The sequence below is a fragment of the Salmonella sp. 5800 genome (genome assembly GCF_046558195.1).
GTDB classification, from domain to species: Bacteria; Pseudomonadota; Gammaproteobacteria; order Enterobacterales; family Enterobacteriaceae; genus Salmonella; species Salmonella enterica.
On record NZ_JBGDOX010000010.1, the window covers coordinates 115203 to 172873 of the forward strand.

Annotated in this window: 44 protein-coding genes and 8 pseudogenes (1 of these 52 only partly in view); 24 read left to right on the forward strand and 28 right to left on the reverse strand. The window is 50.7% G+C overall.

Translation table 11 applies throughout. From position 1 onward, the window contains the following. Nucleotides 1-189: 189 nt before the first annotated feature. Nucleotides 190-2148 (reverse strand): acetate--CoA ligase, encoded by a 1959-nt coding sequence (gene acs, locus ACLJZ5_RS17760; protein ID WP_021001033.1) that lies wholly within the window; start codon nucleotides 2146-2148, stop codon nucleotides 190-192. Between the two features lie 431 nt (nucleotides 2149-2579). Between acs and nrfA the strand changes: the two genes are divergently transcribed. From nrfA to gltP, 7 genes and pseudogenes are all read left to right on the forward strand, one after another. Continuing rightward, on the forward strand, nucleotides 2580-4016 hold the full coding sequence (nrfA, locus tag ACLJZ5_RS17765; protein WP_024797344.1) for an ammonia-forming nitrite reductase cytochrome c552 subunit: 1437 nt from the start codon (nucleotides 2580-2582) through the stop codon (nucleotides 4014-4016). 111 nt (nucleotides 4017-4127) lie between these two features. Continuing rightward, nucleotides 4128-4694, forward strand: a complete 567-nt coding sequence (gene nrfB / locus ACLJZ5_RS17770) for a cytochrome c nitrite reductase pentaheme subunit (protein WP_000115065.1) — start codon at nucleotides 4128-4130, stop codon at nucleotides 4692-4694. Further along, nucleotides 4691-5362 carry a cytochrome c nitrite reductase Fe-S protein gene (nrfC, locus tag ACLJZ5_RS17775; RefSeq protein ID WP_001278025.1) on the forward strand — a complete coding sequence of 224 codons (672 nt, stop codon included), beginning with the start codon at nucleotides 4691-4693 and terminating at the stop codon, nucleotides 5360-5362. The genes nrfB and nrfC overlap by 4 nt, the downstream gene beginning before the upstream one ends. Further along, the gene (gene nrfD, locus ACLJZ5_RS17780; RefSeq protein WP_023993539.1) at nucleotides 5359-6315 is read left to right on the forward strand and encodes a cytochrome c nitrite reductase subunit NrfD; all 957 of its coding nucleotides are present in this window, start codon (nucleotides 5359-5361) and stop codon (nucleotides 6313-6315) included. Before nrfC ends, nrfD begins: the two co-directional genes overlap by 4 nt. After that, nucleotides 6308-8546: pseudogene (nrfF, locus tag ACLJZ5_RS17785) on the forward strand (heme lyase NrfEFG subunit NrfF). Before nrfD ends, nrfF begins: the two are co-directional and overlap by 8 nt. Beyond that, entirely contained in the window at nucleotides 8543-9163 is a 621-nt protein-coding gene (gene nrfG, locus ACLJZ5_RS17790; protein ID WP_000083236.1) for a heme lyase NrfEFG subunit NrfG, read from the forward strand. The pseudogene nrfF and the gene nrfG overlap by 4 nt, the downstream one beginning before the upstream one ends. A gap of 344 nt (nucleotides 9164-9507) precedes the next feature. Further along, complete coding sequence (gene gltP / locus ACLJZ5_RS17795) at nucleotides 9508-10818, forward strand: glutamate/aspartate:proton symporter GltP (protein ID WP_000793278.1); 1311 nt, start codon at nucleotides 9508-9510, stop codon at nucleotides 10816-10818. A 157-nt stretch (nucleotides 10819-10975) separates the two neighbouring features. Here the strand turns inward: gltP and yjcO are convergent, their stop codons facing one another. The 6 genes from yjcO to ACLJZ5_RS17825 all read right to left on the reverse strand — a co-directional run bounded on the left by yjcO (nucleotide 10976) and on the right by ACLJZ5_RS17825 (nucleotide 16994). Beyond that, nucleotides 10976-11665 (reverse strand): Sel1 family TPR-like repeat protein YjcO, encoded by a 690-nt coding sequence (gene yjcO, locus ACLJZ5_RS17800; RefSeq protein ID WP_000771454.1) that lies wholly within the window; start codon nucleotides 11663-11665, stop codon nucleotides 10976-10978. A gap of 176 nt (nucleotides 11666-11841) precedes the next feature. Then, nucleotides 11842-13989, reverse strand: coding sequence for a formate dehydrogenase subunit alpha (gene fdhF, locus ACLJZ5_RS17805; RefSeq protein WP_077914032.1), 2148 nt, complete (start codon nucleotides 13987-13989; stop codon nucleotides 11842-11844). 354 nt (nucleotides 13990-14343) lie between these two features. Beyond that, complete coding sequence (gene lpxO, locus ACLJZ5_RS17810; RefSeq protein WP_000457033.1) at nucleotides 14344-15252, reverse strand: lipid A hydroxylase LpxO; 909 nt, start codon at nucleotides 15250-15252, stop codon at nucleotides 14344-14346. Nucleotides 15253-15509: 257 nt separating this feature from the next. Next, on the reverse strand, nucleotides 15510-15944 hold the full coding sequence (gene phnO / locus ACLJZ5_RS17815; RefSeq protein WP_024797347.1) for an aminoalkylphosphonate N-acetyltransferase: 435 nt from the start codon (nucleotides 15942-15944) through the stop codon (nucleotides 15510-15512). A gap of 151 nt (nucleotides 15945-16095) precedes the next feature. Then, nucleotides 16096-16539, reverse strand: coding sequence for a VOC family metalloprotein YjdN (gene yjdN, locus ACLJZ5_RS17820; RefSeq protein ID WP_024797348.1), 444 nt, complete (start codon nucleotides 16537-16539; stop codon nucleotides 16096-16098). A gap of 119 nt (nucleotides 16540-16658) precedes the next feature. Beyond that, nucleotides 16659-16994, reverse strand: coding sequence for a zinc ribbon domain-containing protein YjdM (locus ACLJZ5_RS17825; RefSeq protein WP_000056482.1), 336 nt, complete (start codon nucleotides 16992-16994; stop codon nucleotides 16659-16661). A gap of 467 nt (nucleotides 16995-17461) precedes the next feature. On the opposite strand from ACLJZ5_RS17825, the gene proP reads away from it, so the two are divergent. Both proP and pmrR read left to right on the forward strand, forming a co-directional pair. Next, entirely contained in the window at nucleotides 17462-18964 is a 1503-nt protein-coding gene (proP, locus tag ACLJZ5_RS17830; protein WP_000919710.1) for a glycine betaine/L-proline transporter ProP, read from the forward strand. 69 nt (nucleotides 18965-19033) lie between these two features. Next, a complete protein-coding gene (gene pmrR / locus ACLJZ5_RS17835) occupies nucleotides 19034-19123 on the forward strand; it encodes an LpxT activity modulator PmrR (RefSeq protein ID WP_000844399.1) in 90 nt (29 codons plus the stop codon). Nucleotides 19124-19130: 7 nt separating this feature from the next. Here the strand turns inward: pmrR and pmrB are convergent, their stop codons facing one another. The 7 genes from pmrB to melR all read right to left on the reverse strand — a co-directional run bounded on the left by pmrB (nucleotide 19131) and on the right by melR (nucleotide 28621). Then, nucleotides 19131-20201 (reverse strand): two-component system sensor histidine kinase PmrB, encoded by a 1071-nt coding sequence (pmrB, locus tag ACLJZ5_RS17840; protein ID WP_001212189.1) that lies wholly within the window; start codon nucleotides 20199-20201, stop codon nucleotides 19131-19133. Nucleotides 20202-20210: 9 nt separating this feature from the next. Then, nucleotides 20211-20879, reverse strand: a complete 669-nt coding sequence (gene pmrA / locus ACLJZ5_RS17845; protein ID WP_000697899.1) for a two-component system response regulator PmrA — start codon at nucleotides 20877-20879, stop codon at nucleotides 20211-20213. After that, on the reverse strand, nucleotides 20876-22519 hold the full coding sequence (gene eptA, locus ACLJZ5_RS17850) for a phosphoethanolamine transferase EptA (protein WP_000919294.1): 1644 nt from the start codon (nucleotides 22517-22519) through the stop codon (nucleotides 20876-20878). Before eptA ends, pmrA begins: the two co-directional genes overlap by 4 nt. 133 nt (nucleotides 22520-22652) lie before the next feature. Further along, a complete protein-coding gene (gene adiC / locus ACLJZ5_RS17855) occupies nucleotides 22653-23990 on the reverse strand; it encodes an arginine/agmatine antiporter (protein WP_000093130.1) in 1338 nt (445 codons plus the stop codon). 139 nt (nucleotides 23991-24129) lie between these two features. Continuing rightward, nucleotides 24130-24891 (reverse strand): AraC family transcriptional regulator, encoded by a 762-nt coding sequence (locus tag ACLJZ5_RS17860; protein WP_001217074.1) that lies wholly within the window; start codon nucleotides 24889-24891, stop codon nucleotides 24130-24132. Nucleotides 24892-25188: 297 nt separating this feature from the next. Then, on the reverse strand, nucleotides 25189-27456 hold the full coding sequence (adiA, locus tag ACLJZ5_RS17865) for an arginine decarboxylase (RefSeq protein WP_001538051.1): 2268 nt from the start codon (nucleotides 27454-27456) through the stop codon (nucleotides 25189-25191). A 232-nt stretch (nucleotides 27457-27688) separates the two neighbouring features. Then, nucleotides 27689-28621 (reverse strand): transcriptional regulator MelR, encoded by a 933-nt coding sequence (gene melR, locus ACLJZ5_RS17870; protein ID WP_000106992.1) that lies wholly within the window; start codon nucleotides 28619-28621, stop codon nucleotides 27689-27691. A gap of 268 nt (nucleotides 28622-28889) precedes the next feature. On the opposite strand from melR, the gene ACLJZ5_RS17875 reads away from it, so the two are divergent. Both ACLJZ5_RS17875 and melB read left to right on the forward strand, forming a co-directional pair. Next, nucleotides 28890-30245 carry an alpha-glucosidase/alpha-galactosidase gene (locus ACLJZ5_RS17875; RefSeq protein ID WP_024798109.1) on the forward strand — a complete coding sequence of 452 codons (1356 nt, stop codon included), beginning with the start codon at nucleotides 28890-28892 and terminating at the stop codon, nucleotides 30243-30245. Between the two features lie 83 nt (nucleotides 30246-30328). Continuing rightward, nucleotides 30329-31760: pseudogene (gene melB, locus ACLJZ5_RS17880) on the forward strand (melibiose:sodium transporter MelB). A gap of 97 nt (nucleotides 31761-31857) precedes the next feature. On the opposite strand, the gene fumA reads toward melB, so the two are convergent. The 5 genes from fumA to ACLJZ5_RS17905 all read right to left on the reverse strand — a co-directional run bounded on the left by fumA (nucleotide 31858) and on the right by ACLJZ5_RS17905 (nucleotide 38017). Further along, nucleotides 31858-33504: a class I fumarate hydratase FumA gene (gene fumA / locus ACLJZ5_RS17885; protein ID WP_024798108.1), complete on the reverse strand. Its 1647-nt coding sequence runs from the start codon at nucleotides 33502-33504 to the stop codon at nucleotides 31858-31860. A 95-nt stretch (nucleotides 33505-33599) separates the two neighbouring features. Further along, on the reverse strand, nucleotides 33600-34940 hold the full coding sequence (dcuB, locus tag ACLJZ5_RS17890) for an anaerobic C4-dicarboxylate transporter DcuB (RefSeq protein WP_000899149.1): 1341 nt from the start codon (nucleotides 34938-34940) through the stop codon (nucleotides 33600-33602). Between the two features lie 146 nt (nucleotides 34941-35086). Then, nucleotides 35087-35353, reverse strand: coding sequence for a hypothetical protein (locus ACLJZ5_RS17895; protein WP_001584204.1), 267 nt, complete (start codon nucleotides 35351-35353; stop codon nucleotides 35087-35089). A 316-nt stretch (nucleotides 35354-35669) separates the two neighbouring features. Then, the gene (gene dcuR, locus ACLJZ5_RS17900) at nucleotides 35670-36389 is read right to left on the reverse strand and encodes a two-component system response regulator DcuR (RefSeq protein ID WP_000611307.1); all 720 of its coding nucleotides are present in this window, start codon (nucleotides 36387-36389) and stop codon (nucleotides 35670-35672) included. Further along, nucleotides 36386-38017, reverse strand: coding sequence for a sensor histidine kinase (locus tag ACLJZ5_RS17905; protein ID WP_000682903.1), 1632 nt, complete (start codon nucleotides 38015-38017; stop codon nucleotides 36386-36388). Before ACLJZ5_RS17905 ends, dcuR begins: the two co-directional genes overlap by 4 nt. 355 nt (nucleotides 38018-38372) lie before the next feature. On the opposite strand from ACLJZ5_RS17905, the gene ACLJZ5_RS17910 reads away from it, so the two are divergent. The 4 genes from ACLJZ5_RS17910 (at nucleotide 38373) to ACLJZ5_RS17925 (ending at nucleotide 42877) form a co-directional block, all read left to right on the forward strand. Beyond that, nucleotides 38373-40802, forward strand: a complete 2430-nt coding sequence (locus tag ACLJZ5_RS17910; protein ID WP_024798546.1) for a DMSO/selenate family reductase complex A subunit — start codon at nucleotides 38373-38375, stop codon at nucleotides 40800-40802. 13 nt (nucleotides 40803-40815) lie between these two features. Then, on the forward strand, nucleotides 40816-41442 hold the full coding sequence (locus tag ACLJZ5_RS17915) for a DMSO/selenate family reductase complex B subunit (RefSeq protein WP_000816143.1): 627 nt from the start codon (nucleotides 40816-40818) through the stop codon (nucleotides 41440-41442). Then, nucleotides 41435-42208 carry a dimethyl sulfoxide reductase anchor subunit family protein gene (locus tag ACLJZ5_RS17920; RefSeq protein ID WP_000544921.1) on the forward strand — a complete coding sequence of 258 codons (774 nt, stop codon included), beginning with the start codon at nucleotides 41435-41437 and terminating at the stop codon, nucleotides 42206-42208. The genes ACLJZ5_RS17915 and ACLJZ5_RS17920 overlap by 8 nt, the downstream gene beginning before the upstream one ends. Nucleotides 42209-42283: 75 nt before the next feature. Then, nucleotides 42284-42877: a molecular chaperone gene (locus tag ACLJZ5_RS17925; RefSeq protein ID WP_001542855.1), complete on the forward strand. Its 594-nt coding sequence runs from the start codon at nucleotides 42284-42286 to the stop codon at nucleotides 42875-42877. Nucleotides 42878-42960: 83 nt separating this feature from the next. On the opposite strand, the gene ACLJZ5_RS17930 is transcribed toward ACLJZ5_RS17925, so the two are convergent. After that, nucleotides 42961-44361 carry a DUF1996 domain-containing protein gene (locus tag ACLJZ5_RS17930; protein WP_024798409.1) on the reverse strand — a complete coding sequence of 467 codons (1401 nt, stop codon included), beginning with the start codon at nucleotides 44359-44361 and terminating at the stop codon, nucleotides 42961-42963. A gap of 304 nt (nucleotides 44362-44665) precedes the next feature. Between ACLJZ5_RS17930 and ACLJZ5_RS17935 the strand changes: the two genes are divergently transcribed. After that, the gene (locus tag ACLJZ5_RS17935; RefSeq protein WP_001268200.1) at nucleotides 44666-45571 is read left to right on the forward strand and encodes an SdiA-regulated domain-containing protein; all 906 of its coding nucleotides are present in this window, start codon (nucleotides 44666-44668) and stop codon (nucleotides 45569-45571) included. Between the two features lie 294 nt (nucleotides 45572-45865). Here the strand turns inward: ACLJZ5_RS17935 and ACLJZ5_RS17940 are convergent. Together ACLJZ5_RS17940 and ACLJZ5_RS17945 are read right to left on the reverse strand one after the other, a co-directional pair. Next, nucleotides 45866-46117 (reverse strand): annotated as a pseudogene (locus ACLJZ5_RS17940) (hypothetical protein). After that, a pseudogene (locus ACLJZ5_RS17945) lies at nucleotides 46115-46214 on the reverse strand (hypothetical protein); the annotation flags it as partial. The pseudogenes ACLJZ5_RS17940 and ACLJZ5_RS17945, both read right to left, overlap by 3 nt. Before the next feature lie 19 nt (nucleotides 46215-46233). On the opposite strand from ACLJZ5_RS17945, the gene ACLJZ5_RS17950 reads away from it, so the two are divergent. After that, nucleotides 46234-46434 carry an ATP-binding cassette domain-containing protein gene (locus ACLJZ5_RS17950; protein ID WP_001534538.1) on the forward strand — a complete coding sequence of 67 codons (201 nt, stop codon included), beginning with the start codon at nucleotides 46234-46236 and terminating at the stop codon, nucleotides 46432-46434. Here ACLJZ5_RS17950 and rtsB read toward each other — a convergent pair. From rtsB to ACLJZ5_RS17965, 3 genes and pseudogenes are all read right to left on the reverse strand, one after another. Continuing rightward, entirely contained in the window at nucleotides 46410-46697 is a 288-nt protein-coding gene (gene rtsB, locus ACLJZ5_RS17955) for a transcriptional regulator RtsB (RefSeq protein WP_001269916.1), read from the reverse strand. The genes ACLJZ5_RS17950 and rtsB overlap by 25 nt on opposite strands. Beyond that, complete coding sequence (locus tag ACLJZ5_RS17960) at nucleotides 46694-47569, reverse strand: AraC family transcriptional regulator (protein ID WP_000921674.1); 876 nt, start codon at nucleotides 47567-47569, stop codon at nucleotides 46694-46696. Before ACLJZ5_RS17960 ends, rtsB begins: the two co-directional genes overlap by 4 nt. A 264-nt stretch (nucleotides 47570-47833) precedes the next feature. Further along, nucleotides 47834-48056: pseudogene (locus ACLJZ5_RS17965) on the reverse strand (hypothetical protein). Between the two features lie 116 nt (nucleotides 48057-48172). Between ACLJZ5_RS17965 and ACLJZ5_RS17970 the strand changes: the two are divergent. After that, nucleotides 48173-49057, forward strand: a pseudogene (locus ACLJZ5_RS17970) (IS3 family transposase). A 337-nt stretch (nucleotides 49058-49394) separates the two neighbouring features. After that, nucleotides 49395-50396: a DUF1202 family protein gene (locus ACLJZ5_RS17975; protein ID WP_031617839.1), complete on the forward strand. Its 1002-nt coding sequence runs from the start codon at nucleotides 49395-49397 to the stop codon at nucleotides 50394-50396. 88 nt (nucleotides 50397-50484) lie between these two features. On the opposite strand, the pseudogene ACLJZ5_RS17980 reads toward ACLJZ5_RS17975, so the two are convergent. The 3 genes and pseudogenes from ACLJZ5_RS17980 to ACLJZ5_RS17990 all read right to left on the reverse strand — a co-directional run. Continuing rightward, nucleotides 50485-51530: pseudogene (locus tag ACLJZ5_RS17980) on the reverse strand (IS256 family transposase). 142 nt (nucleotides 51531-51672) lie between these two features. After that, nucleotides 51673-52425 (reverse strand): non-specific acid phosphatase, encoded by a 753-nt coding sequence (locus tag ACLJZ5_RS17985; RefSeq protein ID WP_023181278.1) that lies wholly within the window; start codon nucleotides 52423-52425, stop codon nucleotides 51673-51675. A gap of 579 nt (nucleotides 52426-53004) precedes the next feature. Further along, a pseudogene (locus tag ACLJZ5_RS17990) lies at nucleotides 53005-53823 on the reverse strand (IS3 family transposase); the annotation flags it as partial. Between the two features lie 262 nt (nucleotides 53824-54085). Here ACLJZ5_RS17990 and ACLJZ5_RS17995 point away from each other — a divergent pair. The 5 genes in view from ACLJZ5_RS17995 to ACLJZ5_RS18015 are tightly spaced (at most 54 nt apart) and all read left to right on the forward strand, a layout consistent with a single transcriptional unit that may run on beyond the window. Continuing rightward, nucleotides 54086-54475 (forward strand): PTS sugar transporter subunit IIA, encoded by a 390-nt coding sequence (locus ACLJZ5_RS17995; RefSeq protein WP_001747727.1) that lies wholly within the window; start codon nucleotides 54086-54088, stop codon nucleotides 54473-54475. 17 nt (nucleotides 54476-54492) lie between these two features. After that, nucleotides 54493-54975, forward strand: a complete 483-nt coding sequence (locus ACLJZ5_RS18000) for a PTS system mannose/fructose/N-acetylgalactosamine-transporter subunit IIB (RefSeq protein WP_000108907.1) — start codon at nucleotides 54493-54495, stop codon at nucleotides 54973-54975. A gap of 52 nt (nucleotides 54976-55027) precedes the next feature. Continuing rightward, the gene (locus ACLJZ5_RS18005) at nucleotides 55028-55777 is read left to right on the forward strand and encodes a PTS mannose/fructose/sorbose/N-acetylgalactosamine transporter subunit IIC (RefSeq protein ID WP_001747728.1); all 750 of its coding nucleotides are present in this window, start codon (nucleotides 55028-55030) and stop codon (nucleotides 55775-55777) included. Nucleotides 55778-55790: 13 nt separating this feature from the next. Then, a complete protein-coding gene (locus ACLJZ5_RS18010) occupies nucleotides 55791-56663 on the forward strand; it encodes a PTS system mannose/fructose/sorbose family transporter subunit IID (protein ID WP_024798653.1) in 873 nt (290 codons plus the stop codon). A 54-nt stretch (nucleotides 56664-56717) separates the two neighbouring features. Further along, nucleotides 56718-57671 carry the 5' portion of a galactitol-1-phosphate 5-dehydrogenase gene (locus tag ACLJZ5_RS18015; RefSeq protein ID WP_024797365.1) on the forward strand. 87 nt of this gene lie beyond the right edge of the window, so 954 of the gene's 1041 nt are visible here — the first part of the coding sequence; its start codon is at nucleotides 56718-56720; the stop codon falls past the right edge of the window.

The window sequence follows — 57671 nt, forward strand, 5'->3', positions numbered from 1 at the left end:
ACTCGCGCGCCCCAGCCACATAGTGAACTTGAACTATGCTGCTGAGGGTGTGCTCGCTTGCCGCCTTCCTGTAACACGAAATCCTTTGGGGGAGGGTTTTTTATATTTCCCTCTCCCGGTTTGAGAGAGGGCAGGGGTAGGGTCGTAGGCCGGATAAAACGCGTTCGCGTTGCCATCCGGCATTTATGGTTATGACGGCATCGCGATGGCCTGCTTCTCTTCGAGCAGTTTCTCCACCACGCCAGGATCGGCGAGAGTCGAGGTATCGCCCAGATTGCTGGTATCGCCCGCCGCGATTTTGCGCAAAATGCGGCGCATAATTTTGCCGGAACGGGTTTTTGGCAGTGAGTCGGTCCAGTGCAGCACGTCCGGTGTCGCCAGTGGGCCAATCTCTTTACGTACCCAGTTGCGCACCTCCGCGTACAGTTCTGGCGACGGCTCCTCGCCGTGGTTGAGCGTCACATAAGCGTAAATCGCCTGGCCTTTGATAGCGTGTGGAATACCCACCACCGCCGCTTCGGCGATCTTCGGATGCGCCACCAGCGCCGATTCGATTTCCGCCGTACCCAGACGGTGGCCGGAGACGTTTAACACGTCATCCACGCGACCGGTGATCCAGTAATAGCCGTCTTCATCGCGACGCGCGCCGTCGCCGCTGAAATACATATTCTTAAAGGTAGAGAAATAGGTCTGCTCAAAACGTTCATGATCGCCGAACAGAGTGCGCGCCTGGCCCGGCCAGGAATCGGTGATGACCAGATTGCCTTCCGTCGCGCCTTCTTGCGGATGGCCTTCGTTATCCACCAGCGCAGGCTGTACGCCAAAGAAAGGACGGGTGGCGGAACCGGCTTTCAGTTCGATAGCGCCCGGTAGCGGAGTGATCATAAAACCGCCTGTTTCAGTCTGCCACCAGGTGTCGACGACCGGACATTTTTCCTTGCCGATCTTCTTCCAGTACCATTCCCACGCTTCGGGATTGATCGGCTCGCCGACGGAACCCAGAATGCGCAGTGAAGAACGGTCGGTGCCTTCAATGGCTTTATCGCCTTCCGCCATCAGCGCGCGGATGGCCGTCGGGGCGGTATAGAGAATGTTGACCTGGTGTTTGTCGACCACCTGGCACATGCGAGCGGGCGTTGGCCAATTCGGCACTCCTTCAAACATTAAGGTGGTCGCGCCGCAGGCCAGCGGGCCATACAACAGATAGCTGTGCCCCGTCACCCAACCCACATCGGCGGTACACCAGTAAATATCGCCAGGGTGATAATCAAAGACATACTTAAAGGTGGTCGCGGCGTAGACCAGATAGCCGCCGGTGGTGTGCAGCACGCCTTTCGGCTTGCCGGTGGAGCCGGAGGTATAAAGGATAAACAGCGGATCTTCGGCATTCATCGCTTCAGGCTGGTGCTCAGGGCTGGCTTTTTCAATCAAATCGCGCCACCACAGGTCGCGGCCTTCTTGCCAGTCAATGTCGTTGCCGGTGCGCTTCAGGACGATCACATGCTCAACGCTAGTGACATTCGGGTTTTTCAGCGCGTCATCGACATTCTTTTTCAGCGGGATACTGCGTCCGGCACGTACACCTTCGTCAGCGGTGATCACCAGCCGCGAGCTGGAGTCGATAATGCGTCCGGCGACGGCTTCCGGCGAGAAGCCCCCGAAGATCACCGAATGCACCGCGCCGATGCGGGCGCAGGCCAACATTGCCACCGCCGCTTCCGGCACCATCGGCATATAAATCGCTACCACATCGCCTTTTTTAATGCCCAGATCCAGCAGTGTATTCGCGAAACGGCAGACATCGCGATGCAGTTCGCGATAAGAGATATGTTTACTCTGCGACGCGTCATCGCCTTCCCAGATAATGGCGGTGCGATCGCCATTTTCCTGCAAATGGCGGTCAAGACAGTTCGCCGCCAGATTCAGCGTGCCGTCCTCGTACCATTTAATCGACACATTGCCTGGCGCAAAGGAGGTGTTTTTCACTTTTTGGTACGGCGTGATCCAATCGAGAATTTTTCCCTGTTCGCCCCAAAACGTATCGGGGTCGTTAATAGACTGTTTATATTTAGTCTCATACTGCTCTGGATTTATCAGGCAACGATCCGCAATGTTGGCGGGAATGGCGTGTTTATGTGTTTGGCTCATGCTGTTGTTCTCCTTGTAGGATGTTAATAATATGTCGCATAAACGTTAAATGTAGGGTCTTAATAAGTTTTGTTTAGTATTTGGGCGACAGATCACGCAAAAAGGGAACTGTGCAAATAAGCAGCAATCTATTTTTTGATTGTGTCCCGCAAAATTAGATAAATTTTCGGGATAACATGACGTTATATGAAATTTTTTAAAAAAGTGATCCGTGTCCGGAAATCAGAAAAGAGAGGGAGTTTTGTCCAGGTTACTAACTCTAAAGTGGTATTTTACATACACTTACAATTGATTAAAGACAACATTTTGAGTGTGGTTATTTGTTACACATAGAGGAGATCAATGTAATAACAGTATTTGTGCGGTTGCTGTTATGGAAAACGATAAAAAATCGCCATTAAAGATAATGGCGCAATCTGGATGAGACCTCTATGGCAAGGAAAACACTACGCGCACGCCGTTTCTTCAGCCTTATATTTCCTTTTTTCTTCATTACCTCTGTTTACGCTGAGCAAACGCCTGAATCCGCAAAAACCGTTACTGTTGAAGCGAAAAATGAAACGTTCGCGCCTCAACACCCCGACCAATATCAGTCATGGAAAGCGACGTCAGAACAGTCTGCCCGTGAAGATGCGCTGGTGGAAGACCCTCGTCTGGTGATCCTGTGGGCGGGCTATCCCTTCTCCCGTGATTACAACAAACCACGCGGCCACGCGTATGCGGTAACTGACGTGCGCGAAACACTGCGTACCGGCGCGCCAAAAACGGCGGAAGACGGCCCGCTGCCGATGGCCTGCTGGAGTTGTAAAAGCCCCGATGTCGCGCGCCTTATCCAACAAGAAGGCGAAGACGGCTACTTCCATGGCAAATGGGCGCGAGGCGGCCCGGAAATTGTCAACGATTTGGGCTGTGCCGACTGTCATAACACCGCGTCGGACGATTTCGCCCAGGGGAAGCCAGCGTTAACGTTGTCGCGCCCCTATGCCGAACGGGCGATGGAGGCTATCGGCAAACCGTTTGATAAAGCGGGACGATTTGATCAGCAATCGATGGTCTGCGGCCAGTGCCACGTGGAGTACTACTTTGACGGTAAAAACAAAGCCGTTAAGTTCCCGTGGGATGAGGGCATGAAAGTCGAGAACATGGAGCAATACTACGACGCCATCGCCTTCTCCGACTGGACTAACTCTCTGTCGAAAACCCCGATGCTGAAAGCGCAGCACCCGGAATATGAAACCTGGAGCGCGGGCATTCACGGTAAGAACAACGTGACCTGTATCGACTGTCACATGCCGAAAGTACAGAACGCCGAAGGCAAGCTCTACACCGACCATAAAATCGGCAACCCGTTCGACAATTTCGCGCAAACCTGCGCCAACTGCCACACCCAGGACAAAGCGTCCCTGCAAAAAGTGGTCGCCGAGCGTAAACAGGCGATTCATGACCTGAAAATCAAGGTTGAAGATCAGCTGGTACATGCGCACTTCGAAGCGAAAGCCGCATGGGATGCGGGGGCGACAGACGCGGAAATGAAACCGATTCTGAACGATATTCGCCACGCGCAGTGGCGTTGGGATCTGGCGATTGCGTCACACGGTATTCATATGCATGCCCCGGAAGAAGGTCTACGGATGTTAGGCAGTGCGATGGATAAAGCCGCGGATGCCCGCACTAAACTGGCGCGACTGCTGGCGACCAAAGGCATTACCCATGAAATTCCGCTGCCGGATATTTCGACGAAAGAGAAGGCGCAGAAAGCGATTGGTTTGAATATGCAACAAATCAACGCGGAGAAGCAGGACTTCCTGAAAACGGTCGTACCGCAGTGGGAAGATCAGGCGCGTAAAAACGGTCTGTTAAGCCAATAACCTCACATGTGACAAATTTGCCGGATGACAGCGCAAGCGCTTTATCCGGCCTACAGAAGTCTTGTAGGCCTTAAAGCTGCGCGCCATCAGGCATTATGTAATGGAGTGAATATGAGCGTATTACGTTCGTTATTAACTGCTGGGGTGCTGGCGTCAGGCCTGTTCTGGAGCCTGAGTGGAATTACTGCCACGCCAACGCCGCAGGAGTCGGATCAACGCTGGACGGTCACCCAGCAGCGTAATCCGGATGCTGCCTGTCTGGACTGTCACAAGCCGGACACCGAAGGTATGCACGGTAAACATACGGGCGCTATCAACCCGAACAATAAATTGCCGATAACCTGTACCAACTGCCACGGTCAACCGTCGCTTCACCACCGTGAAGGGGTGAAAGATGTGATGCGTTTTAACGACCCGATGTATACGGTAGAGCAGCAGAACAGCGTCTGTATGTCCTGCCACTTGCCTGAACAACTGCAAAAAGCGTTCTGGCCGCACGATGTTCATGTTACTAAAGTGACCTGCGCCAGTTGCCATTCCCTGCATCCGCAGCAAGACACGATGCAGACGCTAAGCGAGAAAGGGCGGATCAAAATATGCGTGGATTGCCACAGCGATCAGCGTACTAACCCGCACTTTAATCCGGCGTCCGTTCCGTTGCTTAAGGAGCAGCCATGAGTTGCACCCGACGTCAATTTATTACCCGCGTCGGCGCGCTGGCGGCGGTCAGTGGGATGGCAGGACGCGTTGTAGCGAACACGTTGAATATTAATGGCGTGCGTTATGGCATGGTACACGATGAGTCATTATGCATCGGCTGCACGGCCTGCATGGATGCCTGTCGGGAAGTCAACAACGTGCCGGAAGGCGTATCGCGCCTGACGATTATTCGCAGCGAGCCGCAGGGGACGTTTCCTGATGTGAAATATCGCTTCTTCCGCCACTCGTGCCAGCATTGCGACCATGCCCCCTGCGTTGACGTCTGCCCGACGGGGGCATCATTCCGCGATGCCGCCAGTGGTATTGTCGACGTGAACCCGGACCTTTGCGTCGGCTGTCAGTACTGCATTGCCGCGTGTCCCTACCGCGTGCGCTTTATCCATCCGGTCAGTAAGACGGCGGATAAGTGCGATTTCTGCCGGAAAACCAACCTGAAAGCGGGCAAACAGCCCGCCTGCGTTGAGTCATGTCCAACGAAGGCGCTGACGTTTGGTAATCTGGACGATCCCAACAGCGATATCTCCCGTTTGTTGCGGCAAAAAACCACCTATCGTTACAAGCTGGCGCTGGGCACAAAACCGAAGGTCTACCGCGTTCCCTTTAACTATGGGGAGGTGAGCCAATGACATCCGCTTCTGCATTTCATTTTGCATCACTGGTGTGGGACTGGCCCATCGCCATCTATCTGTTTCTGATTGGCATCTCCGCCGGACTGGTTACGTTGGCGATTCTGCTGCGCCGCTTCCATCCTGAGGCGGGCGGTTCGGACAGCACGCTGCTGCGCACCACGCTGGTGTTAGGGCCGGGGGCGATTATTCTTGGTCTGCTGATTCTGGTCTTCCACCTGACGCGCCCGTGGACCTTCTGGAAGCTGATGTTCCACTACAGCTTTACCTCGGTGATGTCGATGGGGGTGATGCTGTTCCAGCTGTACATGGTGGTGTTAGTGCTGTGGCTGGCGAAAATCTTTGAAAAAGAGGTGATTGCCCTGCAGCAGCGTTGGCTGCCGCGGTCAGGGATCGTGCAGAAAGTGCTGACGCTGATCGCGCCGTTTCATCGCGCGCTGGAGACGTTAATGCTGGTACTGGCGGTTCTGCTCGGGGCGTACACCGGCTTTCTGCTGTCGGCGCTGAAATCCTATCCGTTCCTGAATAACCCGATCCTGCCGGCGCTGTTTCTGTTCTCCGGGATTTCCTCCGGCGCGGCGGTGGCGCTGATCGCCATGGCGTTACGCCATCGTAGCAACCCGCACAGCACTGAAGCGCGCTTTGTGCATCGCATGGAGGTTCCGGTGGTATGGCTGGAAATTTTCCTGCTGGCGGCGTTCTTCGTCGGTCTGGCGCTGGGCGATGACGGCAAAATGCGCGCGCTGGCGGCGGCGCTGGGCGGCGGATTCTGGAGCTGGTGGTTCTGGCTTGGCGTCGTAGGGCTGGGATTGATTATCCCGATGCTGCTGAAACCCTGGGCAAATCGTAGCGTCACGTTTCACGGCGTGCTGGCCGTTTGCGGCGCCAGTTTGACCGGCGTGCTGCTGCTGCGCTTTTTCATTCTTTATGCGGGACAGCTAACGGTTGCATAATCTGGACATCTTCCTTCCTGAAGCCGGATTTCTGGCGCTGTTGTTGAGTCTCGGGGTCAACGTGTTGACCCCGCTGGCGACGTGGTGCGGGATGGCGCAGCATTGGCGCGGCGTCATGCGCCTGACGACCTGCGGCGCGTGGACGGCGTTCACGCTGCTGCTACTGGCGTTTGCGATTCTGGTTAGCTGTTTTCTGACCAGCGATTTTTCGGTCGTTTATGTTGCGCAGCATAGCCATAGCCAGTTGTCATGGGGACTGAAACTGGCGGCGGTATGGGGCGGTCATGAAGGCTCGCTCCTGCTGTGGGCGCTGCTTCTTTCGGGGTGGACGGCGCTATTCGCCTGGCGCTCCCGGCATGAATCTGACGCGCTTGTTCCGCTGACCCTGAGCATCTTGTCCCTCATTATGGCCTCGCTGCTGCTATTTATTGTGCTGTGGTCCGATCCGTTCCTGCGTATTTTCCCTCCCGCCATGGAAGGGCGCGACCTTAATCCCATGCTGCAACATCTGGGGCTGATCTTACATCCGCCGCTGCTCTATCTGGGTTATGGCGGCCTGATGACCGCGGCGAGCGTAGCGCTGGCTTCGCTACTGTGCGGCGGCTTTAACGCCGCAACCGCCTGGGTGTGCTGGCGCTGGGCGTTACCCGGCTGGTGCGCTCTGACGCTGGGGATCATTCTCGGATCGTGGTGGGCGTATTGCGAACTGGGCTGGGGCGGCTGGTGGTTCTGGGACCCGGTGGAAAATGCCTCATTGTTGCCGTGGCTTGCCGCCAGCGCGTTGCTGCACAGTCTGTATGTCAGCCGCCAGCGCGGGAGCTTCCGTCACTGGTCGTTGCTGCTGGCGATACTGACGCTGATCCTCTCGTTGCTGGGAACGCTGATTGTGCGTTCCGGCATTCTGCTTTCCGTCCATGCTTTTGCGCTGGATAACGTGCGCGCGGTGCCGCTGTTTACCCTTTTTGCCGCGTTAAGTCTGGCATCGCTTGCTCTGTACGGCTGGCGGGCGCGGGAGCCGTATCCGGCGGCGCGTTTGGGCGGCGGAAAGTGCGAAACGCTCATTCTGACGACGCTGCAGCTCTTTAGCGCCGTCTTGTTGATCGTGCTGGTCGGGACGCTCTACCCCATGATTTATGGTTTGATGGGCTGGGGAAGGCTTTCGGTGGGCGCGCCCTATTTTAATCGCGTCACGCTGCCGTTTGGCCTGCTGATGCTGGTGGTTATCGTGCTGGCGACAATCAGAAGCCGCAAAGTCTCTGTGCATCGTCAGCTTCCGGCATTGCTGGCGCATACGGGCGTATTTATCTTCGCCGCCGGGATCATGGTTTCCAGCGGTAGTCGACATGAAATCAGTCTTAACCTCAGCCCCGGTCAGCAGGTGGTACTGGCGGGCTATACCTTTCGTTTCGAGCGTCTGGATCTGGAGGCCAAAGGCAACTACACCAGTGAAAAAGCGCGGATCACGTTGTGGCGGAATGAAAAACGCATTGGCAGCCTGCAGCCTGAAAGGCGCTTCTATGCCGCGCGTCGTCAACAGATGATGGAGCCGGGGATTCACTGGAATCTGCTACATGACTGGTACGCGGTGATGGGCGAAAAAACCGGCCCGGATCGTTACGCCATGCGCTTATACGTGCAGACCGGCGTGCGCTGGATCTGGGGTGGGGGATTGTTGATGGTGTGTGGCGCGCTGCTGAGCGGATGGCGGGGGAGGAAGCGTGATGCGTAAATTACTCACAGCGTTGCCGGATGGCGGCGTAAACGCCTTATCCGGCCTACAGGATGCGCAAACCGTAGGCCGGATAAGCGTAGCGCCATCCGGCAGAAAGTTTTTACTCTTAACGATCGTCCTGTTTTTAATCACCTTCGCCACCCACGCCCAGGTGGTGGATACCTGGCGCTTTGACAATCCACAACAGCAGGAAAAAGCGCTATCTATTGCCAGTCAACTGCGCTGTCCGCAGTGTCAGAACCAGAATTTGCTGGAATCCAATGCGCCCGTGGCGGTCAGTATGCGCCATCAGGTTTACAGCATGGTGGCCGAAGGTAAAAGCGAAGCGGAAATCACCGCCTGGATGACCGACCGTTATGGTGATTTCGTACGCTACAACCCGCCGTTGAATGAGCAAACGCTGCTGTTGTGGGCGCTGCCGTACCTGCTGTTATTGCTGGTGGGTGTGGTGGCCTGGCGGGTGAGAAAGCGTCAGCACGCAGAAAAGGGGGAACAATGAGCCAGTCTGAACACTCCACTGCGCCGTTACGTCCCATGCCCGTAAAGCGTCTGGCGGCTGCGGCGGTGTTGATGGTGGCTGCCTGTGTCGGCGGCTATCTGATGACGCCGAAATGGCAGGCTGTGCGTAGCGAGCAACAGCGTCTGGCCGATCCGCTACGTGACTTTACGAACCCGCAAACGCCAGAGGCGCAGCTTTCCAGGCTGCAAGAAAAAATCCGCGCCAATCCGCAGGATAGCGAGCAATGGGCGCGGCTGGGCGAGTATTATCTCTATCGCAATGCGTATGACAATGCGCTGCTGGCATATCGTCAGGCGTTGCGTCTGCGAGGCGATAACGCGCAGCTTTTCGCCGCGCTGGCAACGGTGCTGTATTACCAGGCCGGGCAACATATGACGCCTGCGACGCGTGAAATGATTAATAAAGCGTTAGCGCTGGATGCGACAGAAGTGACCGCGCAGATGCTGCTGGCGGCGGATGCGTTTATGCAGGCGGATTATGCGCAAGCCGTGTCGCTGTGGCAAACCTTACTGGATGCTAACTCGCCGCGAGTGAATCGCGCGCAGCTGGTAGAGGCCATTAATTTGGCTAAATTGTTACAAAATCGGCAGAAATAATTTTTTCTTTTTTGTGACTTTTGTCATGTGTGCTGTTTAAAAAAACGGCGAATGAGACACAAGTAAAAATTAATTACCTCAGTGTATTATTCGTTTTTGACGAAGTAAAAAACTTTCCATAACAAATAGTTATTCATCATTAACGCCATAAACTCGCGTTATTATGCATAAAAACAGCCAAAAGCCCTGTTATGAAAGGGTTGCGCAAGACGCTATGCAAATGATACTGATTATGCGCGTTAAAAAACTCTACAAACCAACGCAACACAAATCATACCCTTTCAGTATGTATTGCTCTCATGCTTTCGGCGGAGAGCAACGCTTCATCGAGGAAGTCTGTTGTTATGAAAAATTTGAAAGTCAGCCTGGCCTGGCAAATTTTGCTGGCTATGGTGCTGGGCATTCTGTTGGGCAGCTATCTGCATTATCACAGTGACAGTCGTGAATGGCTGATTGCCAACCTGCTGTCGCCTGCTGGCGATATCTTTATCCACCTGATTAAAATGATCGTCGTGCCGATCGTGATCTCGACTCTGATTGTCGGCATCGCCGGCGTTGGCGATGCGAAACAGCTAGGCCGTATCGGCGCCAAAACCATTCTCTATTTTGAACTGATCACCACGGTGGCGATTATCCTCGGCATTACGCTGGCGAATGTCTTTCAGCCAGGCTCAGGCATTGATATGTCGCAACTGGCGACCGTCGATATTTCGAAATACCAGAACACCACGGCGGAAGTACAAAGTCATGCGCATGGGCTGATGGGGACGATACTGTCGCTGGTGCCGACCAATATTATCGCATCGATGGCCAAAGGGGATATGCTGCCAATTATCTTTTTCTCGGTCCTGTTTGGGCTGGGGTTGTCGTCCCTGCCGGCAACGCACCGCGAACCGCTGGTGACGGTATTTCGTTCCATCTCTGAAACCATGTTTAAAGTCACCCATATGGTGATGCGCTATGCGCCAGTGGGCGTTTTTGCGCTGATCGCCGTCACGGTGGCGAATTTTGGTTTCGCGTCGCTGTGGCCGCTGGCGAAACTGGTGCTGCTGGTACACTTTGCCATTATCTTCTTTGCGCTGGTGGTGCTGGGCATCGTGGCGCGCCTGTGCGGGTTAAGTATCTGGATTCTGATTCGCATTCTGAAAGATGAATTGATTCTGGCGTATTCGACCGCCAGCTCCGAGAGCGTACTGCCGCGCATTATCGAGAAGATGGAAGCTTACGGCGCGCCAGCCTCTATCACCAGTTTCGTGGTACCGACCGGTTACTCATTTAACCTCGACGGCTCCACGTTATACCAGAGCATCGCCGCCATTTTTATCGCGCAGCTATACGGTATCGACCTGTCGTTGTGGCAGGAAATTGTACTGGTGCTGACGCTGATGGTGACGTCGAAAGGGATTGCCGGCGTGCCAGGCGTTTCCTTCGTGGTGTTACTGGCGACGCTGGGCAGCGTGGGCATTCCGCTGGAAGGGCTGGCGTTTATCGCCGGTGTCGACCGTATCCTCGACATGGCGCGTACTGCGCTAAATGTGGTGGGGAATGCGCTGGCGGTGCTGGTGATCGCCAAGTGGGAACACAAGTTTGACCGCAAAAAAGCGCTGGCCTATGAGCGCGATGTGCTGGGCAAATTTGATAAAACCGCCCAATAACGGATTGCCGAATGGCGCTTTGCTTATCCGGCCTACAGCGAAAGAAAATGTAGGCCGGATAAGGCGTTCACGCTGCCATCCGACAACCTGCTCCGGGTTGCCTGATGGCGCTACGCTTATCAGGCCTACAACGACTACGTTCATCCGGCAATAAACATCAGCCATTTGTTAGCGTTTCGAACTCTTCGCAACCGGTATCAAACCCTTCCAGACAGCTTAGATTCAACCAGTGCAACGCCTTCTGCTTGTTCTTTTCAATAAAGCCCGGTTCTCCGTTTAAAAACATCATTCCCGCCCAGTATTCTGAATAGCCGGTACGGGAAATGGCGGAACTGCGTTTGAAATACCAGGCGGCTTTTTCATCATCGGCGGCAATGCCCACGCCGTTGGCGTAAATCAGGCCAAGCAACATTTGCGCATCCACCGCGGAGTCGTTATCCAGATCTTCAGAGGCCTTTTGCAGCAGCGAGATGGCTTTTGGGTAGTCCGGGCGCCCGGCCTGGGTGTTGACCAGGATCCGCGCCAGCGTAATTTCTCCCGCTTTACTGCCCGCGTTAGCCGCCTTTTCAGCCAGCTTTTTCGCGTCGGGATAATCCAGGCTTACCGGATTAGTGATTTTGATTTGCGCCAGTAGCGCGCAGGCGTCGGCGTCGCCACTGTCGGCGGCTTTTTGCGCCCAGTATTCAGCTTTGTTCAAATCGCCATAGCTCAACCAACTGTCGGCCAGAAAATATTGCGCGCGTCTGTCACCTGCCTCTGCTGCCTGCAAATACTGGCTACCCGGCTCAGGATCTGCGGCATGGGCAAAGAATGTCATAAACAACATCAATGCAAGAAGTAGTTTCATTTTGAATTTTATTTAGGGTACGGAAAAGACAGTATAAAGAGATCGTATGGATAAAAAAACAGCCTCCGGGCGGAGGCTGTTATAGGGAAAATGCCTGATGGCGATGCTAATGCATCTTATCAGGCCTACAGTAGACGCAGGCCGAATAAAGCATTCTGATGCCGCCATCCGGCAGATCAACCCATTGCGCTTTCGCGCAGGCGGGTTTTCAGCTTGTTGTACTCATCAATCACATACTGCTCGGCGGCTCGCTGATCGGCGATCGGCTCAACGCGTACGGCGCAGTATTTGTACTCCGGCGTTTTGGTAATCGGGCTGAGGTTTTCAGTCACCAGCTCGTTACAGGCGCCAATCCACCACTGGTAGGTCATGTAAATCGCCCCTTTGTTCGGGCGATCGCTGACCTGCGCGCGGGTGATGATTTTACCTTTGCGCGAATGAACCCACACCAGCGCTTCATCTTCAATGCCCAGACGCGCGGCGTCGGTGGTATTGATTTGCGCATAGCCCGGTTCATCGGCCAGCGCGGCCAGCGCCGCACAGTTACCGGTCATTGAGCGGCAGGAGTAGTGGCCGACTTCGCGCACCGTCGACAGTACCATCGGGTACTCTTCGGTGAGTTTATCGATAGGCGCTACCCAGTCGCAGGTGAAGAACTGCGCCAGACCGTTGGGGGTATCGAACTTCTCTTTAAAGAGGTACGAGGTTCCCTGATCGGCATCCGACGTGTCGCGGCATGGCCACTGGATATAGCCCAGTTCGCCCATCTTCTCGTAAGTGGCGCCGTAGAAATCCGGGCACAGATGACGCAACTCATCCCAGATTTCCTGGGTATTGTTGTAGTGCATCGGATAGCCCATCCGGGTGGCGATTTCACTGATAATCTGCCAGTCGGTTTTCAGATCCCACTTCGGTTCAACGGCTTTAAAGAAGCGCTGGAAGCCACGGTCAGCCGCAGAGAAGACGCCTTCATGCTCGCCCCACGAGGTGGAGGGTAAAATCACATCCGCCGCCGACGCGGTTTTGGTCATGAAGATATCCTGCACGATGACCAGTTCCAGATCCTCAAACGCTTTACGTACTGCAGAGAGTTCCGCATCGGTTTGCAGCGGATCTTCACCCATAATGTACGCCGCGCGCACTTCGCCATGCGCCGCACGGTGCGGCAGCTCGCTGATGCGATAGCCGGTATGCGCAGGCAGACTTTCTACGCCCCAGGCTTTAGCGAACTTCTCGCGGTTTTCCGGGAACTTAACGTACTGGTAGCCCGGATAAGTATCCGGGAGCGCGCCCATATCGCACGCGCCCTGAACGTTGTTCTGGCCGCGAACCGGGTTAACGCCCGCGCTTGGCTTGCCGAGGTTGCCGGTCAGCATCGCGAGGCTGGTCAGTGAACGCACGGTTTCCACACCCTGATAGAACTGAGTGACGCCCATACCCCACAAGATCGCTGCGCTTTTCGCGCTGGCATACATCCGCGCCGCCTGACGAATTTCCTGTGCGCTCACGCCAGTGATCTCTTCGACGGACTCCGGCGTATAGCCTTCGACAATCTTACTGTACTCTTCAAAACCTTCGGTACGGCTGGCGACAAACGCTTTGTCGTACAGGTTTTCTTCAATAATGACATGCCCCATGGCGTTGAGCAGCGCGATATTCGAGCCGTTTTTCAACGCGATATGCATGTCAGCGATGCGCGCGGTTTCAATTTTGCGCGGATCGCAGACGATAATTTTCGCCCCGTTGCGTTTAGCGTTAATCACATGATTCGCCACGATAGGGTGGGAATCCGCCGGGTTATACCCGAAGACGAACACTAAATCAGTGTTATCAATTTCGTTGATCGCATTACTCATTGCGCCGTTACCGACCGATTGGTGCAGACCTGCAACCGATGGGCCGTGTCAGACGCGAGCGCAGCAGTCAACGTTATTGGTACCAATAACGGCGCGTGCGAATTTTTGCATTACATAGTTGGTTTCATTTCCGGTACCGCGAGAGGAGCCGGTTGTCTGGATTGCATCCGGACCGTACTTCGCTTTGATGGCGCTCAAACGTTCAGCGACGTAATTGAGCGCTTCATCCCAGGAAACAGATTCCAGTTTGCCGCCACGCTGGCGACGGATCATTGGGGTTTTCAGGCGCGGGGTCAGGATCTGGGTATCATTAATAAAATCCCAGCCGTAGTAGCCCTTCAGACACAGGGTACCCTGGTTGGTTTTCCCCTGCGCCGCCTCAGCCCGGACGATTTTGCCGTTATCGACCACCAGATTGATTTTGCAACCTGATGCGCAATACGGGCAAACCGTGACGACTTTTTTCATCGGTTTCGCTCCAGTTAATCAAATCGCGCATACGCGCTGTCGCCCTCAGTATGCATGTTTTATGCCACTTTTTTAGTATGGGCTTTCCCTGATATTACGGGCGAATTTTGCTCAAAACCCTGACGAAAAACAGGCTATCGTCAGTTTTGACGTGTCGAAAGAAAATGCCGCATGACATTTATTATGGGGAGAAACGCTGAGCGCAGGCCAGATAAGGCGGAGCCGCCATCCGGCAATCTGCTCTGCCTGAAGTGGAAATTACCCGGATGGATAGACTCAAGGCCAGGGAACGCGTTGAGACTAACGCCAGGATAGAACAGGCCGCGGCAGGCAGTGCCATACCGCGGCCCGGCTTCAGAGGAGGCTGAAAAGGATTATCGCGGCAAAAATAGCGGCAATAACGAGATATTTCAGCGCGTAATAGAGAGTGCGGTTTTTCTTTTTCAGCCGTTGCCCGGCATCGCGTGCTGCGTGAACGTATTTAAAGATGCGATTAATCGCACCGGTGCGATCGTTCTCGTCGTTTGGCGAACTGGCGGCGGACATCAACGATGCGCCGACCCAGTGGTTTACGCTCTGCGCCCAGCGCCATTTCATTGGACGCTCAATATCGCAAAAGAGGATAATACGCGTCTGCTCAGTTTTATTTTCCGCCCAATGAACGTAGGTTTCGTCGAAGATGACGGCTTCGCCGTCGCGCCAGCTATGGCGCTGTCGATCAACTTCAATAAAACAGCGGTCGTCATTCGGTGTGCTTAATCCAAGATGGTAACGTACTGAACCGGCATAGGGGTCGCGATGTTTTCCCAGATAGGCTCCGGGAGGCAACTCGGCGAACATCGCCGCTTTAATAGAGGGGACGCTGTTGACCAGCTTTGTCGTTATCGGGCATAACGTTTCCGCCGACGGGTGGGCATCGGAATACCATTTAAGGTAAAACCGTTTCCAGCCGCGCTTGAAAAAGGTGTTGAATCCGGCGTCGTTATTGGCCTGCGCGGCTTTTATGTGATGCTGAAGCCGTAGCGCCTCTTCACGAATCACCTGCCAGTTTTCTGTCAGCTTCTGCAGCTCTGGAAATGCCGTGGTATCAAAGTACGGCTGCTTTGCCGGTAACGTTGAGAAGCGAGTCATGAACATATTGATCGGCGCCATAAACGTCGAGTGGTCAAAGAGCTGACGGGAAAGTTTTTGTTTTTCCACCCCGCGTGAATGCGCATAAATGACGCTGATAATAAAAATACCGATAATGATTGCTGCGAACATAACGTCACTGTCCTTCTAAGAAAACCTCATCCCGGGATTTTCAGGCAACCCTCCCGGTGATGCCAAAGAGAAAAGTGTAGTTCGTTGACAATAAATTTACATTTCTACAACTTAAAAGGGCCATTTTTGCTAAAGAAGCGAGTCAGCCCGTTTAACCTTTATCCAGGCTTGTCGACAGTAGAATTGAGATGACTCCGCTACTTCACCCGGTGATGGCTGATTACGTTATGCCTTATCTCCCGATGACGGCTGCCAGATCACAATGCTTTCGTAAACCGAAAATGACTTTGCTTGTAACCTTCGCGAAGATAAAAACGGTGTGCATCGCGGCGTTTAATATTTGTGGAAAGCTCCGTTAGCTCGGCGCCCGCCTGACGTGCTTCTTCTTCTGCCCAGGCCAGAAGCTGACTGCCAATTTTTTGTCCCCGCATCGGCGGTAATACCACCAGCTCCTGAATTTCGCCAATCCAGTTGGCATGATGGAGATGAAACTGCATATGCAGGCTGATCATGCCGACTACCTCTCCGTTGCGCAGCGCTAAACGATAATGAAAGTTGGGGTCCAGTAAATTAGCGGCGAATCCATCCCTGAAAGCCTGATAATCAAGCTCATTTTTAAGTAACTCACAGATAAGCGCGTAAACAGAATCGGTATCCTCTGTTGTCGCGTGGCGTAATTCACAGACTGACATAATGTCCTCCCGATGCTTCATCAGGATCAACCATCTTTCGGCAGACTGTAGCAAACTACCGTCATTATTTATTCTATGACAGTTAAACGGCGGATAACGTGCAGCCAAAGATCACTCTGATGGCAAGGGGGAGGGCGAGCCTCCCGGGGAGTTAGGTGGCAGGCTGATGTTTAACCACGTTAATCATCCACGGCACACCGAAACGATCGCTGACCTTGCCGAAACCCTGCGCCCAGAAAGTCTCCTGCCAGTCCATTTCGATTTGCCCTTGTGCGGCAAGGTTATCAAACCAGCGCTTCCCTTCTGCTACATCCTGGGTATCAAGCACCAGCGTAAAGCCGGAATAATGCGCCGTTCCCGACGCGCTGGCATCACTCATCATGATATCGCTGCCGGCAATGTGCATGTTGGCGTGGGCGATAGCAGTATCGGGAAAGCGCATTCCTGACGGGCAGCCCTCTTCGTTATCCGCCGCCGAGGGGGGCATTTCACCGAAGCTGAGTTTATAAAGCAGTTCTGCGCCTAACGTTTGTTGATAATACGCGATGGCGTCGGCACAGTTGCCGGCAAAAGAGAGATAGGGACTTAACGGCATGATGGTTACCTCAGGTAAGAGATGCTCGTTAAGTGTAGTTCGAAATTGGCACAATATTGTCGGTGGCAGGGCCGCTCAGGCCCGGTAAGCGAGGCGCTACCGGGCAATGACACGGTAAATCAGTTCTTTTTCACGAACTCGGATTTCAGTTTCATCGGGCCAAAACCATCGATTTTGCAGTCGATGTTATGGTCGCCTTCAACCAGACGAATATTCTTCACTTTGGTGCCGATTTTCAGCATGGAAGAGCTGCCTTTTACTTTCAGATCTTTCACGATGGTGACGCTATCGCCGTCCGCCAGCAGGTTGCCGTTGGCGTCTTTGACAATCAGCTCATCGCTCTCCTGAGCGGGTTCCGCATCGTTCCATTCGTGAGCGCATTCCGGGCAGATGAACATGCCGTTATCTTCGTAGGTATATTCGGAGTTACATTGCGGGCAGTGGGGTAATGACATGTTGGTATCCTCAAAAAGTCAGCGGGGGCAAACGCGCCCAAAAATGGCAGATCGCCGAAAAAGGCCGCAATTATACACAAAATCCTTAGCGTTGTCGGGACTATTGCCGCTTTTATAAAAGGGTCTGCGCCACGCCAGTCAGCAATGGTTTACACTCAAATAACCGCTTTTTTACTGTCACCACAGCGCATTAGGGCGTCCTTATTTACACCTTTTGACCGAATTGACATATATGTGTGAAGTTGATCACATATTTAAACCCTGTTAGGGTAAAAAGGTCATTAACTGCCCATTCAGGCGTCAACAGGTTCGGTTGTACAGTCCGTAACCGGACAGTGTAAGTAAACCTGCTACGCTTGTATGAGGGATAGCGTTCGCGCCCCTCCCTCCGCTCGACGGCGACGCTGGCGCGGTATGCCAGTGCCCGCCGTATATAGCGCTACAGGGCTTAGCCTATGAGGACAGCTATGCTGAAAAGGAAAAAAATAAAACCGATTACACTGGGCGATGTGACCATCATTGATGATGGTAAACTTCGCAAAGCGATTACCGCCGCCTCGCTGGGCAACGCGATGGAGTGGTTTGATTTTGGTGTTTATGGATTTGTTGCCTACGCGTTGGGTAAAGTCTTTTTCCCCGGCGCCGATCCCAGCGTCCAGATGATTGCCGCGCTGGCCACGTTTTCCGTTCCCTTCCTGATTCGTCCGCTCGGCGGGTTATTCTTTGGTATGCTCGGCGATAAATACGGGCGCCAGAAGATCCTGGCGATCACGATTGTGATTATGTCGATCAGTACCTTCTGTATCGGGTTAATCCCCTCTTACGCGACGATCGGTATCTGGGCGCCAATACTGTTGTTGCTGTGTAAAATGGCGCAGGGCTTCTCGGTTGGCGGGGAATATACCGGCGCGTCGATCTTTGTCGCGGAATATTCGCCGGATCGTAAACGCGGATTTATGGGAAGCTGGCTGGATTTTGGTTCCATCGCCGGGTTCGTGCTGGGCGCGGGCGTGGTGGTCTTAATCTCAACGATTGTCGGCGAGGAGAATTTCCTTGAGTGGGGCTGGCGTATTCCGTTCTTTATCGCCCTGCCATTGGGGATTATTGGTCTCTACTTACGCCATGCGCTGGAAGAGACGCCAGCGTTTCAGCAGCACGTGGATAAACTGGAGCAGGGCGACCGCGAAGGGTTGCAGGATGGGCCGAAAGTCTCCTTTAAAGAGATTGCCACCAAACACTGGCGTAGCCTGTTGTCATGTATCGGTCTGGTGATTGCCACCAACGTGACCTACTACATGCTGCTCACCTACATGCCGAGCTACCTGTCGCATAACCTGCACTATTCTGAAGATCACGGCGTGTTGATTATCATCGCCATTATGATCGGGATGCTGTTTGTGCAGCCGGTGATGGGGCTGCTGAGCGACCGTTTCGGTCGTCGTCCGTTTGTGATTATGGGCAGCATTGCGCTGTTCGCGCTGGCGATCCCGGCCTTTATCCTGATTAACAGTAACGTTATTGGCCTGATTTTTGCCGGTTTGTTGATGCTGGCGGTGATTCTGAACTGCTTTACCGGGGTGATGGCCTCGACATTGCCGGCGATGTTTCCGACGCATATTCGTTACAGCGCGCTGGCGGCGGCTTTTAATATCTCTGTATTGATTGCCGGTCTGACGCCAACGCTGGCGGCCTGGCTGGTGGAAAGCTCGCAGGATCTGATGATGCCGGCGTATTATTTGATGGTCATCGCGGTGATAGGCTTGATTACCGGTATTTCCATGAAAGAGACGGCCAATCGTCCGCTAAAAGGCGCAACGCCAGCGGCGTCGGACATCCAGGAAGCGAAGGAAATTCTGGGCGAGCATTACGATAATATTGAGCAGAAAATCGACGACATCGATCAGGAAATTGCGGAGCTGCAGGTCAAACGTTCGCGTCTGGTACAGCAACATCCGCGTATCGATGAATAAATTTCGCGCTTAAGGTTCGCTTAATCTCTCGCGGGCATACTCTCCTCCATACCTTTGGAGGAGAGCGTCATGAAAAGCTATATTTATAAAAGTTTGACGACCCTGTGTAGTGTGCTGATTGTCAGCAGTTTTATCTATGTGTGGGTCACGACGTATTAAACGCCTGTTATGCCTTTTTCAACAGCACCCAGGCACGGGTGCCTGTTCTTTCCGTACGGTTTTGCAGGAAAAACTGTCCCTGATGTAGCTGGGTGATGCGGCTGACGATACTCAGCCCCAGGCCAATTCCGCCATAACGGCTGTCCATCCGCACGAACGCTTCGCTTAGCTTCCCGCATTTGCTTTCATCAATACCCGGCCCCTCGTCTTCGACCGCCATAATAGCGTCGGGGTCGGCGCTAATGTGGATAGTGATATGGGTTCCTTCAGGGCTATAGCGATGCGCGTTTTCCACCAGATTTCGCAACAGCATACGCAGTAATGTCGCGTCACCGCGCACCACCACGTCCGCCGCGCTTTCCGGCAGCAACAGAGTTTGCTGGCGCGTTTCCAGCATGGTGTTCAGCTCATCGTAGGAGGGGAGGATCACATCTTCCAGCAGTTTTACTTCCTGATAATTCCCGGAAGAGAATGACTGGCCCACGCGCGCCAGTTGCAGAAGCTGGGAGACGCTATCCATCATCTGGTCAAGACGGGCGATAAGCGGCGCGACATCAACATTGTGGGTTTTTGACAATAATTCCAGATGCAAACGCACCCCCGACAGCGGCGTGCGTAGCTCATGGGCCACATCGGCGGTAAAAAGGCGTTCATTGTCGAGCGTGGTGGTCAAACGCGTAACCAGTTGATTGATCGCCGAGACGACGGACTCAATCTCAAGCGTGGAGCTGTGAATGGCGATCGGCGCCAGATTATCCGCCGTCCGCGCTTCCAGCTCTTTTTGCAGTTCGGCGAGCGGACGGGTAATACGCCGTACCGCCTGGTAACAAATTAGCAGCGTCAGGCTAACCATAAATACGCCGGGGACGATCAGGCTGGCGACCGCCTCGCGAATTTCGTGCATGATATGGCGATCGTTATTGCGATTATCCCGCAGCGCCTGCTCGAACAATTGGATTTGCTCAGTGCTTTCATGCCATAACCAGAAGGTACTGATTAACTGGAACACCAGCAGAATAAGACCAATTGTCAGCATTAAACGCTGGCGAAGGGTCATCGCTCTTCGCTGAAAACGCATCAGGCTCACTTAGCTTTCCTCAGTGGCAACCAGCATGTAGCCAAACCCGCGAACCGTGCGAATGCGCGACTTGCCGACTTTGTCGCGCAAATTATGTATATGCACTTCCAGAGTGTTGGTCGAGGGTTCGTTATCCCAGTTGTAGATATCGTTATAAAGAATTTCCCGGTGCACCGGACTGCCTGCCTTGAGCATCAATCGTGAGAGCAACGCGTACTCCTTAGGCGTCAGGGTCAGTTCCTGTCCATCCCTCCATGCCTGATGGCGGCCTATATTGAGCGTCAGATTGCCAACCGTCAGTTCACTTTCACCCTGGTTATTATGGCGGCGCAGCAGCGCGCGGATGCGGGCGTGCAACTCCTCCAGGGCGAAGGGTTTAACCAGATAATCATCTGCGCCGACATCCAGCCCGGTAATGCGATCGTTGAGCGTATCGCGGGCGGTCAGAATGAGTACCGGCAGGGTGTATTTTTTCTGTCGGATTCGCGTCAGGAAATGCAGGCCATCCTCATCGGGCAGCCCTAAATCCAGCACCATCAGACTGTAATGACCAGACTCCAGACTATGCTCGGCGGCACGCGCTGTCGAAACGCCATCACACGCATAGCCTTCGGTTTGCGCGGCGAGTATTAACCCCTGTAATAATAGCGTGTCGTCTTCAACAATCAGTATCTTCATTCGCTTAGTCTCCTGCACGGTTGCAGAATATCATCTGCGGCCTGGTAATACGTCGTTTGTACGCCGGTTAATCCCAGCATGGTTGAGAAAAGATTGTCCTGTGAATAATCCAGCGTGCTCGCCCGTTTTTGCAGGCAGGCCTGATCCACCTGATAACGCTGTTGATAATCTTTAGAAAGCCAAATGAGCATCGGGACATGTTTTTGCGTATCCGGCGCAATGGAATACGGCAAACCGTGTAAATAAACGCCATTTTCACCCAATGATTCGCCGTGATCGGAAAGATAGACCAGGCTGGTGGTGAATTTATCCTGATGAGATTTCAGCAGGTTAATGGCTTTATCTACAATATAGTCCACGTACAGCACGGTATTATCATAGGTGTTGATCAACTGCTGTTGGGAACAGTTCTGAATTTCGTTAGTGTCACAGGTTGGGGTAAATTTTTTAAACTGCGGTGGATAACGGTTGTAATAGGTTGGGCCGTGGCTGCCGATGGTATGCAGTACAATAACGCCATCGCCTTTCAAATGGTCGATATAGTCTTCCAGACCGTGAAATAACACTTCATCGTAGCACTCGCCGTCGATACATTGTCCGGGCAGGTTTAGTTCGGTGACATTTTGATGCGGAACGCGATCGCATGCGCCTTTACAGCCGCCGTCATTATCATTCCACAGTACGTTAATCCCCGCGCGCTGGATAATATCCAGCAGCCCTTCCTGGTGATGCGCCAGCTCTTCGTCATAATGTTTGCGCGGCATATCAGAAAACATGCAGGGAACGGAGATCGCGGTCGCCGTACCGCAAGAGGTGGTATGCGGGAAATAGATCACATCGTCTTTCGCCAGCCGCGGATTGGTGTCGCGCGGATAGCCGCCAAGAGAGAAATCATCGCCGCGCGAGGTTTCGCCAACGATGAGAATCGTCAGGTTTTTGCGATCGCCTTTCAGCATTAATGGATTGCGATGGGCATCCTCGCCAATGCGTACCAGCGGCAAATTCGCCAGCCGTTGATGCGAATACCATGACCAACTGGCGACAATACTGTTCGATGGGCTTAACGCTTTGATCAACTGTTTATTATTTCGAAATAGCGAGGCGTAATCTTTATAGAAAAAGGCGGCGACCAGAATAACTAATAAAATAGAGATCAGGACGCTGACCAGGCGGTAAAGCCCGCTACGTAAGCGCGGCGTCGCCGGACGGATTTTGACCCAGAAGGCAATCACGGCTGCCAGAACGCCGCTTAATCCCAGCGTCAGCACCATTTGCGGCGTCATCAGCGCAAAGGTTTCCGCGGGCGTGGTATCCATCATATTGGCGATCATGGAACGATCGATGATGATGCCGTAAGTCAAAATAAAATACTGCGCGGCAGCGCCGACCAGAATAAAAACGCAGGCCAGCAGTCGGTTTAGCCAAATAAATGAGGCCAGCGTCAGCACACTATTGACCACGCTAAACGCGACGACCGGCATGGAAATAAACACCAGCACATTGCGCAGCGAGTTTAACGGTAGGTCTTGTAGTACCTGCTTGTAGAACGCAATGTTCAGGCAGACGGCAATATAAAAGGAAAAAAGCAGAAGCCAGGCGATTTGCCCAAGAACAGGTCTTTTAAGAAAGCGCTTTAACATGTTGATGCGTCCATCGATTCGGTGACGCTAATCGTGACAAAGTAAAATTAAGTGAACCTTAAGAACTTAATGTTGGTGGTGGCCGGATAACCTGCGCTATCCGGCCTGTTGCGATAACATTAACTACACGTGGTCAATCCTGTTTAACCGGCGCATCCAGCGGATACGGGTTTTTGTGAATGCGGTTGTAGTTCAACGCATACAGCGCGGTGATCACCATCAACGTGACGAACGACCACATCACTTCTTTGGCGCCGGAACCGATGACCGCCCAGATGCAATACACAAACGCGACGAAGGTGATCAGCAGATACAGCGGGCGCGCTTTACCAAAGTGACCGTGGCCCAACAGCAACAGCGCGGCACAGGTGTAAAGATAAGGCACCAGGGTGAAGATAACCGACACGGAGGAGACCAGACCAAACTCTTTCGCGGCGTTCGGCGACATACTGCTGAACTGGAAGATAGTCATCAGCACGCCGACGATAAGCAACCCAGCCACTGGCGTACCGGCTTTATTAACCCGCGCGAAGATCGGCGGGAAGAGACCATCGTCCGCCGCCGCTTTTGCGGTTTGACCGGCAAGCAGCGTCCAGCCGCCGAGAGAGCCCAGGCAACCCGCTGCCGCACAGAAGGAAACAATAGCCCCTGCGGTATCGCCCAGCGCCATACGCGCCGCGTCACCGAAAGGCGATGCCGATACACGCAGCGCCGCGTTGGGGATCATCCCCATAATCGCCGTTGTGGAGAGTACATAGCAGACGGCGGCGATCAGTACCCCGCCGATGGTGGCGATAGGCACGTTGCGTTTCGGGTTTTTGACCACACCGGCCGCAACGGAGGCGCTTTCTACCCCGATGAATGACCACAGCGTAACGTTCAACGTGCTTTGAATTGCGCCGAAGGTATTCATGCCGCTCACGTTCCAGGCCGCCATATAGGTTTCGCCTTTAAACCAGAACCAGCCGAAGACCGCAATCCCTACGATAGGCACCAGCGCCAGTACGGTGGCGACGGCCTGTACGCGGGTAATCATTTTCGGCCCGACGATGTTCAGCAGAACAAAAATCCACAGCACCGCGACGCAGGTAAGCGTTAATACCAGCGGATCTTTCAGAATCGGGAAGAAATAGCTCAGATAGCCGACGCCGATAACGACCATCGCGATATTACCGATCCAGCATGCCAGCCAGTACAGCACGTTCGTTTGATAGCCCAAAAACGGCCCGAAGCAGCGGCGTGCGTAGGCATAGGAACCGCCGGGACTGGGATCTAAGGACGACATTTTGGCATAAACCATCGACAGCGCCAGGGCGCCGATGATAGTGACCAGCCATCCGTAGATTGCAATCCCGCCAGTGGCCGCCAGGTTGGCAGGGAGTAAGAATACCCCTGAACCCATAATATTCCCCGATACCATTAAGGTGACGGGGATTAGGCCCACTTTGTGAGCATCAGCATCCGAAGACATAATTTGGACTCCTGAAAAGGTGACTTCGTTACGATAAATTACGTCGTATCATACCCCCTCAGAATGCCGCTGAATTATGTCGGAGACGGGTTATCGCCAATGCTGTTATTATCGTGTCTTATCGTTGAGTGTAGAAAAATTAGGCAGCCGATCGTTCCCGATGTTGGCTAACATAATGCAGGGGGGTCATACCATAAAACTCTTTAAACACGGAAATAAAGTACGATGTGCTGTTATACCCACACAGCTGTGAGACTTGAGAGATATTCTTTCCGTCCATTAATAATTGGTTTACGGCATAACGCATTCGGCAGGTCGTGATTATTTGGCTATAACTGGTATTCTCGTTTTTGAGCTTTTTCTTTAACAAGCTTGGACTCAGGCACAGGCAACTGGCAACGGCGCTCAGATTCCAGTCTTTATGAATATCGCTCTGAATGATGTGGTAAACGCTGTCACTGATGCGGCTGCGCAGCATGTGCATTAACAAAGAAATAAATTTTTTGTGGTCAAGAAAGCGGGATAAAACGGTGAAAAGGAGCGCACGGGTACGTTCACTAACAATTTCATCCGGTGCTTCCATCGCGCTGTAGCGGGCGGCGACCCTGAAGATATCCGGCGTCAGACAGTTGGCGGTCAATAAGGGATCGGCGTTGCGTTGCCAGACGGGAAGGTGTGAGAGATCTTTATTCAGGAATTGTAAATAGTCTTTAATATTATTGCGACTCACTTGTATTACTAGCACGCTATTTAATGATGAAATGTCAATAACGTTATTTTCACAAGCCAGAATGGCCATATGATTCGCTTTTAAACTGATTGGCTCCTTACCATTTACTCGTAACCATGTATCTTTTTCGGTTAATAACACTATGCAAGGCTCGTTGCTGCAAATCCTCATACCCGAACTCCTGGAATATGAACATAAAAGACCGGATCTCGCCAAACGGGAGAGATAACGGGGACTGAGTCAATTGTGTGATGAATTGAAACTGCACTAAAATAACTTTCCTGAATAATATTACAATATTTGTACGATGAATTAGGGTGTACAAAAAGTTGTACGCGAGTGGAAACTTGTCATTTTTGTATAAAAAAAGCGCGGGATGGGGCCCGCGCAAAAAGGTATGACAGTATTATTGTTTTGCAGCAATACTCAGGGAATACATGCCATCCTCAAAAAAAAGACTCTTTGTGATTAGGCTTTCACGCACATAACGTGATATACGCCATCAATAATTTCCGTGCCTTCGGTTTCATGCTCAAAGCCAGGGAAGTGATGATCCCAGGATTGCAGTGAGCGTAAGTAACCCACCTGCGGACTGTTTTCATCGCCAAAGTTTTCGCCGGAGAGCAGCATCGGGATGCCTGGCGGGTAAGGAATAACGGAGTTCGCCGCAATGCGACCCGGTAGATTTTCAATCGCCACCATTTCAATATTGTCGTTCACGATCGCGTTGTAGGCGTCGCGCGGGGTAATCTCCGCAACCGGCAGGGTGGAATAGGCGGCGTTGAGACGGGCGCCCGGGTTATTTTCACGTAGCCAGGCAAACATTTTATCGCCCAGGTCATGAATACCCATGTTCGCGTAAGTGTCAGGATAATCCTGCACCAGTTCCGGCATCACCTGCGCCAGCGGCGTATTCGCGTCGTAATGATGTTTGAAGGAACACAGCGTGTTGATCAGCGTTCCCCATTTCCCGCGAGTTACCCCCATAGAGAACAGGAACATAATCTGGAAGTCGGTGGTGCGGGTCGGCACGATACCGTGGCGGCCAAGCCATGCTGTGACCAGCGCAGCAGGTACGCCGGATGCTTCCAGTTCGCCATCGTCGCCCATACCCGGCGCCAGGATACTGACTTTAATCGGGTCCAGCATACTCCAGTTATCCGGCAGGTCTTTAAAGCCGTGCCAGGTTTCCCCGGGGCGCATGACCCAGCAGTTCTGGTCGGTGGCCAGCAGTTTTGCCGGCGCGTCGGCGAAGTCATACGTTTTACCGGTTTGTGGATCGGTGACGACGTCTTTATTCCACGGTTTAAAGAACCAGTCGCCTTCATCGGTAAACTCTTTATAAAGACGCGCCATCGCCTGACGGAAATCAACTGCTTCGTCAATCACCTCTTGAGTCAGGGACAGACCGCTGTTACCGTCCATCATCGATACCGCCACATCGTTGGATGCGCAGATGGCATATAACGGAGAGGTGGTGGCATGCATCATATATGCCTGGTTGAAGCGGGAGAAATTCACCGCGCCACGGCCTTCACGGACGTGAATGTAGGAAGCTTGTGAAAGCGCATTCAGTAGTTTGTGCGTGGAGTGGGTGGCAAACACAGTCGGACCGTTATGGTCGCCTGGCTCGCCGCGCATCGCGTAGTGATCGCAATAAATCGGGTTGAAGCGCGCATAGCCGTACCATGCTTCGTCGAAGTGAATGCGATCGCTGGTTTTTGCCAGCAGATCCTGCGCCTCTTTGGCGTTATAGCATACGCCGTCATAGGTACAGTTGGTCACTACGCTGTAAGACGGTTTCTGTCCGGCTTTAGTTTTGGTCAGCGGGCTGGCGCTGATTTTTTTCTGCAAGGTTTCAGGCTGCATTTCCTGCGGGTAGATTGGCCCGATAATGCCGTAACGGTTACGGCTTGGCACCATATATACCGGTTTGGCCCCAGTGAGGATCAGCCCCTGCTCGATGGATTTATGGCAGTTACGATCCAGTACAACGACATCATTATCCGTCATACAGGCCTGCATAATAGTACGGTTAGAACCGGAGGTCCCGACAACCACGGACCAGGAGCGGTCAGCACCGAATACGCGGGCGGCATTTTTCTCGCTTTCGCCAAACGCGCCGGTATGGTCGAGGAGTGAACCGAGCGTGGTACGCTCAATCCCCATATCGCTGCGGAACAGGTTTTCGCCATAATAATCGTGATAAAAGCGACCGGCAGGCGTTTTAGTGAAACCGACGCCGCCCTGGTGTCCCGGCGCCGCCCATGAATATTCATGAATGTCGCTGTATTTCATCAACGCGTTAAACAGCGGCGGTAACAGTTGCTGACGATACCGGGTCATGGCGGCAACGGCGCGTCCGGCGATAAAGTCAGCGGTGTCTTCCAGAATCCAGGCGAATTCATCGACAAGCTCCAGCAGGTCGCGGTCCAGCGATGCCGTCGCTTTTTCCCTGTCGCCTAACAGGAAAACGGGCACGTTTTGCTGACGCTCGTGAAGCTTACCGATCAATTGCCTGACGCTCAGGTGCTCATCCGGTTGTTCCATTTGGTAGCTAAACATCAGACAGTCAATGGCTTCGTTCGCGGACAAGATGGCATAGCCGTCATCGAAGGATGTCGATTTAATGACGGTAACATTTTGTTGGCTCAAGGCATCCGCCAGACGCTCAACCGCGTTGCCAACCCAGGTGTCCTGATGCAGAAACTCACTTTCAACAATTAATACTTTCATCATCTTTTACCCGGTTGTGGAGGCCGTGCAATTTACGCCTTGCCGACCCGCCGTATGAATGTGACGTGGGCAAGTATTACCCCGTCAAATAGGGGGTGTAAAGTGATGGAATAATGGTCAGTTATTGATATTATTGTTTAATAAACAATGGGTTAATTATTGATAGCGAGCGATTTCACCCGCCGTTTATCGACAGGTGAATTATTTTTTTGGCTGATAGTGGTATCCGGCTTTAGCCGGGCATCGTCTGGCGTCGTTGCTGGCTTAGCTTGCGGTATTGTTGCGGCGACATGCCGACAAATTTGCTAAAAGTACTGTAAAAACGGCTGCTGGATCGGAACCCGGCAGTCAGAGCGACATCGAGGATCGTTTTGTCAGTATCGCTCAATAAGGCACGTACGTGATTGATGCGCATCGCCGTGATGTACTGCTTCATCGTCAATTGCATAACCCGCTGGAATATTCCCATCGCGTAATTAGCATTGAGTTTGACATGCTCCGCGACGTCGTTAATGGTGAGCGCCTGATCGTAGTTATCGGCAATAAATCCCAGCATCTGGCTTACGTAAAACTGCGCATGGCGTGAGACGCTATTCTTGTGGGTGCGTGATGTTTTATTGAGCAAAATGGGCTGCCAGCCGGAAAGGCTAAAGCGTTTAAGCATCAGGCCGATTTCATCGATCGCCAACTGGCGAATTTGCTCATTCGGGCTGCTTGTTTCCTGCTGCCAGCGCAACACTTCAAAGGTGCTAAGCTGCTGGGTCGCCAGTGATTTAACCACCATCCCGTGCGTGACGTGGTTGATAAGATCGCGATCCAGCGGCCAGGAGAGAAACAGGTGCATCGGCAAACTGAAAATCGCCATCTGGCGGCAGTTGCCGGGGCGGGTAAGCTGGTGTGGCGTACAGGCCCAAAACAGGGTGATATGCCCCTGCTTTATCTGCACGACTTCATTGTTGATTAAATACTCCACATCGCCGTCAAACGGAACATTCACTTCTACTTGCCCATGCCAGTGACTGCTGGCCATTCTGTGCGGCGGCCTCAGTTCAACGTCCAGTCGTTGATATTCGGAATAGAGCGACAGCGGGCTACGGGTTTGCTTTTCATCGCCGTTGCACATGTGCGGGTCGGGCGGGAGGAGGGATATTGCTTGCGTACTCATCGTCACTCCATTTCCTGAATTATCAGAATTATGCCCCTTTAGCCGGGAGGAAACCGGGAATCCGGACACAGAATCCGTCGATATTGTAGAGCGTAGCCTGACTATCAGGCCGAATACTCTGCTTTTTACGCCATTTTGTCCCAAAAACTCAGATCTTCCGCGCGCCAGCATACGATCTGAGTTTTCGGGAATGCTCATCGGGGAAGACGGAGGTTTTCACCGGGAACGCGTGCCACCATGAAGGTGTTCACTACTGTTCTGGAGAGTCATGATGACGGCACCCAAAATTACCTTTATCGGCGCAGGTTCTACGATTTTCGTCAAAAATATCCTCGGCGATGTGTTTCACCGCGAGGCGCTAAAATCAGCGCATGTCGCCCTGATGGATATTGACGAAACCCGGCTGGAAGAGTCGCACATTGTGGTACGGAAACTGATGGACTCAGCGGGCGCTTCTGGCCGGATTACCTGCCATACCAACCAGAAAGCGGCGCTACAGGATGCGGATTTCGTGGTGGTCGCCTTTCAGATTGGCGGCTATGAACCCTGCACCGTGACCGATTTTGAGGTTTGTAAGCGTCATGGCCTGGAACAGACGATCGCCGATACGCTGGGGCCGGGCGGCATCATGCGCGCGCTGCGGACCATCCCGCATCTGTGGCGGATTTGCGAAGACATGATGGAAGTCTGTCCGAAGGCCACCATGCTCAATTACGTCAACCCGATGGCGATGAATACCTGGGCGATGTATGCCCGCTATCCTCATATCAAACAGGTCGGCCTGTGCCATTCGGTACAGGGAACGGCGGAAGAACTGGCGCGCGACCTGAATATCGATCCCGCCTCGCTGCGCTACCGCTGCGCCGGCATTAACCACATGGCGTTTTACCTGGAACTGGAGCGCAAAACGGCTGACGGGACTTATGTCGATCTCTATCCTGAATTGCTGGCGGCCTATGACGCCGGACAGGCGCCGAAGCCCAATATTCACGGCAATGAACGCTGCCAGAACATTGTGCGCTACGAGATGTTCAAAAAGTTGGGCTACTTCGTCACCGAGTCATCAGAGCATTTTGCCGAGTACACGCCGTGGTTTATTAAACCGGGACGCGAGGATCTGATTGCACGTTACAAGGTGCCGCTGGATGAATATCCGAAACGCTGCGTAGAACAACTGGCGAACTGGCATAAAGAGCTGGAGGAGTATAAAACCGCCGAGCGTATCGACATCAAACCGTCCCGCGAGTACGCCAGCACCATTATGAACGCTCTGTGGACCGGCGAGCCGAGCGTGATTTACGGCAATGTGCGTAACGAGGGGCTGATTGATAACCTGCCGCAGGGAAGCTGCGTGGAAGTGGCTTGTCTGGTGGATGCCAACGGCATTCAACCGACGAAGGTGGGGACGATCCCTTCTCATCTGGCGGCGATGATGCAGACCAACATCAACGTGCAAACGCTGTTGACCGAAGCCATCCTCACGGAAAACCGCGATCGCGTGTATCACGCGGCGATGATGGACCCTCATACCGCGGCGGTGCTGGGTATCGAAGAAATCTATGCGTTGGTTGACGAGCTGATCGCCGCGCATGGCGACTGGCTTCCGGCCTGGTTACGCCGTTAATCTCCAGCCGCGCTGGACGGCAGATCCGGCGTTTAACCTCTACTAACAGAAGGCGGGCGCTGGTAACAGCGACCCGGTACCCTATGAGCATCTCTCTGACAACAAAGCTGAGTTACGGGTTCGGTGCGTTTGGTAAGGATTTCGCCATCGGCATTGTGTATATGTACCTGATGTATTACTACACCGATGTGGTGGGACTTTCGGTCGGCCTCGTCGGCACCCTCTTTCTGGTCGCGCGAATCTGGGATGCGATAAACGATCCCATCATGGGCTGGATTGTCAACGCCACGCGTTCGCGGTGGGGGAAATTTAAGCCGTGGATATTGATCGGCACCTTAACCAATTCGCTGGTGCTTTTCCTGCTGTTCAGCGCCCATCTTTTTGAGGGAACCGCGCAGGTTGTATTTGTCTGCGTAACTTACATCCTGTGGGGCATGACGTATACCATTATGGATATCCCATTTTGGTCGCTGGTGCCGACCATTACGCTTGATAAGCGAGAACGCGAACAACTGGTGCCGTTCCCGCGTTTCTTCGCCAGTCTGGCTGGCTTCGTCACTGCCGGTATAACGCTGCCGTTTGTGAACTACGTTGGCGGAGCGGATCGTGGGTTCGGCTTTCAGATGTTTACGCTGGTACTGATTGCGTTTTTTATCGCCTCGACTATCGTGACATTACGCAACGTACATGAGGTGTACTCCTCCGACAACGGTGTAACGGCGGGCCGCCCACATCTGACGTTAAAAACGATCGTTGGATTGATATACAAAAACGATCAGCTCTCTTGCCTGTTGGGAATGGCGCTGGCGTATAACATTGCCTCCAATATTATCAATGGCTTTGCGATCTACTACTTCACCTATGTGATTGGCGATGCCGATCTTTTTCCCTATTACCTTTACTTACGCCGGCGCGGCGAATCTGTTGACGCTGATTGTCTTCCCCCGGCTGGTGAAAATGTTATCGCGGCGGATATTGTGGGCGGGCGCCTCCGTGATGCCCGTTCTGAGTTGCGCAGGGCTCTTCGCGATGGCGTTGGCGGATGTCCATAATGCCGCTTTAATCGTGGCGGCGGGTATTTTCCTGAATATCGGGACCGCGCTCTTTTGGGTGCTTCAGGTAATCATGGTGGCGGATACGGTCGATTATGGGGAATTTAAGCTCAATATTCGCTGCGAGAGTATCGCTTATTCCGTACAGACGATGGTCGTGAAGGGCGGCTCGGCGTTTGCGGCGTTCTTTATCGCTCTGGTGCTGGGGCTGATTGGCTACACGCCGAACGTGGCGCAGTCTGCGCAAACCCTGCAGGGGATGCAGTTTATTATGATTGTCCTGCCGGTACTGTTTTTCATGATGACGTTGGTTCTCTACTTCCGCTACTACCGTTTGAACGGCGACATGCTGCGCAAGATTCAGATCCACCTGCTGGATAAATACCGGAAAACGCCGCCATTCGTCGAACAGCCGGATAGCCCGGCGATTTCTGTGGTAGCGACCAGCGATGTAAAAGCGTGAGCATGATCTCTCGTGCAGGCCGGATAAGCCGGATAAGCGTAGCGCCATCCGGCAATTAACCGATAACGCGGCCCGGGAGAACGCCGGGCCTGCCAGGTTATTTCGCGCAGTTAGCGCACTGTTTGCTGACAATCTGCTGGAAGAAATCGTTGCCTTTGTCATCCACCAGGATAAAGGCCGGGAAATCTTCTACTTCAATTTTCCAGATAGCTTCCATGCCGAGTTCCGGATATTCGACACACTCCAGATGCTTAATGCTCTGCTGTGCCAGTACCGCCGCCGGGCCGCCGATACTGCCCAAATAAAAGCCGCCATGTTTTTTACAGGCATCCGTGACCTGCTGACTACGGTTGCCTTTCGCCAGCATGATCATACTGCCGCCGTGGGATTGCAGTAGATCGACATAAGAGTCCATTCGACCTGCGGTGGTGGGGCCTAATGAGCCAGATGGATAACCTGCCGGGGTTTTTGCCGGGCCTGCGTAATAGATGGGATGGTCTTTAATATACTGCGGCAGGTCTTCGCCGGATTCAATACGCTCTTTTAGCTTCGCGTGGGCGATATCGCGACCTACGATAATGGTGCCCGTCAGCGACAGGCGAGTCGAGACCGGGTACTGCGATAGCTGGGCGAGGATCTCTTTCATCGGACGGTTGAGATCGACTTTCACCGCGTCGCCTTCGCCCGCCTGACGCAGCGTTGGCGGAATATACTGGCCCGGATTGTGTTCCAGTTTTTCGATCCAGATGCCTTCGCGGTTGATTTTCGCTTTGATGTTACGGTCGGCCGAGCAGGAGACGCCCATCCCCACCGGACAGGAAGCGCCGTGACGCGGCAGGCGAATGACGCGAATATCGTGGGCGAAATATTTCCCGCCGAACTGGGCGCCGAGGCCAAGTTTTTGCGCTTCTTCCAGCAGTTCCTGTTCCAGGTGGAGATCGCGGAATGCCTGGCCGTGCTCATTACCTTCCGTCGGCAGCGCGTCGTAATAGTGGGTGCTGGCGAGCTTAACGGTTTTCAGCGTGCTTTCCGCCGAGGTGCCGCCAATGACAAAGGCGATATGGTATGGCGGACAGGCCGCGGTGCCCAGCGTGCGCATTTTCTCAACGAGGAAGTTTTTCAGCTTGCCTGGGGTGAGCAGCGCTTTGGTCTCCTGATAGAGATACGTTTTGTTTGCTGAACCGCCGCCTTTCGCCACGCAAAGGAACTTGTACTCGTCGCCATCGACGGCATAGAGATCGATTTGCGCTGGCAGGTTGCTGCCGGTATTGACCTCTTTGTACATATCCAGCGGCGCGTTCTGCGAGTAGCGCAGGTTATCTTCTATATAGGTATTAAACACGCCTTTGGAGAGCGCGGCTTCATCGCCGCCGCCCGTCCAGACGCGTTGGCCTTTTTTACCCATGATAATCGCCGTGCCGGTATCCTGGCAGGTCGGCAGAATGCCTTTGGCGGCGATCTCGGAGTTTCTCAGGAATTGCAACGCCACATATTTGTCGTTTTCGCTGGCTTCGGGGTCATTGAGAATGGCGGCGACTTGCTGCTGGTGTTCAGGACGGAGCATAAAAGACGCATCATGGAAGGCCTGCTGAGCCAGCAACGTTAACGCCTGCGGCTCAACGTTGAGGATAGATTCTCCGTTGAATTCACTGACGCTGACATAATCGGAGGTGAGCAGATAATACTCTGTTTTGTCCTCTCCCATCGGGAAAGGCGCCTGATAGATAAACTCTTTTTTCGACATGTGCTTCCAGCCTAATAGTAAGAAAATGTATTAAGAGCCTCACGGGCCAGGCTCTAAGTCGCGCGCCGCGCATAACCGGGCGGCGCGCGCGGCCATTACAGGAATCCGTACATTGCGGCAAAGATCCAGCCAAAGACGCAGGAGACGCTCACGCCAATCAAACCCGGCAGAATGAAGCTGTGGTTAATGACGAAGCGGCCAATACGGGTTGTGCCGGAACGGTCAAACTGAATCGCCGCCAGATCGCTTGGGTAGGTCGGCAGGATATAGTAGCCATAACATGCCGGCGCAGAGGCCACGATATACGCCGGATCGACACCGATAGCCAGCGCGACGGGAACAATCGCCGCCAGCGCCGCTGCCTGGGAGTTAACAAACTTGGAGACCAGCAGCAGAACGATGGCGTAGGCCCACGGATACTCTTTGACCATTTCGCCCAGCACGCCCTGAATTTCCGACATATGCGCGCCGAACATGGTTTCCGCCATCCAGGCGATCCCGTATACCGCGACAATCGCAATCATACCGGAACGAAAAACTTCGTTTTTTGAGATAGACGCAGGATTGGTTTTGGTCAGGATGATAATGAGCGCCCCGGTCAGCAGCATAAACATCTGAATGACCAGCACCATCGACAACGGTTTGCCGCCGAAGGTTGGACGTAAGTCGGAGTCCGCGCCCAGGAGAGCGACCACGGCAATCGCCGCCAGGAAGATCCACATCGCCAGCCAGTTGCTTTTCGGCAGTTTTTTATCCAGCAGCGTCGCGGTATCGCCGTACACGTACTGACGGTTTTCCGGTACGGAAATAAATTTCTGAAACGCTTCGTCTTTATCCAGATCTTTACCGCGGAACCAACTAAAAATACCGATTGCCAGGATACCGAGCAGGGTAGACGGGATGGTGATCGACAGCAGATCGAGGAACTCCAGATGTTTTCCGTCAAATGTCACGTTGCCCAGCATCGCTACCAGAGAAACAACGGCGACGGAAACCGGACTGGCGATGATGCCCATTTGCGCGCCGATAGAACTGGCCGCCATTGGACGTTCCGGACGGATATTATTCTTGATCGCCACGTCATAGATAATCGGCAAAATGGTGTAGACCACGTGGCCTGTCCCACACAGAATCGTCAGGGTACAGGTGACGAACGGCGCCACAATAGAGACGTATTTGGGGTTGCGACGCAGCAGCTTTTCGGCAATCTGCAGCATCACATCCAGCCCGCCTGACGCCTGCAACGTCGCCGACGCGGCGACTACCGCGATAATGACCAGCATTACGTCAACGGGCGGTTTACCTGGCTGGAGATGGAAAACAAACACCAGAATGACCAGACCAATACCGCCCAACAACCCGAGCGCGATCCCGCCCTTTCGGGCACCATAAAACAGACATATTAATATTATGAGAAGCTGTATACTAAATAACATTTTTATTTATCCTCGCGATAAACCCAGTCAATTTTGATAAATGGATCACAGCCATCTTCTGATTTGTGTGAATGAGCATCAGGAAATGGCGAATATTCAATGCGCCAGTGGCGACGATTAACGATTAAGCTTTTTACAGAGTTGCTTTAAGTAATTATTTTCTTGCGATGGTGATGTTCAGAGGGAAGCACCCTCTGGCGATGGGCAGGTGGAGTCAGCGAGATCAGTAAATTATGATTTGTCTGTTTTAAAAACAGGCGTTTATTATTTAATTTTTGTGTCTCGCCATCAGGTAAATCACGAGATAAATCGAACAGAATGTGACTTATGTGATCATTGTCACGCCATTTTTTTAAATTATTAGTATGGCGTGTGGAGACGCGTATCTGCTCACCAATATACGTATTGTCCATAGGCGTAGCACAAGCTCCATTGCTACAAACATAATTTTATTTAAGTGTCAGGAAAATTCCGGACAAATCCCTTTTTTAATAAAAATACACACTCTCGGCATGGGATAATACTTAATTAACTTTTGTTAGCGTTTTGAAATTAAAAACAGCGCAGAGCGCTGTAATAATAGAAAATAACGTTAACAGGCCTGGGTTGAGTATATTTGATCTGACACAATTTCCCAGGTTTGTTATTAATGTGATAGCGTTTTTATTGGCATTGTTATAATAAATGTTACCAGGATATAACGTTTCGCGTCGGCTTTATGCGGTATCCTTACTGACAATATTGTTTCAGTAAAGAGTAATGTTCCGGCTGAACACGGTAGCGGTAAACCGGCCTGCCGGTCACGCCGTAATGAATACTGGTAAACAAGATATGGCAATTCACCAGCCAGATGAGATATTTACGGCAGGAGACGCGCGAGATATTCACTTCGTTGGCCAACTCGTCGGTAGAAAATTCCTGCTCCTGATGCGCATCAATCCACTGGCATAAGGTGCGTAGCGTTTGCTGCGTCAGCCCTTTTGGCAGCCGGCGAGGCTCCTGCTCGCTGGATGAATTACCGTGAATGAGCAGGTCAAGCTCAGACTGTTCGTAATACTGGCGTTTTTCCATCGCCGTTTTCTTACGTAGCCAGCCGGTCAGCGCTTCTTCAAAGCGCGTGGCCTGAAAAGGCTTGATCAGATAATCCACCACGCCGTAGTGAAGCGAATCTTTAATGGTGGCGGCGTCAGCGGCAGAAGAAATGACAATAACGTCGCTTTTGCAGCCTGCGCTGTGCAGGACAGGCAGCAGATCCAATCCGTTTTCCTGCTGCATGTAGATATCCAGCAGGATTAGGTCAATGTGATTTTCACTGTTGAAGATAAACTCTTTCGCTTTTTCCAGCGTCGAAGCGGTTCCACAACAATGAAAACCGGAGATTTGCGCGACATAGCGGCGATTTAACTCCGCGACCATCGCATCGTCATCGACAATTAATACATTGATCATAGGCTGGTCCTTTTTCCATCCCAGGGTAACTGTACAAAAAATTGTGTGAAGATCCCAGGCTCGGACTCCACGGAAATTACGCCGCCAAGCGCTTCAACCTGCTGTTTAACCAGCGCTAAACCGACGCCGCGTTCGGCGCCTTTCGACGAGACGCCTTTTTCAAAAATCGCCTCGATGCGCTCAGGTTCGATACCCGGACCGTCATCGCTCACTTCGCAATGCAGCCAGCCATGACGGTAGTGTAACGAGACGCTGATTTCTCCGCCGGATTCCTGGCTCAACGCTTCCAGCGCGTTTTCAATCAAATTACCCAGCGCCGTAATCAGCACCGTAACCTGATCTTCATTGTTATTATCCGGTAACTGGCTGTCGCTGCTTATCACCAGGCTGTGCCCGAAATCAGAGGCGCGAGTAATCTTACTGAGCAAAAAGCCAGCGATAATCGGCGACTTTATTTTACCCAGCAGCAAACCGATCTCTTCCTGATAGTTATTGGCCGTCTTGATAATATACGCTTCAAGCTGCTTATAACTCTTCAGGTGCAATAATCCCAGAATCACATGTAATTTGTTCATGAATTCGTGGGATCGTTCACGGAGCGCATCCGCGTAGTTCACCATCCCGTCCAACCGCTGCATCAGTTGGCGAACTTCTGTTTTATCCCTGAAGGTGGATATCGCGCCGATAATTTCGCCGTTGCTGCGCACCGGAACGGTATTCACCAGCAGCAGGCGGCCTTTGACGATGATCTCTTCATCGCGGCGCGGCGTACCGTCACGCAACACTTCGCTAATGTCCACCACCTGCGACCAGGCATGACTCAGGGTGGATAATCTGGCGTCATCCTGCGTTTTTCGATAATCGAGCAGCGCCTGCGCCGCATGGTTAATCAACGTGACTTCGCCGCTATCATCCACGGCGATAACGCCCTCTTTGATTGACTGCAGCATCGCCTGGCGTTGTTCAAACAGGGTTGAGATCTCATAGGGTTCGAGGCCAAACAGGATACGTTTCAGCACCTTGACCAGCGCATACGTGCCTAATAACCCCACCAGAGCGCCGAACAGAATGGACCAGATAATACTGCCGCGGCTATTGTTGATCTGCTGCGTAACGTGACTGAGTTCCAGGCCAATCGCTACCACGCCGATCTGCCGGTGACGTTCATCATAAACCGGTGTGAAAACGCGCAGCGCTTTGGCAAGAAAGCCGCGATTAATGGCAACGTTTTCCTTTCCCTGCAGCGCGAGCAGAATGTCATCGCCTTTGAACGGTTGACCGATTCGCTGCGTTTCTGGGTGCGAATAACGGATGCCCTGCATGTTGGTCACCACAATAAACAAAAAGCCATTATGCTGGCTCACCGCTTCGGCGAGCGTCTGAATGCCGCTTTCCGCAGGCGGTTTTTTCAGCCCCTCGCGAATTGCCGGAGAGTCCGCCAGCGAGCGAGCCACCGCCAGCGCTTTATCTGCCAGCGCGTCGCGCGTCATGCTGCTGATTTGCGAAAAATAGATCAGATGGACCACAACGAGCACCGAAAACAGAACGGCGCTGACCATCAGAATGACGGTGGTGCCGAGTTTCATGGGGCGTTTGCGTAACGCCCGGCATGGCAGGGAGTGTTTCATAGTGGACCTGAGCGGACGAATCGTAAGGTTATTATCCCTGATGAGGCGTCTAATTCAAAGGCATAGGCGATGTTGCTCCAGTGTTGAAAAGCCCGTCTTACCTTGCAGGGGGCGCTACCTGCTCATGTCGTTAATTAATATCGCCGGATACCGTGATGGGTAATTTATTTTCGTCAGAATTACATAAAATAATTTTTCATTAATTTTTATAATAACGTATGCGGTATCACATTTTATTTTTACTGACGTTCAGAATGCGTTTGATCACAATCAATCAGCGCTAATGTTTAATCTATTATGATTAGTTTTCATTACATATTATTAATAATTATGGAAGCAATGTGAGAAATAAAACATGGAAATAAAAAAATGGCTGAACACAACCATAACCCGACGTGATGCTATTGTCGCTACTGCAAAAGTAGGGGCGGCGGTGACGCTAAGCCAGGCGATTACGCTGCCTTTTGCTACCACTGCCCAGGCGCAGGATACCCCGATACCGAAGGATGCCAACGACGAAACCGTCAGGCACAGCGCCTGTCTGGTCAACTGTGGCAGCCGATGCCCGCTTAAGGTTATCGTGAAAAATGATCGCATCGTGCGCATTGAGCCGGAAGACGCGAAAGATGACGCGGTATTCGGCGAGCATCAGATTCGTCCCTGCCTGCGTGGGCGTTCCAGTCGCTGGCGCGTCTATAGCCCGGATCGCATTAAGTATCCGATGAAAAGAGTGGGAAAACGCGGTGAAGGAAAATTTAAACGTATTTCATGGGATGAGGCCACGGCCTTTATTGCCGCGGAATTAACGCGCGTTAGCGAACAATATGGCCGGGAAGCTATTTATTATAATTATCAATCCGGGGCATATTATCATACGCAGGGCAGGCCCGCCTGGATAAGATTATTAAATCTCACTGGCGGTTATTTAAATTATCACAACACCTATTCCACGGCGCAAATCGCCACCGCCACGCCCTATACCCACGGCGATTATGTCGGTAGCCATTTTACGCAGATCGTGCATTCCGATCTGGTGGTGCTATTTGGTCTGAATCTCTCAGAAACGCGGATGTCCGGCGGCGGTCAGGTTGAAGAGCTGCGCCGGGCGCTGGAGACCTCGAAAGCCCGAGTCATTATTATCGATCCGCGCTATACCGATTCGGTGATTACCGAACACGCCGAATGGCTACCGATTCGCCCAACCACGGACGCTGCGTTAGTCGCCGGCATCGCGCATACGCTGATTACCGAACAGCTTCTCGACGAGGCGCTGGTAAACCGCTATTGCGTCGGCTATGACCGTAGCACATTGCCGGACACGGCTGCGCCTAACGCCAGCTATAAAGATTATGTTCTTGGCACGGGCGATGACGGTATCGCGAAAACCCCGGAATGGGCGGCGGATATCACCGGTATTCCGGCAACGCGTATTCGCCAACTGGCGCGCGAAATCGCCTCGGCGCGCGCCTGCTATATTTGCCAGGGCTGGGGGCCGCAGCGTCATGCCAACGGCGAACAAACCGTGCGTGCTATTCAGACGCTGCCAGCGTTAACCGGCCACTTCGGGCGGCCCGGCACCAACAATGGCAACTGGCCTTACGGTACGCCGTATGGCGTGCCATTGTTGCCTGTCGGTAAGAATCCGATCAAAACCTCTATTCCTTGCTATTTATGGACGGACGCCATTCAGCATCCGGAGAAAATGACCGCGACGACAATGGGCGTGAAAGGCGCGGACAGGCTAAAAACCGGGATTAAGCTGTTTTTCAACCAGGCCGGTAATACCTTGCTGAATCAGCACGGCGAAACGAACCGCACCCGTCAAATTCTCGCGGATGAATCGCTGTGTGAAACCATTATCGTGATTGAAAACCATATGACGCCCAGCGCGATGTATGCGGATCTGCTGTTGCCGGAGACCAGCTATCTTGAGGCGGAAGACCTGGTGGACAGCTCCTATGCGGCGGGATCGCATAACTATATGATTGCGATTCAGAAAACCGTTAAACCGATGTGGGAAGTGCGCAGCACGTATGACATCTGCGCGGATATCGCCGGGCATCTTGGACTGCGCGAGCAATATACCGAGGGCCGAACTCAGGCGCAGTGGGCGGAGATGCACTATCAGCAGATCCGTGAGAAACGTCCATACCTGCCGGAGTGGAGCGTGGCGAAAGAGATGGGCGTGATTGACCAGCGTATCGCGACCGAGCAGCAGAGCCTTGCGTTTGCCGATTTCCGCGCCGACGCCGAGGCTAACCCACTCTCCACGCCGTCGGGCAAAATTGAAATTTACTCCCAGGCGCTGGCGGATCTGGCGCAAGCATGGACTTTGCCAGAAGGCGAGCGAATTCCCGCATTGCCGGAATTTTGTCCGGCGAAAGAGTCGCACCTTAACAAAGCGCTGACGGCGAAGTATCCGTTGCAGTTAAGCGGCTTCCATACCAAAGGGCATACCCACTCGACCTACAGCAATGTGCTGATGCTGCATGAGGCGGTGCCGGATGAAGTCTGGATTAACCCGATTGACGCCAGCGCCCGCCAATTGAAGTCCGGCGATCGGGTGCATGTATTCAATGACCGCGGCGTGGTGGAGCTTCCCTGTAAAGTGACCCAGCGCATTTTACCCGGCGTGGCGGCGATGCCGCAGGGCGCGTGGACGCGGCTTGACGGCAACGGCGTTGATGTCGGCGGCTGTATCAATACGCTGACCAGCCACCATCCTTCGCCGCTGGCGAAAGGCAATCCGCAGCATACCAATCTGGTTGAAATTAAACGCGCTTAAGGAGTGATGTACGATGAAACAGTATGGCTTTTATGTTGACTCTTCGCGCTGTTCAGGCTGTAAAACCTGCCAGGTAAGCTGCAAGGATAATAAAGATCTGGATGTCGGTCCGAAACTGCGCCGCGTCTATGAATATGGCGGCGGAAGCTGGGTGAAAGAGGGGGAAAGCTGGCATCACGACACCTTTACCTACTACCTCTCTATTGCTTGTAACCATTGCGATGAGCCGGTATGTGTCTCCGGCTGTCCGACCGGGGCGATGCATAAACGCAAAGAAGATGGTCTGGTAGTGGTGGATGACAGCGTATGCGTCGGCTGTCGCTATTGTGAAATGCGCTGCCCCTACGGCGCGCCGCAGTTTGATACGCAGGCGAACGTGATGCGTAAATGCGACGGTTGTCTTGACCGACTGGAGAACAATCTGCGCCCTATTTGTGTGGATTCTTGCCCTCAGCGAGCGCTGGATTTCGGCCCTGTCGATGAATTACGGGCAAAATATGGCACGGAGAATCAAATCGCGCCGCTGCCTTCAGCGTCGTTCACCCATCCTAACCTCATTATTAAACCGCATCCGAAAGCGAGACCCACGGGCGATACGGAAGGCGCAATCATGAACATTCGGGAGGTGCGCCATGCATGAGTTACCGCTGGTCTTTTTTACGGTCTTTACCCAGAGCGCGGTCGGCGCGTTTATTCTGCTGCTGATTGGCGGCGCAATGGGGCTGGTCGCGCCGCGGCGCAAGGCTATTGGTCTGTTCTCGGTGATGTGCCTGTTTGGGCTGGGCGTCATTGTCGGCATCTTCCACGTCGGGCAACCGCTGCGCGCGCTGAATATGCTGCTGCGCGTCGGACATTCGCCGATGAGTAACGAGATTGTCTTGTCGGCGGCTTTTGCAGCGCTCGGCGGTCTGGGGGCGCTCGGTTTGTTGCTGAACCGGGCGACGCCGCTGTGTAACGCGTTGGTATGGTTGGCGGCGATAGTCGGGGTGGTCTTCTTATACGCCGTTCCGCAGATTTACCAACTGCCGACGGTGGCGACCTGGCGTTCATCTTACACCACGGCAATGATGATATTGACGCCGTTGATTGGCGGCGGCGCGTTGGCGGCATTGTTTGGCGTGCGCCGTCTGGGGCTACTGGTCAGCGTGTTGGCGATTTTGGTGAGCTTTTGTCTGCGCCCGGGCTATATGGCGACGCTGATGAGCGCCGATAGCGCTCTGACCGCCGCGCAGCATAGCTGGTTTACCGCCCAGGCGATATTGCTGGCGGCGGGCGTGGTCGGGGTGGTGGTCTGCGCGCGCCTGAAATCGAGCGCTGCGGTGCTGGCCATGACGGCAGTGGTGGTTATCGCGGCGGAGTTGGCGGGTAGGATTGCGTTTTACAATCTGTGGACGCTGCCAATGTAGTTTTTTGCCCGGTTTATGCCATGTAAGCCTGATAAGCGTAGCGTTATCAGGCGAAATATTTCAGGAGCTATTGCTATGCCTTCCCGTGCTGTTTTGCCGCGTATCCTCGGCGCACTGTTTTACTTCTCCCCTGAGAGGCCGGAGGTGAAAGCGTTGTTCGACTGTTTGCCAACGTTGCCTGAGCTTTACCCCTGGCGCGATCGCGGACATATTGAATCACTGTGTGCGTCATGGTCGCTACCGGATGATGATGCGCTTACATGGCAATTTTCCGTGTTGTTTGAAGGCCAGGGAAAGATGCCCGTCCCGCCCTGGGGATCGGTCTATCTGGAAAAAGATAATTTGCTGATGGGGGAAACCACCGCCGATTATCGAGCTTTTTTACAGGCGCAGGGCATGGTATTCACTGACCGTGAACGCGAGCCGGAAGATCAGTTTGGCCTGATGCTATTAGCCTGTAGCGATCTGCTGGCACGAGGCGACAACGTGGCGGCCAACCGGTTACTGGAGGCGCATCTGCTGCCCTGGGGATTCCGCTATCTGGAATTGCTGCAACGCAATACCGTTAGCGCCTTCTATGCCCGGCTTGCCATCGTAGCGACCTGTTATTTGCAGGATGTTCAGCAGCAACAGGGACTACAGCCTGAGAATAAACGGTTGTTTTTCTGAGGTATTGGTCAGGTTTTGATGGCGTGCCATAATGCTTGTGCCGCCATCGTGCCCGCTGTTGCGTCAGCGGGCACAGTTTACTATTACAGCTCCGGCGTCTTTTTGAAACCGGTCAGCATCAGCACCAGGCTCTGTTTTGAGTCCGCTGGCGTGAAATCGTAGTGATTTCCCTGACGGTCGCCGCCGATATACCAGGATATTTCCGTTTTCCCTTCCGCCAGCGCTTTGCGCACCGCTTTATCGACATCAACCATGCGATACTCATGTGAATGGTTTAGATATAACACGGCATCGGAACGGTAGTTGATCGCCGGTTTATTGTTCCAGGACACGGTACTGACGTGCCAGTCATTGCTGGTCGGGTAAAAGAAAATTTGATCGGCGCCGTTCGTTTCCGTTTTGCCGCCAAAAAGGCGAATACGGTATTTGAATAGCGAAGTGTCCATATTGGCAGGCAGGGGCGGGATCTTAAATTTCACCAGCGTGAGCGTTTCCGGGTGCTGCGTGCGTCCGCCATTTGTCCAGTCATCCTGTACGTACAAGGTATCGACGCTGGCATGAGGCTTGTCGTCTTCGCTGCTTACCCAGGTATTTTCTTCCGCTTTACTGTAGGCGTAAGGAACCGTAGTGCCGCAATCCAGTCCCTGATTCATACACAGATCCGTCATAAACTGCGCGCCATCTTCCGTCCAGCCATTCATAAAATCGGCATGGGCGGTATAAAGACTTCCCCAGCGCTCTGCCCGGGTTTCGCCATGCATTACCGGGTCCATCGACAATTCTACTTTGGACGTATCCAGCGAGGAGATCTGCGGGAGTACCCAGGCGATGTTCATATTAACCGTCGGGATTTTGACCGGATAGTCTGCGGAACATTTCCCGTGGTCGGCATAGATAGCGTTATTGTGGCTATGGGTCGGTTTCAGGTTGACGCCATCCCAACAGTTGGGGAAAGCGATCCCGATATTAAACTGGACGGCATCGCCCGCTTTACGCAGGCCGCATATTTCGCCTACCTTGTTGGTGTAACCTTTGCCGTTGGCACATAAAAAGGTGATTGCGGAACTGGGGCCAGTACCGTGATGATCGCCTGCCAGTAACTCCAGCCCGGCCGGGAATGGATGGAGCGGATATTGCGCAACATTTGTGGATTGATAATAGGTCTTTTGGTAGGCGGGATTTACGATTTCACCATCGGGTAATTTCATGGACGGCGCCCAGTAAGCGGAGCTGTCGGCTTTATTATCACAGGTGGTATCTGGTTGCGCGCGCAACGTCTGGTAGGTAGAGACCGCGTCGGTGTGGGTGTTGCCAAAAAAGTCATGCCACATCGCCTGATTCGCTTTATCAAACATCATAATCGCGTCATCGCCCAGCGTGTGGTGATAGCCGCACACGACATGCGCCTGAGGACCAGCATGGGCCGGGAATGCGCCAGCGGCAACGAGCGTAGCCAGGCTGACGGTAATAAGGTTGAGTTTCATTTTTTTTGCTGCCCGGTTGAATAGAAGTGGGAGCAGCAATAGCAGATCAGATTGCGGTGTTACATCTCATTAATTATCACTTTTTGTCATTTGCCCTGCATACAGGGGCGAATTTGCAGACGTACTATTTAAATAATTAGCTGAAACTACCCTCCTCTTGATTATGTCAATTTACAAAAAGGGTACGTTAGTGATTAAAATCGGGCTTTTTGTGATAACCCTCACTATTTCATTTTGCCTATGCTAATGGCGCTCGCCATAACCGAATAACGATTCTATCGGACATCGGCTTTATTTTTAAGAAATGCGTTACGACATCAGTCGTGACGCGATCTGCTATGGATTTTTTATGAGATTACTAAAACGCGTTATTGTGGTTGTACTCTTGGGCGTGATTTTATTTATGGTCAGGGACGATATACGCTATGTTTATCAACTGATCCTCAAATATGGTGATAAACCCTCGGCGCTAGCACTGAGTAGTTATAAAGCGGTTATTCAGCAAAAACCAGTCGCAGGAGTTAAGAGTAACCTTTCAGGTTTGACCTACTCCGCCGAAGACAGGATGCTTTTCGCCGTTATTAATAATCCCCCTGAACTGGTCTGGTTAACGACAGAAGGGCAGCTGGTAGGGCGGATGCCGCTCCAGGGCATCCACGACCCGGAGTCTATTGCATGGAGTGGGGGCAACCAGTTCCAGATAGGCAGTGAGAAAGATGGCGCGGTCTATAAAACACAGGTGGATATTCAGCGCGGCACCATGCAGATAATCTCCATGGTGAAGCTTGAGGGCTATGACAAAGCAAAAAATAAAGGGCTGGAAGGTACGGCATGGGATGCGAAAAATGAGAGATTATATGCCGCAAAAGAAAGAAAACCCATTATGATCAAAGAAGTAGAGATGAGCAAAAATGGTATCACCAGAGCGTTGCCTTCTGCCATCACTGCAAGTGTGAGCGATGTCTCCGGACTTGAATACCATGCCCCAACGGATTCGCTGCTGGTATTGTCGGACGAGTCAAAAATGATTCTTGAGGTCAGTTCCGAGTGGCGGGTGCGCGATCGATTGTTCCTGACGGCGGAGTGGTCAGGGCTCAGAGACGATATCCCCCAGCCAGAAGGGATTGCCATGGATAATGAAAATAATTTGTATATTGTGAGTGAACCAAATCTGTTTTATAAATTTTCGTGTGATATACAGAATGACTAAAATCTATTTTTACTGTCACAGTATGCTAAAACAGAACAAGGTTATTAATACCATGATTTGACGATTGCTTGATTCGTTGATTCATTGTTGGGGATATTTATGTTTTACTTACCTCAGTAACGGATTACTTTGTGGTGTAGCGTAACGGTAATTGTCCTCCTCATATTTGCGGCAGCGTAGTCTGCCGCTTTTTTTTATAAATTAACTCTCCCTGTAATAATTAACAGACAATAAATATTACTCTGTTTTTTTCAGGAGGCCTTCGAAGAGACCTCGCAGGGTGATGTTTAGTTATCAGGCATAATATTCTTCATCAACACTTACCGAATGCCATGTCGCCTCGCTAAGCGAAATCATTTCATCTACGCCGGAACTCTTGTTAACCGGGTTTTACGTCGGCGATGTGCCTGTAAATGTTCCATTGGCGGTGGCGCTATTCCCGGCGGGATCGGTGGCCGTAATGATGTACTGATTCTCCCCCCCCCCCCGACAGAATAGCGGATTGCGGAACAGAAACATGCCAGTTACCGGTATCGTTATCAACACTGGCGGAGTAGAGTCGATCGTCAGCCAGCCGATAGACAGCGAAGAATTACCCCATAGCGTTTGCGGAACGAACACTGATTGAACAGCTTTCATTCACTGCTGTTCCCGGAGATTTTATGGGTATTATCGGTACATCAGGTTCAGGTAAATCTTCTTTAATCAAAGCACTATCAAATTCCAGTCATTGCTATACGGGAACAGTTAAATTAAACAACGTAGATATCACACCGATCTCTGAAGATGATATCCAGAATTGCCTTGCCTACCACTCTGGCAACATTTTAGAAAAAAATTACGTAATATCGACTGATATGTAAAACTCATTCAGCATCAAATGGATTAATTCAACATCAGTAGTAATATCCATTTTTTTATAGGCTGATCTCTTTTGTGTTGAAATCGTTTTTATATTTCGATCTAATAAATTTGAGCAACTTTTAACAGATAATCCTGCTGCCACGTAATAAATAACTTTTTTCTCGCTCAACGTTAGATCGAATTTTTTAGCGAGCAACAAAATCCCATCTCTTATATTAATGTGTTTTGCTTTGTTCTTATACTGCATTGTCAGATATCTCAATTAACATATTGATGACGAGAGGAAGATAAAAACGCTAAAAATTCCGATGGTGTAGTTTTGAAATGTTTTTTAAAAACGCATGTAAAATAAGAAGCACTATCATAACCACACATATAAGCCACTCGAGTAATATTATATTCACTATTGCGTAGAAGTTTTGTCGCTTTATTCATTCGCGCATTAAGGTAAACTTCGCTGAATGAGGTGTGCTCTTGTTTCAATTTCCTTTTTAATGTGGAACAACTCATATAGAGTGAGTCAGAAATATCCTTGAGCGCCCATTTTCGACTTATGTCGCTTATAATAATATTATAAATGTTTTCGGCTAATGTATTTTGCGATAGTTCTCTGAAGAGAGCAAATGCTTCGGGTTCATAGATGAATTCTGAAAGTAGAAATCTTATTAAATATTCCTTTTTATCTTGGGACAGTTTTTGGCTTTTATTTGAAGAGTGTAAGAGGTTGAATACTCTTGCTACGCCTGTTTCTATTGGCGCTAACAGATGTTTTGTCGTCGGTTTTGTTAATGGGGCCGAAAAGTCTGCATGTTCATACAGAAAAAAATTATAAGCATTTTTTATTGACGCTGAATCTAATTCAATTAAGTTATAATTTAACTGTTCATGAGTCTCTTCCATAGTGATATGAATAGTTTGATCTTTAGCTAAAAATATTAACATTGGCCCTGATGCCGTAATATACTCCCCGGACGATGTCGTAATTGAAATTTTACCCGTGGTGAGCTTGATGAGTACGGACTGCAGTAAATTTAATCCCTGAAGTGATAAGGATTTCCTCTGCCAGTTTTGCGCTGATTGTAAACATTCAATGCTCCCCACCTGGACAGGTGAGGGATTAAATACTTTTAGCATGATAATTTCCTTTTATTAAATGTGCGTGTAAATCAAAAATTATTCTGAAAAATATTTCAAAAAAAACTAATATATAGCTATATAATTATTTGCGAACTTAAGGTATCAGGTGGCGATCTTTTCATTTTCTATGGAAAATGCTATTTTATATTGCATTTCTACATATTATAGTATCGTTAAAAAACTATGTCGCGTATAAAAAAAAGATGGAAATTTACAAGAATTGGCTCATGTTATTATCAATTTATCTCTTTAAAATTTGAATTAAGTAATAATTGCCTTTAATCTTTTAGAGAATAGCTCTTTAATTTCATGGAGGTAGTTAGCATGAGGTATAAGATCTGATGTTAATTTGTGATAAGGTTTATCCTGGAGGTAAATATTAACGCTCTCGGCCAGGAAAGGCATACAACGCGGTAAATATATACTGCGGCGGGTAGACGGTGTAGCGATATCCGGAAGTTTGAGGGGGAGGGGAAGCATTCAATCGTATGGTTGGCTTTATGAAAAACGGTGTAACACGTTATTGAGGATCTTTGATCTTACCCAGCAATAGTGGTCACGTGACTAAGTGAGTAAACTCTCAAGCAAGAGGTGACTCATATGAAAAAACCAGCATCAACCACCAAAAAGCCACGCAAGCAGCACACGCCTGAATTTCGTCAGGAAGCCCTGAAACTGGCTGAACGCATTGGGGTGGCCGCTACCGTCCGCGAGCTTAACCTGTATGAATCACAACTCTATAACTGACGAAGCAAACAGCAAAATCAGCTCTCTTCTTCTGACCGCGAACAGGCGATGCCCGCAGAGATTGCCCATCTAAAACGTCCACTGGCAGAAGGGGATGAGGAACTGGCCATTCTCCAGAAGGCCGCGGCATACTTGGCGAAGCGCCTGAAATGAAGTATGTCTTCATCGAAAAACATCAGGCTGAATTCAGTATCAAAGCCATGTGCCGTGTACTTCAGGCTGCCCGTAGTGGCTGGTACGTCTGGCATCAGCGTCGTCATCAGATAAACCAGCGTCAGCAGTTCCGCCTTGTCTGTGATAACGTCGTCCGGGAGGCATTCAGTGACGCAAACAGCGCTATGGTGCGCCACGCCTGACGGATGTATAACATAAAAACCGTGGCGGCCAGCCTGAGATGCGTTACAGATGGTGCAATGGCGGCGTAAACGACTGGGAAAAGTCAGCGTGCATACAGACAGAGGTGGTCAGTACTATTCAACGGATTAGCAGAGCTTACTGAAACGACATAATCTGCGGGGGAGTATGAGCGCCAGAGGCTGTTGTTATGACAATGCCTGTGCAGAAAGCTTCTTTCACACGCTGAAGGTGGAACGTATCCACGGAGAGGACTTTGCCAGCTGGGAAATAATGCGGACAGCAGTGTTTAATGATATCGAGTGTGATTACAATCAATGGCGTCGTCACAGTGCCTGTGGCAGTCTCAGTCCGGAACAATTTGAAAACCAGAACCTTGCTTAGGGTTGTGTCCATATTACGCGGGTAGGATCAGTCCATTTCTGTAGTCTGCCTGTTGTTCTTCATCGTCAGTTGAAGTAACAGCTTTACCTCCGGCTACAGTAAGGATGATTGAAAAAATCATTTTAATGGCTTCAGCCAGCCCATTAAAAAATTACTTTCCAACTATCTGATTTATTAGAGGTATTGTCTTTCATTAAGATAGCGAGTCCTGGTGGTTTAAAAATAAAGACACAGTATTATAATGAAAATAACACATCATTAAATATTGAATTTGCTAACTCGTTGTGTGATGCTGAAATGATTTTATTGCATATTATTAATTTCTGGGATGAATGTTATGAATGGAAAATTTTTGTGTGGTTTATTGGTTTCGCTATTAATTAGCGGATGCGGTGACGATAACACCCCTACAGAGAAAGTCTTGAAAGAACAATTTAGTAATCAATTTCATGGGCGTCTTATCCTTGATTCAATTGATATCAAGGAAACATCGGTTGATGGAAATAAGAGAACATATGCTGCTGATGGCTTACTTTCTACTGGCTACGATCTGTATACGCCAGTTGCCTCGTTAACTGATTATATTGTTGTTCAAAAATCGTGGGATAAAGGCAAGGATATTAAATTCTCAGCAACTTTGAACAGTCTTGGTAATAAAGATACTGGATGGAAAACAATATTTTCTTCATTACAAATGTCAGAAACACCAAAAGGCAATCCAATTCCTAATGTTGAAACTGACGATAAATATATCATCATGGATGGAGCAGGGTTTGATGATAAAATAAATGCAATTAAAGATGAATATGCCAGGAAGAAATTAAAACTAAACGAATTAAATAATGATATCGCAAAAGTTAAAACTAATATATTAGTTGTTAATAAAGAAATCGATGAGTATTGGGGGAAAGGGGAAGATGGAAAAACACAAAGCCGTTATTTTGTTCAGCGTGATTTGAATAAAGAGCTGGAACTCTTTAATAAAGAAAATGCTCCTTATTATTTTGAGAAGAAGTACAATGCTGAAGTTTTCGACCCAGCAATGAAGGCTCGCCGGGAAAAATTAAAGAATTACAGGTTGAGTGATTTTGATGACATAAGGGCGGAGAAACGTGCTGTATTAGAAAAACATAAAGAAGAATACTCCGTGAAATATAATGAAATTAATGAGAAGATAAAAGCGAAAATGAAGGTGCTCGATGATGGTTTACAAGAGTTGATAGCAAAGAAACGTGGTCTCATACAGCAGCAATCAACCATCTCAGACGAGATTCGCAATCTTGATTATCAATATAAAAATTGGGTAAATTTTATGGAAGAGCTAAATAAAAGAAAATAACTGACTATTATTATGAGTGATAAAAAAGAGACTGAAATCTGGTCTCTTTTTTTGAGCCTGTCAGTAATTCTATGTAACTGCTAATATATTAAAGGTGATTGCTCAGGCGGTCACCGAACTCGATAATAAAGCGACTCATCGCCAGCCGCCAGTTCTGGATCGGCATACTCCATTTTTTTGATGCATCCTTGATTGCCAGATAAATAACTTTTCGTACCGAGTCATCCGTCGGGAACACTTTGCGTTTCTTAATCGCGGCACGGATCACGCTGTTCAGGGATTCGACTGCGTTTGTAGTGTAGATGGTAGATGGTCTTGCGGATATCCGGCGGATAACTGAAGAGCGTATTGAGGTTTTCCCAGTGCGCACGCCAGCTTTTGCTGATTTGCGGATATTTCGGGAAGACGCTGTTTATCGCATCCGGGAAGCCCTTCAGACCGTCCACACAGGCAATCAGGATGTCCTGAAGGCCCCGCTTTTTCAGCTCCGTCAGCACGCTTAGCCAGAACTTTGTGCCTTCATTTCCGGACAGCCACATGCCGGCAACGCTTTCTGACCTTCGGTATTGATCCCCAGCGCAGGGAAAACTGCTTTGTTTATCACACTGCCATTCTGATGAACTTTGACAACATACAGTCCATATAAACAAAGGGATACAGCGTATCCATTTGTCGGTTTTGCCACTCAATGACCGGCTCTTTTACGGCGTCGGTGACTTTATATATCAGCGTGGGCGACACATCGGAGTCGTACATTTCTTTGAAGGTGGCAACGATTTCGCGGGTAGTCATGCCTTTGGCGCAGAGGGATAAAATCTGGCTGTCCATCTGCGTAATACGCGTCTGGTGCTTCTTAATCAGCTGTGGTTCGAAGGTATTTTCACGGTCACGCGGCGTGTTCAGTTCGATCTCGCTGTTATTGCATAACACCGTTTTTGACGAGTAGCCATTGCGGGTGTTTGAGCCTGTTTTGGGCGCATTTTTCTCATACCCGGGGTGGTCAGCCAGCTCCACATTGAGCGCTGTTTCGACGGTAAGCTTCGTCAACATGCGGGAAAAAGCATGGAGATCGGCTTCGGTTTTAAGGCCTTCAGCCACTTCAGCCGCAAGGGCTTTAAGTTTCTTTTCGTCCATAATTGCCTGTCTCTGTTGTTGGAGTGAACATATCAAAAACAGGCACTTACACAATTTTAATTACAGTCTCACGCCCGGTCGCCCCTACGCAGTTGCACTTCCTTTCATTTGCTGTGGCCAGTTTGCGGGAAGACTTTCACCTTCAGTAATTAAGTTTGGGGTGATCTTCTTTACTCAATAAATTATTTTTGTCGTTCAGCTCCTCACGAACTTTTGCCAGTGACTTCTGAAAAGCCGGGATTGTTTGTAGCCTTGCAAACTCTACTGCTCCCACATAACGGCCAGCATCAACATCGCTTTGCCAGTGAGCACCGCATATCACTCTGCTTTGCCCGAACTCCCATCCACGTCTGGCGAGCTCCTGCGCGCGTTCCGGTCTGGCCTGGGATAATACTAATGCCAGAAGTGTACCATAAGCAGTATGCCCGGAAGGGTAAGAGCCATCTTTTCGCAAAGTATTCTCATCTTCAGGACGGCAGGTGGAATGATTAAATAAGACAAAGGGACGAGTACGCATATAATATTTTTTTGCCGAAGCAGTAGCGTAGTAGCCGCCCATTGTCAGAAGATTCTTTAACATATTCCAGGTTTCTGGCGTATCTTTGGGGTTAATTTTAGCACCCACTACTGGCGAGAATATTCTGGCTATATTTTCCACGCTTACATCTGCATCCTCAGCAGCTTGTTTCCATCGCGGGGAACCCTTTATCGCATAGCCCTTAAAATAAGCCTCCTTATCATAGCGGAAAGCCGGATCATCATTACCTGGCGGTGGTGGTAAGTAGAACTGACTGTTCACTGATTCTTCAGGAGAATGAAAGGGTTGCACTGTTTCTGCTGATGTATATTTAGCTACGATCAGTGGTAGAAAAAATACTAAATAACGACTTTTCATAAAGACTCACTCCGGATCAGGCAATAATAAACAGATGTAATCCTATAATGATTTATTGCAATGGTTATTCAACATACAGGTAAAAAAGCAGGACGCTGCACTGGCATTATCGTCTACCCATACCGGACTGACTGCAGCGGACAACAGAACAATACTGGTATTTCCGGCTAACAGCATTTTGTTTAACTTTTGTCTCCGGTTATTTTTTATCTGCGTGCCTGACTGACACGCATTAGGTTAAAATCTTTCCGTAATAACACAGTATGAATAATTATTTTAAAGTATGTGCTCTGTTACCCCGATAACTACCATCAGTCATGATGTGCTGAGTATTAATTTATGATTATGAACAAGAGTCGGAAACAGTATTTAAGAATAAAGAAACCGAAAAATAAAAAATGCTAAAATTGGCGAAGGAATTGTTGTTATCAGTGATGAAAAAGTTCATGGCGGAGATATTGGATTCACTTGTCGAGGCTGGCGAACCGTCAGATGGAGTGATACGCGTTATTACTGGTAATAATCTCCCTGTAGCTAAGTAAGCTTTTGACCCTGGCCCAAAATCAGTACAGTGCTAAATCAGAGATCTTCGTCTTTCCAGAGACTTCGGATAAATTCAGCCGGAGTCATGTCATTTAATGATGAATGCGTTCTCTCATGATTGTATTCCCTGCGCCAGTTGCCGAGTTTTTCCTGCGCATCTTCCAGTGACAGGAACCAGTGATTGTTCAGGCATTCATCCCGCAGACTGCCGTTAAATGATTCAATAAACGGGTTATCTGTCGGCTTTCCGGGGCGCGAGAAGTCCATTGTGACGCCGTGTTCATACGCCCATTTATCCAGACTTTTTGAGATAAACTCGCTGCCGTTATCCGTCTGGATTCGTACCGGCAGCCGCTTATCCGGCACCCGCAGTGCCTCCATTATTCTGGCCACATCCTCGCCTTTTAACGATTTTCCGGCATGGATCGCCAGGCATTCCCGACTAAAATTATCCACTACAGTCAGCGCCCGAAAACGCCGCCCGTTAAACAGATTATCTGGCACAAAATCCATACTCCAGCACTGATCGACATGCGTCAGGACCGGGCGCTGCTGACGGCGTGCTGCACTGACATGTCTGCGGGGGCGTTTTCTGCGCAGGTTCAGGCCTTCCGGACAATAAATCCGGTGGGTTTTCTTGTGGTTAACAGGCAATCCCTCCCGGCGCAACTGAATATGAATACGCGGGCAACCGTAGCGTATCCGGGGTTCCGCTATTTCCCGGATACGCAGGGTTATCGCCCGATCGTCACGCTGGCTCTGCCAGTGGTAAACGATTCTGCTCTGCATCAGCAACCCGCATCCCCGCCGGACGCTGATACGGTAAGCCTCCAGCAAAAATGTCACCACGACCCGCTACTCTCTGACCCTAAAAGGATTCTTCGTTATTGCTATCAACCAAATCAGTTATGAGGTGATACAAAACTGTCGAAACACTGTCATCTAGCCAAGTGATACACAAAATACACAGTGAAACACTAACTCGTATCTATATGATAAATATAAAAATAAAAAAGTTGGCACGCATAATGCTGAACAGCATGTAACAGTATCTTTTGCCATAGACCATCAATTAAATGAGTCAGGTAAAGTAGAGACAGATAAAGAGGGCATTAGAATGGATTGTACGGTAATTGTGGCAACTCATGGAAAGCTGGCAAACGAATTGATTGAAACAGTCGCAATGCTGGTAGGGCGTTATGAAGACGTTAGGACGCTTGATTTTATGCCCGGAGAAAATGTTGAAGGTCTTATTTTAAAAATGAAACGTGTGGTGGATGCCGTTCCCGGGGATATGCCAGTTTTGTTTGTGGTAGATATGTTCTCAGGGAGTCCGTTTAATGCATCTACTTACTTTGTTAAGCAACGAAAAAATACCAGGGTTGTCGCAGGTGTAAATATTCCTATGCTTGTTAATATTTTTCTTGAACGTCAGGAGTCTACATCGCTCGATCACCTCGTGGATATTGCCATCACCGTGGGACAAACTTCAATTAAACCATTGTAAAACCAAGAGGCCAGAAAATGTCTACTGTATCCTTACTTCGCATTGATGACAGATTAATTCACGGCCAGGTAATGACTGGCTGGGTAAAACATATCAATGCAACTAAAATTATTATTATTGATGATGAGCTCGTCCATGATGATTTTATGATTTCTGTATTGGAAATGGCTGTACCCAACCATATGACACTGAACATTTTTAATGTTGCCCAGGCAATCGACGTGCTGAGTAATGTTAAAGACGATGGCGAAGATGACAAAATTATTATTCTTGTAAAAAGTCCGATTCCGGTACTGGCACTACTACAAGGCGGTGTTAATTTTGAAGAATTAATCGTTGGTGGCATGGGTGTAAATGAAAAGCGCTCTCGACTATATCGTAATCTGGCAGCGTCAGACGTTGAACGTGCGGCATTTAGAGAAATCAATCAGTTAGGAGTACCAATTAATATAAAGGTATTGCCCAGCGATGCCCCAATGGAGCTAATACCTTACTTATAAGTACGATCATAATAACGCAAATATACTCTACAAATATAAAGGATAATATATTATGCTTCTCTCAGCTATTTTAGTCGCCCTCATTGCTATTCTCAGCAATTGGTGGGTTAGCCATTTGCTGACTCGTTCGTGGCTTTATCCAATTATATCGGGTTTTCTTGTCGCACTTGCACTTGGTTCCCCTATCGAGGGGATGAAAGCCGCGGCCTACATTAACCTTGCCTACCTCGGGTGGATGACAGTGGGCGGTACGATGCCCGGTAACCTGCCGGTAGCATCGGTTTTTGGTACGGCGATGACCATTTTAAGTGGTGCCGCGCCTTCAACCGCAGTGGTATTTGCCGTCCCATTTTCTCTGCTGGGGATCCTGACTTTTCAGGCATCGATGAGTTTTAACGCCCTGTGGGTTCACAAAGCAGAAGCGATGCTGGATCGCGGCAATATTACCGGTATGCGGATGATGAACTATATCCCATCCTTTTTTGTAAATATGGTGCTGGTCGGTATTCCTGCATTCTGCATGGTCTATTTTGGCGCGGATTTTATGAAGAACATGCTGACGATGATTCCGCAGAGCCTGGTTAATGCATTTGAGGTTATCGGCGGTATTATGCCAGCGCTGGGTATTGCAATGCTGGTCTCTTTCCTCGGTAAAAAACGTCTGATGCCATTCTTCTTTCTTGGTTTCTTCCTGGTTGCATATCTGAATCTGGGAATCATGGCAATTGCTGTATTTGCGGTTATCGCTGCGGTGATTATGAACATCAATGCTGAACAAAAAGTTTCTGCAACGAAGGGATAAGGGAGAAATTAAAATGGCAACATATCAGACTCTAAATGAATCTCAGCCCAACGAAACTCCAAATACCTCTACGCTTACCCGTAAAGAGTTGCTTAAAACATGGGCTTTAAACTATTCATCCGAAACCTGTTATAACTATGAACGTTTACAGGCTCTTGGACAAACCAGCGCCATGGTGCCGGTTATCCGTAAACTGTATCCAAATGACAAAACCAGGCAAGTACAAGAGTTAAAAAAGTATCTTAACTTTTTTAATACCGAGCCTTCATTTTGTGGTCATGTGATCACCGGTGTTTCAGTTGCAATGGAAGAACAACGGGCCAATGGTGCCCAGCTACCACCAGAGGCCATTACGTCACTACGCTCAGGCTTAATGGGGCCGGTAGCCGGTATTGGTGATACTCTGCAAGCAATCGTATATTCCATTCTGGCGGCCATTGCCTGTAATCTTGCTATACAGGGAAATATAGCGGGTCCGATACTGTTTGAAGTTTTCTATAAATTCATCATGATATTCTGTAGCCTGAATATGTTCTTTCTGGGATACAGTAAAGGTCGTACCGTTATCCTTGATATTCTGAAAAAAGGATTAATGGATAAATTAACCGACGCATTTGGACTCATTGGTCTGATGGTGGTTGGTGGTATGGCGGCATCCAGAGTTAATATTATCACTCCGGCCTCAATTAACTTAAACGGAGTTACGGTAGTCTTCCAGGATATTTTAAATACGTTGCTGCCATCGCTGATTCCATTATTGATAACGCTAGGTATCCTGAAAATGGTAAATAGAAAAATGAAGCCTAATACTGTAATCGCGGTTATCTTTATTGTCGGTATTATCTCCTCTTATCTGGGGATACTGGCAGTGCCTGTTACAAAATAATTGATTACTACTAATACTAGTGCCTGCGGGCACTAGTCTCCGAGGAAAAAAAGTATGAAAGTGTTATCATTAACTGAACTCGGTAAATTCGAGTTGCAGGAAAGAGCTATTCCTACGCCAGGAGCTGGAGAGGTTTTAGTTAAAATAGGTGCGGCAGGTATCTGTGGATCTGATATTCCAAGAGCATTTGTCAATGGTCCTTATCATTATCCTATTGTTTTGGGGCACGAATTTTCTGGTCATATTGTGGCAGTCGGCGAAGGGGTTAAAGAGGATCTGGTCGGTCGTAAAACTGCTATTTTCCCACTTATTCCTTGTAATGAATGTGCATTTTGTAAAGAGCGTTACTATGCGAAATGTACACATTACAGCTATTTTGGCTCACGTCAGGATGGTGGGTTTAGCGAATACCTCAGCGTGCCTGAATTTAACCTGGTATTGCTTGATGATGATGCAGATTTACGTGAAGCCGCTATGCTCGAACCGGCTGTTGTTGGTTTACATGTAATGCGTCGCGCACATCTGGATCTTAATGATAGCGTCGTGATTTATGGCATGGGGCCCATCGGGATTATGATTGCACGCTGGGCGGCGATCTATGGTGCTAAGAAAGTATTGCTGGTTGATATTGACCAGAAGAAAATAGAGTTTTGTCGCGCCCTGGGATTCACAGATATCTGCGACGCAAGCCAGACAGATCCTGTCGAGTGGGTGATGCAACAGACAGAAGGTTATGGTGCTGATGTCTGTATTGAGGGCAGTGGTTCCTCCTCGGGATTCATTAACTCTCTGATGTCCTGTCGGGTATTTGGCAAAGTATTGATGCTGGGGAACCCACACACTGACGTCAATATTCCGCGCGAAATCTACGATAAATTTATGCGTAAAGAAGCGCAGATTATGGGCGTCTTTAACTCTATTTATTCACAACGGCCACATGATGAGTGGAAAGATGCTGCTGCGGCTATTCAGTCCGGCAAGCTAAAAGTGAGCGATCTGATCACCCAT

What these genes read in the sequence shown, in the direction of transcription:
- ACLJZ5_RS17915 (WP_000816143.1), top strand. Translation starts at nt 40,816, where the DNA reads ATGAAACAGTATGGCTTTTATGTTGACTCTTCGCGCTGTTCAGGCTGT.
- ACLJZ5_RS18010 (WP_024798653.1), top strand. Translation starts at nt 55,791, where the DNA reads ATGGCAACATATCAGACTCTAAATGAATCTCAGCCCAACGAAACTCCA.
- melR (WP_000106992.1), bottom strand. Translation starts at nt 28,621, where the DNA reads ATGAGTACGCAAGCAATATCCCTCCTCCCGCCCGACCCGCACATGTGC.
- ACLJZ5_RS17910 (WP_024798546.1), top strand. Translation starts at nt 38,373, where the DNA reads ATGGAAATAAAAAAATGGCTGAACACAACCATAACCCGACGTGATGCT.
- adiC (WP_000093130.1), bottom strand. Translation starts at nt 23,990, where the DNA reads ATGTCTTCGGATGCTGATGCTCACAAAGTGGGCCTAATCCCCGTCACC.
- dcuR (WP_000611307.1), bottom strand. Translation starts at nt 36,389, where the DNA reads ATGATCAATGTATTAATTGTCGATGACGATGCGATGGTCGCGGAGTTA.
- ACLJZ5_RS17995 (WP_001747727.1), top strand. Translation starts at nt 54,086, where the DNA reads ATGGATTGTACGGTAATTGTGGCAACTCATGGAAAGCTGGCAAACGAA.
- pmrA (WP_000697899.1), bottom strand. Translation starts at nt 20,879, where the DNA reads ATGAAGATACTGATTGTTGAAGACGACACGCTATTATTACAGGGGTTA.
- ACLJZ5_RS18000 (WP_000108907.1), top strand. Translation starts at nt 54,493, where the DNA reads ATGTCTACTGTATCCTTACTTCGCATTGATGACAGATTAATTCACGGC.
- nrfB (WP_000115065.1), top strand. Translation starts at nt 4,128, where the DNA reads ATGAGCGTATTACGTTCGTTATTAACTGCTGGGGTGCTGGCGTCAGGC.
- ACLJZ5_RS17975 (WP_031617839.1), top strand. Translation starts at nt 49,395, where the DNA reads ATGAATGGAAAATTTTTGTGTGGTTTATTGGTTTCGCTATTAATTAGC.
- yjcO (WP_000771454.1), bottom strand. Translation starts at nt 11,665, where the DNA reads ATGAAACTACTTCTTGCATTGATGTTGTTTATGACATTCTTTGCCCAT.
- acs (WP_021001033.1), bottom strand. Translation starts at nt 2,148, where the DNA reads ATGAGCCAAACACATAAACACGCCATTCCCGCCAACATTGCGGATCGT.
- ACLJZ5_RS17825 (WP_000056482.1), bottom strand. Translation starts at nt 16,994, where the DNA reads ATGTCATTACCCCACTGCCCGCAATGTAACTCCGAATATACCTACGAA.
- ACLJZ5_RS17935 (WP_001268200.1), top strand. Translation starts at nt 44,666, where the DNA reads ATGCGTTACGACATCAGTCGTGACGCGATCTGCTATGGATTTTTTATG.
- lpxO (WP_000457033.1), bottom strand. Translation starts at nt 15,252, where the DNA reads ATGTTCGCAGCAATCATTATCGGTATTTTTATTATCAGCGTCATTTAT.
- ACLJZ5_RS18005 (WP_001747728.1), top strand. Translation starts at nt 55,028, where the DNA reads ATGCTTCTCTCAGCTATTTTAGTCGCCCTCATTGCTATTCTCAGCAAT.
- pmrR (WP_000844399.1), top strand. Translation starts at nt 19,034, where the DNA reads ATGAAAAGCTATATTTATAAAAGTTTGACGACCCTGTGTAGTGTGCTG.
- ACLJZ5_RS17985 (WP_023181278.1), bottom strand. Translation starts at nt 52,425, where the DNA reads ATGAAAAGTCGTTATTTAGTATTTTTTCTACCACTGATCGTAGCTAAA.
- yjdN (WP_024797348.1), bottom strand. Translation starts at nt 16,539, where the DNA reads ATGCCGTTAAGTCCCTATCTCTCTTTTGCCGGCAACTGTGCCGACGCC.
- ACLJZ5_RS17950 (WP_001534538.1), top strand. Translation starts at nt 46,234, where the DNA reads ATGGGTATTATCGGTACATCAGGTTCAGGTAAATCTTCTTTAATCAAA.
- gltP (WP_000793278.1), top strand. Translation starts at nt 9,508, where the DNA reads ATGAAAAATTTGAAAGTCAGCCTGGCCTGGCAAATTTTGCTGGCTATG.
- ACLJZ5_RS17930 (WP_024798409.1), bottom strand. Translation starts at nt 44,361, where the DNA reads ATGAAACTCAACCTTATTACCGTCAGCCTGGCTACGCTCGTTGCCGCT.
- ACLJZ5_RS17960 (WP_000921674.1), bottom strand. Translation starts at nt 47,569, where the DNA reads ATGCTAAAAGTATTTAATCCCTCACCTGTCCAGGTGGGGAGCATTGAA.
- dcuB (WP_000899149.1), bottom strand. Translation starts at nt 34,940, where the DNA reads ATGTTATTTAGTATACAGCTTCTCATAATATTAATATGTCTGTTTTAT.
- eptA (WP_000919294.1), bottom strand. Translation starts at nt 22,519, where the DNA reads ATGTTAAAGCGCTTTCTTAAAAGACCTGTTCTTGGGCAAATCGCCTGG.
- phnO (WP_024797347.1), bottom strand. Translation starts at nt 15,944, where the DNA reads ATGTCAGTCTGTGAATTACGCCACGCGACAACAGAGGATACCGATTCT.
- nrfC (WP_001278025.1), top strand. Translation starts at nt 4,691, where the DNA reads ATGAGTTGCACCCGACGTCAATTTATTACCCGCGTCGGCGCGCTGGCG.
- nrfD (WP_023993539.1), top strand. Translation starts at nt 5,359, where the DNA reads ATGACATCCGCTTCTGCATTTCATTTTGCATCACTGGTGTGGGACTGG.
- proP (WP_000919710.1), top strand. Translation starts at nt 17,462, where the DNA reads ATGCTGAAAAGGAAAAAAATAAAACCGATTACACTGGGCGATGTGACC.
- nrfG (WP_000083236.1), top strand. Translation starts at nt 8,543, where the DNA reads ATGAGCCAGTCTGAACACTCCACTGCGCCGTTACGTCCCATGCCCGTA.
- ACLJZ5_RS17905 (WP_000682903.1), bottom strand. Translation starts at nt 38,017, where the DNA reads ATGAAACACTCCCTGCCATGCCGGGCGTTACGCAAACGCCCCATGAAA.
- ACLJZ5_RS17895 (WP_001584204.1), bottom strand. Translation starts at nt 35,353, where the DNA reads ATGGACAATACGTATATTGGTGAGCAGATACGCGTCTCCACACGCCAT.
- adiA (WP_001538051.1), bottom strand. Translation starts at nt 27,456, where the DNA reads ATGAAAGTATTAATTGTTGAAAGTGAGTTTCTGCATCAGGACACCTGG.
- ACLJZ5_RS17925 (WP_001542855.1), top strand. Translation starts at nt 42,284, where the DNA reads ATGCCTTCCCGTGCTGTTTTGCCGCGTATCCTCGGCGCACTGTTTTAC.
- ACLJZ5_RS17875 (WP_024798109.1), top strand. Translation starts at nt 28,890, where the DNA reads ATGATGACGGCACCCAAAATTACCTTTATCGGCGCAGGTTCTACGATT.
- ACLJZ5_RS17860 (WP_001217074.1), bottom strand. Translation starts at nt 24,891, where the DNA reads ATGAGGATTTGCAGCAACGAGCCTTGCATAGTGTTATTAACCGAAAAA.
- ACLJZ5_RS17920 (WP_000544921.1), top strand. Translation starts at nt 41,435, where the DNA reads ATGCATGAGTTACCGCTGGTCTTTTTTACGGTCTTTACCCAGAGCGCG.
- pmrB (WP_001212189.1), bottom strand. Translation starts at nt 20,201, where the DNA reads ATGCGTTTTCAGCGAAGAGCGATGACCCTTCGCCAGCGTTTAATGCTG.
- fumA (WP_024798108.1), bottom strand. Translation starts at nt 33,504, where the DNA reads ATGTCGAAAAAAGAGTTTATCTATCAGGCGCCTTTCCCGATGGGAGAG.
- nrfA (WP_024797344.1), top strand. Translation starts at nt 2,580, where the DNA reads ATGGCAAGGAAAACACTACGCGCACGCCGTTTCTTCAGCCTTATATTT.